This window comes from Streptomyces sp. NPDC052079 (assembly GCF_040680275.1).
Lineage (GTDB): Bacteria > Actinomycetota > Actinomycetes > Streptomycetales > Streptomycetaceae > Streptomyces.
On record NZ_JBFAWL010000010.1, the window covers coordinates 1 to 55753 of the forward strand.

Annotated in this window: 52 protein-coding genes and 1 pseudogene (1 of these 53 cut by a window edge); 37 read left to right on the plus strand and 16 right to left on the minus strand. The window is 72.3% G+C overall.

What is annotated here, in order from left to right; translation table 11 throughout:
• From AB0L56_RS17130 to AB0L56_RS17150, 5 genes are all read left to right on the plus strand, one after another.
• Positions 1-408: DUF3459 domain-containing protein (locus AB0L56_RS17130; protein ID WP_365424173.1), on the plus strand; the 408-nt coding region annotated here is incomplete at its 5' end.
• A 20-nt stretch (positions 409-428) separates the two neighbouring features.
• Complete coding sequence (gene treS / locus AB0L56_RS17135; RefSeq protein ID WP_361032717.1) at positions 429-2147, plus strand: maltose alpha-D-glucosyltransferase; 1719 nt, start codon at positions 429-431, stop codon at positions 2145-2147.
• Between the two features lie 28 nt (positions 2148-2175).
• A complete protein-coding gene (locus tag AB0L56_RS17140; RefSeq protein WP_365424176.1) occupies positions 2176-3534 on the plus strand; it encodes a maltokinase in 1359 nt (452 codons plus the stop codon).
• A 4-nt stretch (positions 3535-3538) separates the two neighbouring features.
• On the plus strand, positions 3539-5764 hold the full coding sequence (glgB, locus tag AB0L56_RS17145; protein ID WP_365424178.1) for a 1,4-alpha-glucan branching enzyme: 2226 nt from the start codon (positions 3539-3541) through the stop codon (positions 5762-5764).
• 109 nt (positions 5765-5873) lie between these two features.
• On the plus strand, positions 5874-6962 hold the full coding sequence (locus AB0L56_RS17150; RefSeq protein WP_365424180.1) for a glutamate--cysteine ligase: 1089 nt from the start codon (positions 5874-5876) through the stop codon (positions 6960-6962).
• A gap of 182 nt (positions 6963-7144) precedes the next feature.
• Here AB0L56_RS17150 and AB0L56_RS17155 read toward each other — a convergent pair whose 3' ends face one another.
• On the minus strand, positions 7145-7378 hold the full coding sequence (locus AB0L56_RS17155; RefSeq protein ID WP_361032705.1) for a DUF6480 family protein: 234 nt from the start codon (positions 7376-7378) through the stop codon (positions 7145-7147).
• Positions 7379-7531: 153 nt separating this feature from the next.
• Between AB0L56_RS17155 and AB0L56_RS17160 the strand changes: the two genes are divergently transcribed.
• Both AB0L56_RS17160 and AB0L56_RS17165 read left to right on the plus strand, forming a co-directional pair.
• Complete coding sequence (locus AB0L56_RS17160; protein ID WP_365424182.1) at positions 7532-9436, plus strand: AMP-dependent synthetase/ligase; 1905 nt, start codon at positions 7532-7534, stop codon at positions 9434-9436.
• 143 nt (positions 9437-9579) lie between these two features.
• On the plus strand, positions 9580-10014 hold the full coding sequence (locus AB0L56_RS17165) for an ATP-binding protein (RefSeq protein WP_361032699.1): 435 nt from the start codon (positions 9580-9582) through the stop codon (positions 10012-10014).
• Between the two features lie 24 nt (positions 10015-10038).
• Here the strand turns inward: AB0L56_RS17165 and AB0L56_RS17170 are convergent, their stop codons facing one another.
• Positions 10039-10410, minus strand: coding sequence for a PRC-barrel domain containing protein (locus AB0L56_RS17170; protein ID WP_361032696.1), 372 nt, complete (start codon positions 10408-10410; stop codon positions 10039-10041).
• 378 nt (positions 10411-10788) lie between these two features.
• On the opposite strand from AB0L56_RS17170, the gene AB0L56_RS17175 reads away from it, so the two are divergent.
• The 10 genes from AB0L56_RS17175 to AB0L56_RS17220 all read left to right on the plus strand — a co-directional run bounded on the left by AB0L56_RS17175 (position 10789) and on the right by AB0L56_RS17220 (position 26492).
• Positions 10789-14787 (plus strand): HAMP domain-containing protein, encoded by a 3999-nt coding sequence (locus AB0L56_RS17175; RefSeq protein ID WP_365424185.1) that lies wholly within the window; start codon positions 10789-10791, stop codon positions 14785-14787.
• Positions 14784-17168, plus strand: coding sequence for a SpoIIE family protein phosphatase (locus tag AB0L56_RS17180; protein ID WP_365424187.1), 2385 nt, complete (start codon positions 14784-14786; stop codon positions 17166-17168). The genes AB0L56_RS17175 and AB0L56_RS17180 overlap by 4 nt, the downstream gene beginning before the upstream one ends.
• 102 nt (positions 17169-17270) lie before the next feature.
• Entirely contained in the window at positions 17271-17663 is a 393-nt protein-coding gene (locus tag AB0L56_RS17185; RefSeq protein WP_361032687.1) for an STAS domain-containing protein, read from the plus strand.
• A 70-nt stretch (positions 17664-17733) separates the two neighbouring features.
• Complete coding sequence (locus tag AB0L56_RS17190; RefSeq protein ID WP_361032684.1) at positions 17734-18633, plus strand: STAS domain-containing protein; 900 nt, start codon at positions 17734-17736, stop codon at positions 18631-18633.
• Positions 18630-19049 carry an STAS domain-containing protein gene (locus AB0L56_RS17195; protein WP_361032681.1) on the plus strand — a complete coding sequence of 140 codons (420 nt, stop codon included), beginning with the start codon at positions 18630-18632 and terminating at the stop codon, positions 19047-19049. Before AB0L56_RS17190 ends, AB0L56_RS17195 begins: the two co-directional genes overlap by 4 nt.
• Entirely contained in the window at positions 19049-19489 is a 441-nt protein-coding gene (locus tag AB0L56_RS17200; protein ID WP_365424391.1) for an anti-sigma regulatory factor, read from the plus strand. Before AB0L56_RS17195 ends, AB0L56_RS17200 begins: the two co-directional genes overlap by 1 nt.
• On the plus strand, positions 19489-20544 hold the full coding sequence (locus tag AB0L56_RS17205; protein WP_365424189.1) for an ATP-binding SpoIIE family protein phosphatase: 1056 nt from the start codon (positions 19489-19491) through the stop codon (positions 20542-20544). Before AB0L56_RS17200 ends, AB0L56_RS17205 begins: the two co-directional genes overlap by 1 nt.
• A 406-nt stretch (positions 20545-20950) precedes the next feature.
• Positions 20951-22672: a SpoIIE family protein phosphatase gene (locus tag AB0L56_RS17210; protein ID WP_365424191.1), complete on the plus strand. Its 1722-nt coding sequence runs from the start codon at positions 20951-20953 to the stop codon at positions 22670-22672.
• A 132-nt stretch (positions 22673-22804) separates the two neighbouring features.
• The gene (locus AB0L56_RS17215) at positions 22805-24178 is read left to right on the plus strand and encodes an NAD(P)/FAD-dependent oxidoreductase (protein ID WP_365424193.1); all 1374 of its coding nucleotides are present in this window, start codon (positions 22805-22807) and stop codon (positions 24176-24178) included.
• Between the two features lie 79 nt (positions 24179-24257).
• Positions 24258-26492 (plus strand): FUSC family protein, encoded by a 2235-nt coding sequence (locus AB0L56_RS17220; RefSeq protein ID WP_365424195.1) that lies wholly within the window; start codon positions 24258-24260, stop codon positions 26490-26492.
• Positions 26493-26513: 21 nt separating this feature from the next.
• Here AB0L56_RS17220 and AB0L56_RS17225 read toward each other — a convergent pair whose 3' ends face one another.
• The 4 genes from AB0L56_RS17225 to AB0L56_RS17240 all read right to left on the minus strand — a co-directional run bounded on the left by AB0L56_RS17225 (position 26514) and on the right by AB0L56_RS17240 (position 28730).
• A complete protein-coding gene (locus AB0L56_RS17225; RefSeq protein ID WP_361032666.1) occupies positions 26514-26942 on the minus strand; it encodes a hypothetical protein in 429 nt (142 codons plus the stop codon).
• A gap of 28 nt (positions 26943-26970) precedes the next feature.
• Complete coding sequence (locus tag AB0L56_RS17230; protein ID WP_365424197.1) at positions 26971-27210, minus strand: DUF5133 domain-containing protein; 240 nt, start codon at positions 27208-27210, stop codon at positions 26971-26973.
• 31 nt (positions 27211-27241) lie between these two features.
• On the minus strand, positions 27242-28105 hold the full coding sequence (locus AB0L56_RS17235) for a SigB/SigF/SigG family RNA polymerase sigma factor (protein WP_365424199.1): 864 nt from the start codon (positions 28103-28105) through the stop codon (positions 27242-27244).
• Between the two features lie 181 nt (positions 28106-28286).
• A complete protein-coding gene (locus tag AB0L56_RS17240) occupies positions 28287-28730 on the minus strand; it encodes an ATP-binding protein (protein ID WP_361032659.1) in 444 nt (147 codons plus the stop codon).
• 167 nt (positions 28731-28897) lie between these two features.
• On the opposite strand from AB0L56_RS17240, the gene AB0L56_RS17245 reads away from it, so the two are divergent.
• From AB0L56_RS17245 to AB0L56_RS17255, 3 genes are all read left to right on the plus strand, one after another.
• Positions 28898-29128, plus strand: a complete 231-nt coding sequence (locus AB0L56_RS17245; RefSeq protein WP_361032657.1) for a hypothetical protein — start codon at positions 28898-28900, stop codon at positions 29126-29128.
• Between the two features lie 46 nt (positions 29129-29174).
• Positions 29175-30653, plus strand: a complete 1479-nt coding sequence (locus tag AB0L56_RS17250; protein WP_365424202.1) for an ornithine decarboxylase — start codon at positions 29175-29177, stop codon at positions 30651-30653.
• A 283-nt stretch (positions 30654-30936) separates the two neighbouring features.
• Entirely contained in the window at positions 30937-31398 is a 462-nt protein-coding gene (locus tag AB0L56_RS17255; protein ID WP_365424204.1) for a cyclic nucleotide-binding domain-containing protein, read from the plus strand.
• A gap of 162 nt (positions 31399-31560) precedes the next feature.
• Here the strand turns inward: AB0L56_RS17255 and AB0L56_RS17260 are convergent, their stop codons facing one another.
• Complete coding sequence (locus tag AB0L56_RS17260; RefSeq protein WP_361032649.1) at positions 31561-32178, minus strand: LysE/ArgO family amino acid transporter; 618 nt, start codon at positions 32176-32178, stop codon at positions 31561-31563.
• Between the two features lie 70 nt (positions 32179-32248).
• Between AB0L56_RS17260 and AB0L56_RS17265 the strand changes: the two genes are divergently transcribed.
• Positions 32249-33145 carry a LysR family transcriptional regulator ArgP gene (locus tag AB0L56_RS17265; protein WP_365424393.1) on the plus strand — a complete coding sequence of 299 codons (897 nt, stop codon included), beginning with the start codon at positions 32249-32251 and terminating at the stop codon, positions 33143-33145.
• Between the two features lie 350 nt (positions 33146-33495).
• Here AB0L56_RS17265 and AB0L56_RS17270 read toward each other — a convergent pair whose 3' ends face one another.
• Positions 33496-34194: a TetR/AcrR family transcriptional regulator gene (locus tag AB0L56_RS17270; protein WP_365424206.1), complete on the minus strand. Its 699-nt coding sequence runs from the start codon at positions 34192-34194 to the stop codon at positions 33496-33498.
• Between the two features lie 103 nt (positions 34195-34297).
• Between AB0L56_RS17270 and AB0L56_RS17275 the strand changes: the two genes are divergently transcribed.
• The 3 genes from AB0L56_RS17275 to AB0L56_RS17285 all read left to right on the plus strand — a co-directional run bounded on the left by AB0L56_RS17275 (position 34298) and on the right by AB0L56_RS17285 (position 36346).
• Positions 34298-35518, plus strand: a complete 1221-nt coding sequence (locus AB0L56_RS17275; protein WP_365424208.1) for a saccharopine dehydrogenase C-terminal domain-containing protein — start codon at positions 34298-34300, stop codon at positions 35516-35518.
• 109 nt (positions 35519-35627) lie between these two features.
• Positions 35628-35879: a WhiB family transcriptional regulator gene (locus AB0L56_RS17280; protein WP_361032640.1), complete on the plus strand. Its 252-nt coding sequence runs from the start codon at positions 35628-35630 to the stop codon at positions 35877-35879.
• A 116-nt stretch (positions 35880-35995) separates the two neighbouring features.
• The gene (locus tag AB0L56_RS17285) at positions 35996-36346 is read left to right on the plus strand and encodes a DUF488 family protein (RefSeq protein ID WP_361032637.1); all 351 of its coding nucleotides are present in this window, start codon (positions 35996-35998) and stop codon (positions 36344-36346) included.
• A 31-nt stretch (positions 36347-36377) separates the two neighbouring features.
• Here the strand turns inward: AB0L56_RS17285 and AB0L56_RS17290 are convergent, their stop codons facing one another.
• Both AB0L56_RS17290 and AB0L56_RS17295 read right to left on the minus strand, forming a co-directional pair.
• A complete protein-coding gene (locus tag AB0L56_RS17290) occupies positions 36378-38051 on the minus strand; it encodes an FAD-binding dehydrogenase (protein ID WP_365424211.1) in 1674 nt (557 codons plus the stop codon).
• 17 nt (positions 38052-38068) lie between these two features.
• Positions 38069-38686: a TetR/AcrR family transcriptional regulator gene (locus AB0L56_RS17295; RefSeq protein ID WP_365424213.1), complete on the minus strand. Its 618-nt coding sequence runs from the start codon at positions 38684-38686 to the stop codon at positions 38069-38071.
• A 132-nt stretch (positions 38687-38818) separates the two neighbouring features.
• On the opposite strand from AB0L56_RS17295, the gene AB0L56_RS17300 reads away from it, so the two are divergent.
• From AB0L56_RS17300 to AB0L56_RS17310, 3 genes are all read left to right on the plus strand, one after another.
• The gene (locus tag AB0L56_RS17300) at positions 38819-39460 is read left to right on the plus strand and encodes an alpha-ketoglutarate-dependent dioxygenase AlkB (protein WP_361032628.1); all 642 of its coding nucleotides are present in this window, start codon (positions 38819-38821) and stop codon (positions 39458-39460) included.
• Positions 39461-39578: 118 nt separating this feature from the next.
• On the plus strand, positions 39579-40325 hold the full coding sequence (locus AB0L56_RS17305; RefSeq protein ID WP_365424215.1) for an MBL fold metallo-hydrolase: 747 nt from the start codon (positions 39579-39581) through the stop codon (positions 40323-40325).
• A gap of 41 nt (positions 40326-40366) precedes the next feature.
• The gene (locus tag AB0L56_RS17310) at positions 40367-41599 is read left to right on the plus strand and encodes a DUF4032 domain-containing protein (RefSeq protein ID WP_365424217.1); all 1233 of its coding nucleotides are present in this window, start codon (positions 40367-40369) and stop codon (positions 41597-41599) included.
• A gap of 13 nt (positions 41600-41612) precedes the next feature.
• On the opposite strand, the gene AB0L56_RS17315 is transcribed toward AB0L56_RS17310, so the two are convergent.
• Positions 41613-42488 (minus strand): universal stress protein, encoded by an 876-nt coding sequence (locus AB0L56_RS17315; RefSeq protein ID WP_365424219.1) that lies wholly within the window; start codon positions 42486-42488, stop codon positions 41613-41615.
• A gap of 60 nt (positions 42489-42548) precedes the next feature.
• Between AB0L56_RS17315 and AB0L56_RS17320 the strand changes: the two genes are divergently transcribed.
• The 5 genes from AB0L56_RS17320 to AB0L56_RS17340 all read left to right on the plus strand — a co-directional run bounded on the left by AB0L56_RS17320 (position 42549) and on the right by AB0L56_RS17340 (position 48006).
• Positions 42549-42902, plus strand: coding sequence for a VOC family protein (locus AB0L56_RS17320; RefSeq protein ID WP_365424221.1), 354 nt, complete (start codon positions 42549-42551; stop codon positions 42900-42902).
• Between the two features lie 301 nt (positions 42903-43203).
• On the plus strand, positions 43204-44520 hold the full coding sequence (locus AB0L56_RS17325) for a CAP domain-containing protein (RefSeq protein ID WP_365424223.1): 1317 nt from the start codon (positions 43204-43206) through the stop codon (positions 44518-44520).
• 81 nt (positions 44521-44601) lie between these two features.
• Positions 44602-45279: an AIM24 family protein gene (locus AB0L56_RS17330; protein ID WP_365424225.1), complete on the plus strand. Its 678-nt coding sequence runs from the start codon at positions 44602-44604 to the stop codon at positions 45277-45279.
• Positions 45280-45361: 82 nt separating this feature from the next.
• Complete coding sequence (locus AB0L56_RS17335; RefSeq protein WP_365424227.1) at positions 45362-46321, plus strand: threonine/serine dehydratase; 960 nt, start codon at positions 45362-45364, stop codon at positions 46319-46321.
• An 86-nt stretch (positions 46322-46407) separates the two neighbouring features.
• Positions 46408-48006: a serine/threonine-protein kinase gene (locus tag AB0L56_RS17340; RefSeq protein WP_365424229.1), complete on the plus strand. Its 1599-nt coding sequence runs from the start codon at positions 46408-46410 to the stop codon at positions 48004-48006.
• Here AB0L56_RS17340 and AB0L56_RS17345 read toward each other — a convergent pair.
• On the minus strand, positions 47965-49443 hold the full coding sequence (locus AB0L56_RS17345) for a serine hydrolase (RefSeq protein ID WP_365424231.1): 1479 nt from the start codon (positions 49441-49443) through the stop codon (positions 47965-47967). The genes AB0L56_RS17340 and AB0L56_RS17345 overlap by 42 nt on opposite strands.
• A gap of 74 nt (positions 49444-49517) precedes the next feature.
• Between AB0L56_RS17345 and AB0L56_RS17350 the strand changes: the two genes are divergently transcribed.
• Both AB0L56_RS17350 and AB0L56_RS17355 read left to right on the plus strand, forming a co-directional pair.
• Entirely contained in the window at positions 49518-50489 is a 972-nt protein-coding gene (locus AB0L56_RS17350) for an LLM class F420-dependent oxidoreductase (RefSeq protein WP_365424233.1), read from the plus strand.
• 105 nt (positions 50490-50594) lie between these two features.
• The gene (locus AB0L56_RS17355) at positions 50595-51020 is read left to right on the plus strand and encodes an SsgA family sporulation/cell division regulator (RefSeq protein ID WP_361032595.1); all 426 of its coding nucleotides are present in this window, start codon (positions 50595-50597) and stop codon (positions 51018-51020) included.
• 36 nt (positions 51021-51056) lie between these two features.
• Here AB0L56_RS17355 and AB0L56_RS17360 read toward each other — a convergent pair whose 3' ends face one another.
• Entirely contained in the window at positions 51057-51554 is a 498-nt protein-coding gene (locus AB0L56_RS17360; protein ID WP_361032592.1) for a DUF6328 family protein, read from the minus strand.
• 150 nt (positions 51555-51704) lie between these two features.
• Between AB0L56_RS17360 and AB0L56_RS17365 the strand changes: the two genes are divergently transcribed.
• Positions 51705-52043 carry a hypothetical protein gene (locus AB0L56_RS17365; protein WP_361032589.1) on the plus strand — a complete coding sequence of 113 codons (339 nt, stop codon included), beginning with the start codon at positions 51705-51707 and terminating at the stop codon, positions 52041-52043.
• Between the two features lie 9 nt (positions 52044-52052).
• Here AB0L56_RS17365 and AB0L56_RS17370 read toward each other — a convergent pair whose 3' ends face one another.
• Positions 52053-53036: an aldo/keto reductase gene (locus AB0L56_RS17370; protein ID WP_365424236.1), complete on the minus strand. Its 984-nt coding sequence runs from the start codon at positions 53034-53036 to the stop codon at positions 52053-52055.
• Between the two features lie 343 nt (positions 53037-53379).
• Here AB0L56_RS17370 and AB0L56_RS17375 point away from each other — a divergent pair.
• Together AB0L56_RS17375 and AB0L56_RS17380 are read left to right on the plus strand one after the other, a co-directional pair.
• Positions 53380-53760: pseudogene (locus AB0L56_RS17375) on the plus strand (tyrosinase cofactor).
• 33 nt (positions 53761-53793) lie between these two features.
• Positions 53794-54624: a tyrosinase family protein gene (locus AB0L56_RS17380; RefSeq protein WP_365424238.1), complete on the plus strand. Its 831-nt coding sequence runs from the start codon at positions 53794-53796 to the stop codon at positions 54622-54624.
• Positions 54625-54633: 9 nt separating this feature from the next.
• Here AB0L56_RS17380 and AB0L56_RS17385 read toward each other — a convergent pair whose 3' ends face one another.
• Positions 54634-55332, minus strand: a complete 699-nt coding sequence (locus AB0L56_RS17385; protein WP_365424240.1) for a ribonuclease H — start codon at positions 55330-55332, stop codon at positions 54634-54636.
• A gap of 41 nt (positions 55333-55373) precedes the next feature.
• Positions 55374-55753, minus strand: the 3' portion of a protein-coding gene (locus AB0L56_RS17390; protein WP_365424242.1) for a VOC family protein. Its footprint extends 418 nt past the window's final position; the window shows 380 of its 798 coding nt (coding positions 419-798); its start codon lies beyond the right edge, outside the window; its stop codon occupies positions 55374-55376.

The window sequence follows — 55753 nt, forward strand, 5'->3', positions numbered from 1 at the left end:
AAGTACCAGCTCCGCCCCCGCGACTGGGACACCGCCGAACGCCAGGGCCGCACCCTCACCCCCCTCATCACCCGGCTCAACACCATCCGCCGGGAGCACCCCGCGCTCCGCCGGCTCAGGAACCTCCGCTTCCACGGCACCGACAACGACTGTGTGATCGCGTACAGCAAGCGCAGCGGTTCCGATGTCGTGCTGGTGGTCGCCAACCTCGACCCCCACCACACCCAGGAGGCCACGGTCTCGCTGGACCTGCCGCAACTCGGCCTGGACCGGCACGAGTCGGTGCCGGTGTGCGACGAACTGACCGGCGCGACCTACCACTGGGGCAGGGACAACTACGTGCGGCTGGAGCCGGGGCGGGCTCCCGCGCATGTGCTGCACGTCCAGCGACCGCCCGCCGCACAGTGAACCGGAGGGCGAGGAACGCGATGACCGTGAACGAGCCGGTGCCGGACAAGTTCGAGGACACCCCCGCCAAGGACCGGGACCCCAACTGGTTCAAACGAGCCGTCTTCTACGAGGTCCTGGTCCGCTCCTTCCAGGACAGCAACGGTGACGGCGTCGGCGACCTGAAGGGTCTGACCGCCAAGCTGGACTATCTGCAGTGGCTGGGCGTCGACTGCCTGTGGCTGCCGCCCTTCTTCAAGTCGCCGCTGCGCGACGGCGGCTACGACGTCGCCGACTACACCTCTGTCCTGCCCGAGTTCGGCGACCTCGCCGACTTCGTCGACTTCGTCGACTCGGCGCACCAGCGCGGGATCCGGGTGATCATCGACTTCGTCATGAACCACACCAGCGACGAACATCCGTGGTTCCAGGAGTCGAGGAAGGATCCGGACGGACCGTACGGCGACTTCTATGTGTGGGCCGACGACGACACGGGCTACCCGGACGCCCGGATCATCTTCGTGGACACCGAGGCGTCCAACTGGACGTACGACCCCGTGCGCAAGCAGTACTACTTCCACCGCTTCTTCTCGCATCAGCCGGACCTGAACTACGAGAACCCGCGCGTGCAGGAGGAGATCCTGGCGGCCCTGCGCTTCTGGCTGGACCTGGGGATCGACGGCTTCCGGCTGGACGCGGTGCCGTATCTGTACGCGGAGGAGGGCACCAACTGCGAGAACCTTCCGGCCTCGCACGCCTTCCTGAAGCGGGTGCGGAAGGAGATCGACACCCAGTACCCGGACACGGTGCTGCTGGCGGAGGCCAACCAGTGGCCGGAGGACGTCGTTGACTACTTCGGCGACTACGCCGCAGGCGGCGACGAATGCCACATGGCCTTCCACTTCCCTGTCATGCCCCGCATCTTCATGGCCGTACGGCGCGAGTCCCGCTACCCGGTCTCCGAGATCCTCGCCAAGACACCGGCCATCCCCTCGGGATGCCAGTGGGGCATCTTCCTGCGCAACCACGACGAGCTGACCCTGGAGATGGTCACCGACGAGGAACGCGACTACATGTGGGCCGAGTACGCCAAGGACCCCCGCATGCGCGCCAACATCGGCATCCGGCGCAGGCTCGCCCCACTGCTGGACAACGACCGCAACCAGATCGAACTCTTCACGGCCCTGCTGCTCTCGCTGCCCGGTTCGCCGATCATCTACTACGGCGACGAGATCGGCATGGGCGACAACATCTGGCTCGGTGACCGCGACGCGGTGCGCACGCCCATGCAGTGGACCCCGGACCGCAACGCCGGATTCTCCTCCTCCGACCCGGGCCGGCTCTTCCTGCCGACGATCATGGATCCGGTCTACGGCTACCAGGTGACCAACGTCGAGGCGTCCATGGCCTCCCCGTCGTCCCTGCTGCACTGGACCCGCCGGATGATCGAGATCCGCAAACAGAACCCGGCCTTCGGCCTCGGCTCCTACACCGAGCTGCCCTCCTCCAACCCCGCGGTCCTCGCCTTCCTGCGCGAGTACGGCGACGACCTGGTGCTCTGCGTCCACAACTTCTCTCGCTTCTCCCAGCCGACCGAGCTCGACCTGCGCGAGTTCGACGGACGCCATCCGGTCGAGCTGTTCGGCGGGGTGCGCTTCCCGGCCATCGGCGAGCTGCCGTATCTGCTGACCCTCGGGGGCCACGGCTTCTACTGGTTCCGACTCACCAGAGTCGCGTCCCGCATCGGCCGACGACTGTGAGCGTGTGCCGGCGAGAGGAGGCGTCACCATGACGAAGACCGCATTCCTGCGCCCCCGGAGCGCTCCCGTCGAGCCCATGGAGTCGCTCGCCGGGCTGCTGCGCGACTGGCTGCCGCTCCAGCGCTGGTTCGCCGGCAAGGACCGGCCCGTCACCGACCTCGGTGTGCTGTCGATGACGGAGCTGTTCCGGGACTGTCTGCACGTACTGGTGTACGCCGGTCACGGAGGCGTGCCCGCCCCCGGGGGCGCCACCCCCGCCGGTGACTGCTACCAGCTCCTCCTCGGTGTGCGGGAAAACCCCTCGCCACGGCTCGGCAAGGCACTCATCGGCAGGGTGCTGGACGGCCGGCTGGCCGGACTGACGGTCTACGACGCCCTGCATGATCCGCGCGCCGCCCAGCTGCTCCTGGAACGGCTGCGCCACCCAGGTACGGAGGGGCCGCTGCGTTTCGAGTCCGCCGCCTCCCAGGAGGTACCCGCCCGGCTGGTGCCGCGCCTGATGACCGCCGAGCAGTCCAACACCTCCCTGGTCTACGGCGACGAGTACATCCTGAAGGTCTTCCGGCGCATCCAGCCCGGTGTCAATCCGGATCTCGAGGTCCCGGGGGCGCTGGCCCGCCAGGGGTGCCACCGGGTCCCCGCCCCGGTGGCCTGGTTCCACACCACCCATCCGTTCAGGGCGACGCTCGGCGTGCTCCAGCCGTATCTGCGCAACGCTTCCGACGGCTGGACGCTGGCCCTCGACGCGCTCGCGTCCGGTGACGACTTCACCGCGCAGGCCCATGCGCTCGGCCAGGCCACGGCTGACGTCCATATGGCGCTGTCGTCCGCGTTCCCCATCGGCGCCCCGGGGGAGAACGGGCGGACGGCCGCGGCGATGACCGAACGGCTGACCGACGCGGCGCACGCCGTGCCCGTGCTCCAGCCGTTCGTGCCGGGCCTGCGGACCGCCTTCGCCGCGCTGGCCACCTGCGACGCCGGGCCGCCCGCCCAGCGCATCCACGGCGACCTGCATCTGGGGCAGGTGCTGCGGGCGGGACGCGAGTGGTTCGTCATCGACTTCGAGGGCGAGCCGTCCCGGCCGCTGACCGAACGACGCAGCGCCCACTCCCCCGTGCGGGACATCGCCGGGATGCTGCGCTCCTTCGACTACGCCGCCCGGCAGCGCCGCCCCTGGCGCCCGGAGTGGGCGCGTCGCTGCCGTGAGGCCTATTGCGCGGGCTACGCCGCCCGCGCCGGCTGGGACCCGCGCAAGAAGCACGGCCTGCTCCGGGCCTATGAGACGGACCGGGCCGTGTACGAGGTGCTGTACGAGGCCCGGCACCGACCCGACTGGCTGCCCGTACCCATGGCGGCGATCGAGCGCCTCGCCGTGAGAGGAGACTGAAGCCGTGGCCCTGCATGACACCCCGTTTCCCGAATCGGCCGGGCCCGTCCCGTCCGCTCCCGCGGTCCCTGGGGCCGCGCCCGCCCTCGACCCGGCCGACCGGGGACGCCTGCTGGCGGGCGCCCACCACGATCCGCACGCACTGCTGGGCGCCCATCCGGTGCCCGGCGGGATCGCCTTCCGGGCGCTGCGCCCCTTCGCGCGCGACGTGGGTGTGGTCGTCGACGGCGAGCGCACCCCGCTCGTCTCGGAGGGCGACGGCCTGTTCTCCGGGGTCCTGCCGCTGGACGCGATCCCCGCGTACACCCTGACGGTGGCCTACGAGGACGGCGATGCGGTCGAGACGCACGACCCGTACCGGTTTCTGCCCGCGCTCGGCGAGTTCGACCTGCATCTGATCAGCGAGGGCCGGCACGAGGAGCTGTGGACCGCGCTCGGCGCGCACCCCATGACCCACCAGGGCGTCACCGGCACCCGCTTCACGGTGTGGGCGCCCAACGCCCAAGGGGTGCGGGTCGCCACGGAGTTCACCTACTGGGACGGCACGGCGTTCCCCATGCGTTCGCTCGGCTCCTCCGGTGTGTGGGAGCTGTTCCTGCCGGACGTCGGCGAGGGCACCCGCTACAAGTTCGAGATCCACTCGCGCTACGGCCACCGGTTCCTCAAGGCGGACCCGATGGCGCGGCGCACGGAGGCACCTCCGAACACGGCGTCCGTGGTGACCGCGTCGCACTACGAGTGGGGCGACGCCGACTGGTTCGCGCGGCGGGCCCGCACACCCGTGCACGAGGCGCCGTTCTCGGTGTACGAGGTCCATCTGCCGTCCTGGCGGCCCGGACTGACGTACCGGGAACTCGCCGAGCAGCTCCCGGCGTACGTCAAGGACCTCGGTTTCACCCATGTCGAGCTGATGCCCGTCGCCGAGCACCCCTTCGGACCCTCCTGGGGCTATCAGGTGACCGGCTTCTATGCGCCGACGGCACGGCTGGGCACCCCGGACGACTTCAAGTATCTGGTGGACGCGTTGCACCGGGCCGGTATCGGCGTGATCATGGACTGGGTGCCGGCGCACTTCCCGAAGGACGACTGGGCGCTGGCCCGGTTCGACGGGGATCCGCTGTACGAGCCCGGGGACTCCCGGCGCGCGGAGCACCCCGACTGGGGGACCTACACCTTCGACTACGCCCGCACCGAGGTGCGCAACTTCCTGGTCGCGAACGCCGTGTACTGGTGCCAGGAGTTCCATATCGACGGGCTGCGGGTGGACGCCGTCGCCTCGATGCTCTACCTCGACTACTCGCGCGAGGACGGCGGCTGGGAGCCGAACGCCTACGGCGGCCGGGAGGATCTGGCGGCGATGGCGTTCCTGCAGGAGATGAACGCCACCGTATACCGGCGCTGCCCCGGGGTGGTGACCATCGCGGAGGAGTCCACGGCCTGGGGCGGGGTGACCCGGCCCACCGACACCGGCGGCCTCGGGTTCGGGCTGAAGTGGAACATGGGCTGGATGCACGACTCGCTGGAGTACGTCTCCCATGAGCCGGTGCACCGCAAGTACCACCATCACGAGATGACGTTCGCGATGGTGTACGCCTACAGCGAGAACTATGTGCTGCCGATCTCCCACGACGAGGTGGTGCACGGCAAGCAGGCGCTGGTGTCGAAGATGCCGGGCGACTGGTGGCAGCGGCGCGCCACCGTCCGTGCCTTCCTCGGCTTCATGTGGGCCCACCCCGGCAAGCAACTGCTGTTCATGGGGCAGGAGTTCGTCCAGGGGGCCGAGTGGTCGGAGAAGCAGGGCCCGGAGTGGTGGCTGCTCGACGACGGCTACCACTCCGCGGGCGACCACCGTGGCGTGCAGGACCTGGTCCGCGATCTCAACACCCGCTACCGGGCGACCCCGGCCCTGTGGCAGCGCGACACCGACCCGTCCGGCTTCCGGTGGGTGTCGGTCGACGCCGCCGACGACAACGTCTTCGCGTTCCTGCGGTACGACACGGAGGGCCGGCCGCTGCTCGCGGTGTCGAACTTCTCCCCGGTCGTCCGGCACGACTACCCGCTCGTCACCGGCGACGACGTGGCCGCCTGGCACGAGCTCCTCAACACCGACGCCACCCGCTACGGCGGCGGAGGCGTCACCCACCCGGACCCGGTCAAGCCCGAGGACGGCCGCATCCGGCTCACCCTGCCGCCGCTCGCGACTCTCTGGCTGGCACCGGTTCCCCTCTGAGGCGCGGCGACGGCGCCAGGTGTCCCGGGCCCTTCGCGGGGCATTCGGGGTGCGTACGGCCGAGGGTCTCTCGGCGTCGTCGCGGCAGTCGCAGAAGGGCGAGCATCACGTGCGCACGGTGGGAGTGGAGGAGGAGCTCCTCCTGGTCGATCCGGAGACGGGTGAACCGCGGGCGATGTCCGCGGCGGTACTGGCCCGTGCCGAACGGGACGGTGGGGAAGGGGACGTCTTCGAGAAGGAACTGCACGAGGAGATGCTGGAGTTCGCCACGCATCCGCAGTCGTGCATGGAGAGTCTGGGCGCGGAGATCGCCCGCTGCCGCAAGGAGGCCGCCGCCCACGCCGGGGAGATCGGCTGCTCCGTAGCCGCGCTGGCCACGTCACCGCTGCCGGTCAGCCCGTCCATCGGTGTCAACCGGCGGTACCAGTGGATGGAGAAGCAGTACGGCATCGCTACCCGGGAGCAGCTCGTCATGGGCTGCCACGTCCATGTGTCCGTGGAGTCCGACGAGGAGGGCGTGGGCGTCGTGGACCGTCTGCGGCCCTGGCTGCCGGTGCTGACCGCACTCAGCGCGAACTCGCCCTTCTGGCAGGGCACGGAGACGGGGTACAACAGCTACCGCAGCCGGGTCTGGCAGCGCTGGCCGTCCGCGGGCCCGACGGAGATCTTCGGCTCGGCCGGGCGCTACCACCGGCAGGTCGCCGACATGGTCTCCACCGGCGTGATCCTCGACGAGGGCATGGTCTACTTCGACGCCCGGCTGTCCCAGCGCTATCCGACCGTGGAGATCCGGGTCTCGGACGTCTGTCTGCACGCGGAGAACGCGGGGCTGATCGCCACGCTGGCCCGCGGGCTGGTGGAGACCGCGGCGCGCGAGTGGAGTGCTGGCCGGGAGCCGCTGGACCCCGGGGTCAGTCTGCTGCGGCTGGCCGCCTGGCAGGCGGCCCGCTCGGGTCTGAGGGGTGACCTGCTCGATCCGCGGACGATGCGGCGGATGCCCGCCGAGGCGGTCGTGCGCGGTCTGCTCGATCATGTCGCCGAGGCGCTGGAGTCCTACGGCGACCTGGAGCGGGCCCGCGAGGGCTGCGCGCGGCTGCTGCGCGAGGGCAACGGCGCGCAGGTGCAGCGGGATCTGATGCGGCGCACGGAGAGCCTGAGGGCCGTCGTCACGGAGTGCGTACGGCAGACCCAGGCGTAGGCCTGTCCGGCGGATCATGCCGGGTACGCGGGGTCTGGCACGCCCATCTGCGGCGTTGCGGCGGTCGCCGACTCCCTCCTGGCCTTGCCGCTGGACGCACCGGATCCCGCTCACCTGGGTTGCACGGCGCCGCGCCTTTCCCCCGACGTGATCCGCCGGACAGGCCCTGGCGGCTGGGGGGGTCAGAGGATCAGGATCAGGGCGTAGACCAGGAAGAACGCCGCCATCAGGACCACCAGGACGAGGATCGCGGTCAGCGGGCCCTTGGCCCAGCCCTTGGGCGGGTTGTGCGTCTCCCGTGGGCCCGCCTCGGGCATGCTGCTCTCCGCGGGCGGGGTCTCGCCCGGGGGTACGCTGCCGCCCGGCTCCAGGCCGGTGGTGCGTTCCGGTTCGGGATCTGGGTTGACGTAGGTCATGGGGTCCGGGTCCCCCCAATCCGCCGAGATCATCAGTGCGGACACACTTGTCGCGATCCCGGCGCGGGGGAGGTCCGGCTCGGCTACATTCAGGCACCGCCGATGACCGTCCTCACCGGCCGAGTCACACCCCGTACACGTCAGGAGCAGCGCATGCGCGACCTCGCTCTCGCTCCCCGGTCCGCCTCGCCCCTGACCGGCGGTCTCGCCGACAGCCTCTTCGCGACGGCGGACGAGAGCCCGACCCTGCCGGTGCTCGCCCACCGCGCCGGTCCCGACTCCTCCACCTGGGAGGAGATCACCGCCGTGGAGTTCCGCGACAAGGTCGTCGGCCTGGCCAAGGGTCTGATCGCGTCCGGGATATCGCCGGGCGCACGAGTGGCGATCATGGCCCGCACCCGTCATGAGTGGACCCTCCTGTGCCACGCCCTGTGGACGGTGGGCGCGGAGGTCGTCCCGGTCTATCCCACCTCCTCGCGCGACCAGGTGGAGTGGATCCTGCGGGACGCCGGCTGTGTCGCCGTGCTGGTGGAGGACGAGCAGAGCGTGATGACCGTGGGGTCCGTGTGCGCCGCGCTGCCCCGGCTGCGGCACGTGTGGCAGCTCGACGCGGGCGCGCTGGACCAGCTGGTGGCGCGCGGCGAGTTCATTCCCCTGGCGACGGTCGACTCGATGCGGCGGATCGTGCTGCCGGACTCCACCGCCGTGATCGCCTACACGTCCGGCACCTCGGGTCATCCCCTGGGCTGCGCCCTGAGCCACCGCGGGCTGGCCTTCATCTGCGACACCCTGCTGGAGGGCTGGGGCCACACCGCGGCGCCGCCCGGGGAGCGGGGTGCCGTTCTCGCCTTTCTGCCGTTCTCGCACGTCTACGGTCTGATGATCCAGAGCCTGTGCGTCCGCGGCGGTCTGCTGATGGCGCACGAGCCCGATCTCAGCGGGGAGGCGCTGTCCTCGGCGCTGCGCACCTTCCGGCCCACCTATCTGTACGCGGTGCCGTCTCTGCTGGAGAAGATCTACAAGAACTTCCTGCGCGCGGCGCAGCAGCACGGGCGCGGCGCCCTGTTCGAACGGGCCGCCGACACGGCCCGGGACTTCGCCGCAGCGGTGGAGCGGCAGCGGCTGGGGCGCGGCTCCGGGCCGGGCTTCGACCTGCGGCTGCAGCACGCCCTGTACGAGCGCACCGTCTACCGCAAGCTGCGCGCGGCGCTCGGCGGCAGGGTGCAGCGGGGCACGTGCGGCGGATCGCCGCTCAACCGCGATCTCTCCCTGTTCTATGAGGGGATCGGCATCTATGTGCACGACGGCTACGGCCTCACCGAGACCAGCGGCGGGATCACGATGCAGCCGTTCGGCCGGGAGAAGTCCGGCACCGTGGGACAGGCACTGCCGGGTATGCAGATCCGAGTGGCCGACGACGGGGAGATCCTGGTGCGCGGGCCCTCGGTGTTCCAGGGCTATGTGGGCGACGAGGCCGCTACCCGGGCCGCGCTGCGCGGCGGCTGGCTGGCCACGGGGGATCTGGGGAAGCTGGACTCCGAGGGTTACCTCACGATCACCGGCCGCAAGAAGGACATCATCATTACGAGCAGCGGCAAGAGCGTGGCGCCGGCGGCCCTGGAGCAGCGGCTGCGGATGCATCCGCTGGTTCACCAGGCCGTGGTCGTGGGAGACAACCGGCCGTGTGTGGGGGCCCTGATCACGCTCGACCCGGACTTCCTGGCCGACTGGCGGGCTGCCCTGTCCCTGCCGGGCGACGCGTCGGCCCGTGAGGCGCGGGAGGAGAACGCGCTCCGTGAGGAGATCGCGCGGGCGGTCGCGGCGGCCAACAGCAGTGTGTCGCGCTCGGAGTCCATCCGGGTGTTCCGGGTGCTGCCCGAGCCGTTCGACGTGACCAACGGCCTGCTGACCCCCTCCATGAAGCTGCGCCGGGACGAGATCGTGCACCGGTACGCGCTGGAGATCGACGCGATGTACCACTCGCGGAGGCGTCCCGGGCGGACCCGGACCCCGGACGACTCCGCGGGCTGGGACGACTCCGACAACGTGTTCCGCTGATCTTGCGGACGGCCGGGGCGGGGTTTGTCGGCGACCGTGCCCGGGCATGCGGGCGCGTAGGCTCCGCCCTCACGGGAACCCAGGGACCGAAAGGACGCAAGGACGCGAACGACCGCCCCGGCGTACGGGGCTTGGAAGGCGAGATGGCACCCGAGCCGCGTAGGGACAGGACACTGGCCGGCGAGGAGATCACGAGTCGCATCGCCAGCTTCCCGGGGGAGCTGCACGATGTGACGGACGCACGCCTGGTCGCGGAGGAGTTCCTCCTCGACCTGGCCCGTGTGTCGGCGCCCTCGGCTCCGGAGCACTGGGACGACATTCTTCTGGTGGTCACGGAACTGGCCGCCAACGCGGTCCAGTACGCGCCCGGTCCCTTCCAGATGCGGCTGCGCAGGACCTTCGACGGGGTGCATGTGGTCATGCACGACACCAGCACCACCGAGCCCGCCCCGCGGCCCTTCCACCCGAACAGCGGGGGCGGCGGGATCGGGTGGCATCTGATCCATACGCTGTGCGACCAGGTCAGTGTCGTCGGCACCGCCTACGGCAAGGACATCCACGTCTTCCTGCCGTGGTGAGCGGCGGCCGTCCGGCGGCGGGGCTCACTCCGTGGGGTCCTCGCGGGGCGGCAGCCCTCGGTAGTAGTCGCCGACGGCGGTGAGGTAGTCCGGGTCCATGGTCTCGCTGTCGGTCCGGAACGGCGGCGCGGCCTTGACCTCGGCCCGGGTGCAGGACACCGTCACCCTCCGCTCCCCCGCGTGCACTTCGGTGACGAGGCCGACCGGCACGAGGAGGCTGCGGCCGAACACCCATACGCCGGTGTCGACGACGAGGTGCCGCATACCGTGATGGTCGGCCTGCCGGTCCACGTGACCGATGGTTCCGTCACTCGCCGCGACGGTGTAGTCCGTCAGGTCCCGCTCCAATGCCTCGCTCAGGCCGGGCGTGTACGACCAGATGCTGTCGGTGGACACCACTCGCTGCCTCCCCTGTGGACGTCTGCTGCGCGGAGCGGGCGACGTCGCCTCCCGCCCGCTCCCACAGCAGCAAATACCCGGCAGGCGCTCGTGCATTCGAAAGGTAGGGGCCGGAAACCGGGGCTTTCGGGCCGCGCCTCCGGGCCCTCCTCCTGGCTCTGCTCCCGGCCCCGCTCCCGGCCCGGCGAAATCCTGCCAAGTACCCGCGGAATGCGAAGGTATGCGCCTCGGCGGGCATTGTCTCCGACCCGTTTTCGGGGCGGCCTCCCGCTTTGTTCGGCACCCGTCACCTGGGTTAGCCTTCGGCGTATTTCTCATCGCGCACATCCGTGAACTGCGGAAACGCGCACTGACTCTGCCGGATTGAGGGTGCGCATGACCAGCACGAGCACCGAGGGGACCGACGTGGCGCCGGGGGACGAGGAACTGAGGCGGCTCCTGGCGGGGCTGACGGCGGTACGGGACGGGGACTTCGGCACCCGGCTGCCGGACGACGCGGACGGTCTCATGGGGGACATCGCCAAGGTCTTCAACGGTATGGTGGACCAGTTGTCGGTGTTCACCTCCGAGGTGACACGCGTGGCCCGCGAGGTCGGCACCGAGGGAGCCCTCGGCGGACAGGCACAGGTGCCCGGGGTGTCGGGCACCTGGGCCGATCTGACGGACTCGGTGAACGCGATGGCCGGCAATCTCACCGCGCAGGTCCGCAATGTGGCCCAGGTGACCACGGCCGTCGCCAAGGGCGACCTCTCGCAGAAGATCACGGTCGACGCCCGCGGCGAGATCCTTGAACTCAAGAACACCATCAACACGATGGTCGACCAACTCTCCGCCTTCGCCGACGAGGTCACCCGCGTCGCCCGCGAGGTCGGCACCGAAGGACGCCTCGGCGGCCAGGCCGATGTGCAGGGCGTCAAGGGAACCTGGCGCGATCTCACCCACTCGGTGAACTTCATGGCGGGCAACCTCACCGGCCAGGTGCGCAACATCGCGCTGGTGGCGACCGCCGTCGCCAAGGGCGACCTGTCCCAGAAGATCACCGTCGACGCTCGCGGCGAGATCCTCGAACTCAAGAACACCATCAACACGATGGTCGACCAACTCTCCGCCTTCGCCGACGAGGTCACCCGCGTCGCCCGCGAGGTCGGCACCGAAGGACGCCTCGGTGGCCAGGCCCAGGTGCGGGGGGTCTCCGGCACCTGGAAGGACCTCACCGACAACGTCAACGTGATGGCGTCCAACCTGACCGGTCAGGTCCGCTCCATCGCCCAGGTCGCCTCCGCGGTGGGCCGGGGCGACCTGTCGCAGCGGATCAGGGTCGAGGCCGCCGGCGAGGTGGCCGCGCTGGCCGATGTGATCAACACCATGGTCGACACGCTGTCGGCCTTCGCCGACGAGGTCACCCGCGTCGCCCGCGAGGTCGGCACAGAAGGACGCCTCGGCGGGCAGGCGCATGTGCCCCATGTCGCGGGCACCTGGCGGGACCTCACCGACAACGTCAACTCCATGGCCAACAACCTCACCGGCCAGGTGCGCAATATCGCGCTGGTGACGACCGCGGTGGCCAGGGGCGATCTGTCGAAGAAGATCGACGTCGACGCGCGCGGGGAGATCCTCGAGCTGAAGACGACCATCAACACGATGGTCGACCAGCTGTCCGCCTTCGCCGACGAGGTCACCCGGGTCGCCCGCGAGGTCGGCACCGAGGGCCGCCTCGGCGGCCAGGCCGAGGTGGAGGGCGTCTCCGGCACCTGGAAGCGGCTGACCGAGAACGTCAACGAGCTGGCGGGCAACCTCACCCGGCAGGTCCGCGCCATCGCCAAGGTCACCAGCGCCGTCGCCGAGGGCGATCTGACGCGTTCGATCAGCGTGGAGGCCTCCGGCGAGGTCGCCGAGCTCAAGGACAACATCAACGCGATGGTGGAGTCCCTGCGCCAGACGACCCGGGCCAACCAGGAGCAGGACTGGCTCAAGACCAACCTCGCCCGGGTCTCCGGTCTGATGCAGGGACAGCGCGACCTGCCCGTGGTCGCCGAGCTGATCATGGACGAGCTGGTGCCGCTGGTGTCGGCCCAGTACGGCGCCTTCTATCTGGCGGAGGACGGCGACGACGGCCCCGAGCTGCGCCTTGTGGGCTCCTACGGCTACCCCGACGACGACGCACGGCCCACCCGTATCGCCTTCGGCCGCACCCTGGTCGGCCAGGCCGCGCGCAGCCGCCGCACCATCACGGTGGACCAACTGCCGCCGGACTACGTGACGATCTCCTCCGGTCTGGGCCATGTGGTGCCGACCGCGCTGGTGCTGCTGCCGATCGTGGTCGAGGGTCAGGTGCTGGGCGTCATCGAGCTGGCGTCGGTGTCCCCGTTCACCCAGATCCATCAGGACTTCCTGGTCCAGCTGATGGAGACCATCGGCGTCAACGTCAACACCATCGTGGCCAACGCCCGTACCGACGAGCTGCTGGCGGAGTCGCAGCGGCTCACCGCCGAACTGCAGGAGCGCTCCGCGGAGTTGCAGGCCCAGCAGGAGGAACTCCAGCACTCCAACGCCGAACTGGAGGAGAAGGCCGCGCTGCTGGCGGCGCAGAACCGGGACATCGAGGCGAAGAACCTGCAGATCGAGCACGCCCGGCAGGAGTTGGAGGCACGGGCCCAGCAGCTGTCGCTGGCCTCGAAGTACAAGTCGGAGTTCCTGGCGAACATGAGCCATGAGCTGCGCACGCCGCTGAACAGCCTGCTGATCCTGGCCCAGTTGCTCGCCCAGAACCCCTCCCGCAACCTCAGCCCGAAGCAGGTGGAGTACGCGCAGATCATCCACTCGGCGGGCTCGGACCTGCTGCAGCTCATCAACGACATCCTCGATCTGTCGAAGGTCGAGGCCGGGAAGATGGACGTGAGCCCCGAGCGGGTCGAGCTGCGCCGGCTCGTCGAGTACGTCGAGGCCACCTTCCGGCCGATGACGATGCAGAAGAGCCTGGACTTCACGGTGATGACGGCGCCGGGCGCACCGGCGGACCTGCTCACCGACGACTCCCGGCTGCGGCAGGTGCTGCGCAATCTGCTGTCCAACGCGGTGAAGTTCACCGAGCGGGGCGAGGTCGAGCTGCGGATCGAACCCGCCGCGGACGACGAGGTGCCCGCAGGCGTGCTGCGGGGCGGGCCCGTGGTGGCGTTCCGGGTGCGGGACACCGGTGTCGGCATCCCGGAACAGCATCTGGAGTCGATCTTCGGCGCCTTCCAGCAGGCGGACGGCACGACCAGCCGCAAGTACGGGGGCACGGGGCTGGGCCTGTCCATCACCCGGGAGATCGCGCATCTGCTCGGCGGGGCGGTCACGGTGGACAGCGTCGCGGGCCAGGGCAGTACGTTCACGCTGTTCCTGCCCGTGGCCCGGCCGGACTTCGAGGAGCTGCTGCGGCCCGCACCGGTCACGGACCAGGGGGCGGCCGAGGCCCTGCCGGATGCGTCGTCCCGGCCGCTGCCGGTGATCGAGGCGGGGGCCGGGCAGGGCCGGCGTCCGCGGCGGCTGCTCGTCGTGGAGGAGCGGCCCCGGGGTCTGCTGACCCTGGTGGCGGAGAGCGTGGTCCAGGACGTCACCCGCGGCGACGGCGGGTCCCGGCCCTCGGTCGACATCATCACCGCCGTCGGCGCCCAGGAGGCGGCCGGCGCGCTGGCCGCCGATCCGTGCCACTGCGTGGTGCTGGAACTCGGCATGGAGGCCGAGATCACCCGGTTCCTCGAGGCGCTGCGCGGCGATTCCGCGCTGGCGAGCGTGCCGGTGCTGGTGCACAGCGGTCACCGGGCGGCCGACGCGGCGGTGGAGGAGAACCTGCGCTCCCGTGCCGAGGGGACGGCACTGGAGTTCCTGTACAGCCTCGACGAGCTGCGCGAACGCATCGCCCTGCACCTCTCCGCCGAGGAACCGGGTGACGTGCTGTCGCTGGTGCGGGCCGACGAGACGCACAGGGCGGCCCCGCAGACCGTCGTGGACGGCTCGTTCGCCGGCCGGACGGTCCTCGTCGTCGACGACGACGCGCGCAACCTGTTCGCGCTCAGCGGGATCCTGGAGCTGCACGGCTTCCGCGTCCTGCACGCGGAGAACGGCCGGGCGGGCATCGAGAGACTGGTGAACAACCCCGACGTGGCGCTCGTTCTGATGGATGTGATGATGCCCGAGCTGGACGGCTACGCCGCCACGGCGGAGATCCGCGCCATGCCGCAGTACGCCGACCTGCCGATCATCGCCGTCACCGCCAAGGCCATGCCCGGCGACCGGGAGAAGAGTCTCGCCTCGGGGGCCAGCGACTACGTCACCAAACCGGTCGACACCCAGGCCCTGATCGCCTGCGTGCGCCGTTGGCTGCCCGCATGAGCCCCGAGCCGCTGCCCGGGCATGCGTCGGCGGGGCCCGCGGGGGTGTCCGCCGACTCGCCCGTGGGCAGGCTCGCGGCCACGGTGGACCGGCTCAGCCGTGAGGTGCGGGCGGCACAGGCCGAGGCCGAGGGCCGGGCACTGATCGAACTGGCCAAGGGCATCCTGGTGGAACGGCTGGGGTGCGGTCCCGCGCAGGCCGCCCGCCAGCTCACCGAGCTGACCGAGCAGGCCGGGACGACTCAGCTGGAGTTCGCGGTCGAGGTCATCAACGAGGCCGCCCGGGACCGGATGTCCGAGGTGACGGGCGCCTTCCTGGCCGCCACCCGGGCCGCCGGGGACGCGGGGCCCGAGCCTGCCGCCGTACGGCTGCGCGCGGCGGAGAGCGGGGCGCTGGCCGCGGACGACACCCAGGCCGTGGCCGAGTCCCTCCTCGAACAGGCGCTGCGCCCGCTGGGCGCGGTGGCCGTGGCGATCTGGGCGGCCGGCGCCGACGGGTCGCTCACCCTGGCGGGCAGCGCCGGGTTCTCCCCCGCCGAAGCGGCGCGCTGGTACTACGTACCGCCGGACGTGGCGACGGTCGCCCGGTGCGCCCTCACGGAGCGCGACGGCCTGTGGATCGGGTCGACGGCCGACCGGGGTCTGCCCAGCGTCGGCCGGCACCACTACCCGGAGGGGGGCAGGGCGGCCGTCCCGGCCGGCACCGGGGGGCGGGTGTACGGCGTGCTGGAGATCGTCTGGCCGGCTCCGCTGCCCGAGCAGCCGCCGCAGATCGTCCGCCAGGTGGAGGCCCTGGCCGAGCTGTGCGCGCACACCCTGGAGACGTACACGCCGCCGAGCGGCCCGGCCCGGCGGCCGCAGGTGCTGCCGGACGCCGCGGAACTGATGGACCTGGCCGACGGACTGTACGACCCGGCCCTGGTCCTGGTGCCGCACCTGGACGCCTCCGGGAACCTGCTGGACTTCCGTATCCAGCACATCAACGGCCGCTTCCTGGACCCGGCGGGCCGGCCGCGTGCCATGGTCAGCGGTGCGCTGCTGCTGGAGGCGTATCCGATGGCCGCCGGGGACAGCGAGCTGTTCCAGCGGATCGAGCGGGTGTACGCCACGGGAGAGCCGTTCCGGGCCCGGCGCATGAACCTCACCGCCCTGGTCGACGAGGTGCCGCTGGCGGCGGTCGCGGACATCAGTGTCAGCCGGCACGGCTCCGGCATTCTGTTCATCTGGCGGATCGAGGACGAGACGGCGCGGCTGGCGAGCCTGCTCCAGCACGCCCAGCGGCTCGGCCGGATCGGGGGTTTCGAGGAGAACCTGCTGACCGGGGAGATCACCTGGAACGGGCAGCTGTTCGACCTGTACGGGCGGCCGCCGACCAGTCCCCCGGTGCCGCTCGAGGAGCTGCCCGCGCACGCCCACCCGGACGACGCCGTCACCATCGGCCGGTTCCTGCGCACGCTGCTGCACCACCGGCGCCCGGCCTCCGCGGCCTTCCGGCTGCAACGGCCCGACGGGGTGACCCGGCACATCCGCGTCGTCGCCGAGCCGGTCCTGGACACCGACGGCAGGCTGCTCACCACCCGCGGCGCCTACCAGGACATCTCCGCCCAGCACTGGACGGAGGTGGCGCTGGCCGCCACCCGCGACCAGCTCGCGCACACCGAACAGCACGCCAGCGAGCGGGACCGGCTGGCGCTGCAGCTGCAGCGCGCCATCATGCCCCCCACCCAGGCGCCGCTGCAGGTGCCGGATCTCGATGTGGCCGTCCGCTACCGGCCCGCGGAGGCCGAGCAGCTGGTCGGCGGCGACTGGTACGACGCCGTGGTGCTGCCGTCCCGGCTGGTGCTGCTGTGCGTGGGGGACGTCGCGGGGCACGGCATAGAGGCGGCGACCAGCATGGTCGTCCTGCGCAACGCGCTGCGGGGGCTCGCCGTGACCGGTGCCGGCCCCGGGCAGCTGCTGTCGTGGCTGAACATCGTGGCGCACCATCTCACGGGCGGCGTCAGCGCCACCGCGGTCTGCGGCCTGTACGACCCGGCCACGCGCACGCTGCGGTGGGCGCGGGCGGGTCATCTGCCGCCGGTGCTGGTGCGGGGTTCCGAGGCGGCTCCGCTTCCGCTGGTACGCGGGCTGCTGCTGGGCGCCGTACCGGAGGCGTCGTACGAGGAGGCGGAGGTGCGGCTGGCCGCCGAGGACAATCTGCTGATGTACACGGACGGTCTGATCGAACGCCGGGACCGCACCGTGGAGGAGTCCCTGACCCATCTGCTGGCCACGGCCGCGACGGCCCCGGGCACGCTTGACCAGCGGCTGGACCGACTGCTCACCTACAGCAGGTCGGACACCGACGACGACACCTGCATCGTCGGAATCCGCGTGGGATGAGCCCTCGCGCCGCGACGGACGACGGGCCGAGGCATGAGCGGGCGATTCGGGGGTACGCGCGGCTGCGCGACGAAGAGCTTGATCACCTTGTTGGAGGTACTCGTGCACATTGCCCAGGACCCGTTGTCCGTCGAGGTGACCCTTCCGCGTGAGGATGTGGCCCTACTGACGGTGGAGGGCTACTTGGACGTCGACACGGCGACCGAGTTCCAGCATCACCTGGCGAACCAGCTCCACCACGGCCGCCGGCACTTCCTGCTGGATCTGTCGGCGGTCCCCTTCATGGACTCGTCCGGCATGAATATCATCCTGCGCGTGTACCAGGAGGCGCGCGAGCTGCCGGGGAGCGTGCACATCATCGCGCCCGCTCCCGCCGTGCGCCGCATCCTGGACCTGACCGGGGTGAGCATCACCGTCCCCGTCTCGGAGAGCGTCGACGAGGCGCTGGAGCGGGTCGACGGGATGCCGGAGGCACCGGCCGAACCGGACGCCTGAACACACACCCCGCGCCGCGGTGCCCGAGGTGGGCTCGGCACAAGGCGACAAAGAAGAGGAGAGGAAACACGTGCCGCAGCACGAAACCGGCGGGACACCCGGCACACCGGCGCACGAGGTCAGGGACTTCCTGCTGCGCCGGAGCGAGCAGATCGCCCAGCGGTGGGCCGACGAGCCCCTGTTCCGCACGGTGTTCACGGTCTCCCGCGAGGAGGCGGTGGAGGCCGGCAAGGCGGTCGTCGACGCGCTCGCCCAGGTGGCCGACTCCCAGCGGGTCGAGGATCCGGACGCGGCCGGCTTCACCGGTGTGCGCGAGCAGCTGGCGCGCATGGGGGCGGCCCGCTCCCGCGCCGGGCTGTCCACCACCCAGGTGGCGGCCGAGCTGGCGGCGCTGCGTCCGCCGGTGGAGAACCTCCTGGTCGCCGATCTGGAGCAGGAGGCACCCGAGCGGCTGCGGGAGTGTTCGACGGCGCTGAGCGTGCTGATGGGCACGCTGCGCCTGGTGGCCATGCAGACCGCGCTGAGCGAGGGGCAGGCGCTGATCGACCGGCAGCGCCTCCAGCTGCTGGAGGTGGCGACCCCGGTGATCAAGCTCTGGGACGGCATCGTGGCGGTCCCGCTGATCGGGACGCTGGACAGCGCGCGCAGTCAGGTGGTGATGGAGACCCTGCTCAACGCGGTCGTCGACCAGCACGCGCGGTTCGCGATCCTCGACATCACCGGTGTGCCCACCGTGGACTCGCTGGTGGCGCAGCATCTGATGAAGACGGTCGCCGCGGCCCGGCTGATGGGCGCGGAGTGCGTGGTGTCCGGCATCCGTCCGGCGATCGCGCAGACCATCGTGCACCTCGGGCTGGACCTCGGCACGGTGAAGACCCGGGCGAGCCTCGCCGACGCCCTCGGGTACTGCCTGCACGAGCTGGGGGCGAACATAGTGAACGCGGCACCCGAGGGCGCGGGCCGGCGGTGAGCGAGGACTTCTCCCGCCCGGTCGCGGGACATGTGCCGGTGCTCCGGCTGGGGGACGTCCTCCTGGTCACCCTTCAGGGTGACCTGCACGACAGCATGGCGTTCCAGCTCCAGCAGGACCTCTCCGAAACGATCTCCCGCAGCCGGGTCACGGGGGTGGTGATCGATATCTCCGGTGTGGAGATCGTCGACTCCTTCCTCGGGCGGGTGCTGGCCGAGATCGCGGCCCAGACCGAGCTGCTGGCCGCGCGGACCGTGGTGGCCGGGATGCGGCCCGCGGTCGCCATCACGCTGGTGGAGCTCGGGCTGACGCTGCCCGGGCTGCGGACCGCGCTCACCACCGAGGCGGCACTGGAGCTCCTCGCGCAGCCCGTCGTGCCGGGCCGGGCCGGCGGCGCGCGCGAGGAGAGCCCGTGATGCACACCGGCGCGGGCCTGGAGGCCCGCCTGCCCATCCGGTCGGACATGGATCTGGTGTGGGTGCGTCAGCATGTGCGGCAGGCCGCCGCCACGCTCGGCTTCGGTCTGGTGGACCAGACGAAGCTGGTGACCGCGGCCAGCGAGCTGGCGCGCAACGCCCTGGTCCACGGCGGGGGCGGCGTGATGGAGGCGTCGCATGTCACCGCCGACGGGATCGACGGGCTACGGCTCATGTTCAGCGACTCGGGACCGGGCATCCCCGATCTCGACCGGGCGCTCAGCGACGGCTACACCTCCGGCGGCGGGCTGGGGATGGGGCTGGGCGGCGCGCGGCGGCTCGTGCACGACTTCTCGGTCGAGAGCACCCCCGGGTCGGGCACCACGGTACGGGTGACCTCGTGGGTGTCCCGGCCGCCGCGTCCGCGTGAGGACGTCTGATGCCCCGCGTGTGGGACATACCGGTCCAGGACCCGACCCGGGTGCGGGACGTCCGGGTCGCGGCGGAGCAGGCGGCGGCCCTGGCCGGGCTGGACGATCAGCGCACCGCCTCGGTGGCGCTGGTGGCGACCGAGCTCGCCACCAACCTCCTCAAGCACGCGCAGGCGGGTCAGGTGCTCATCGACGTGGTGGCCCCGTCCGTACCGCGGGAAGGCCTGCCGGACCGGGCGGTGCAGATCACCGCGATCGACCACGGGCCGGGGATCGCCGATGTGGACGCCGCGCTGCGGGACGGGTTCTCCTCGAGCGGCTCGCTCGGCGCGGGCCTCGGCACCTGCCGCCGGCTCGCCGACGACTTCGGTCTGCACAGCGTGCCCGGCCGGGGCACCGTGGCGGTGGCCCGCGTCGGCCGTCCGGGCCGGGGCGCGGACCCCTCGGGCGGCCCTGGTGCGCACGCCGGGGGCGTCAACGTCCCGTTCGCCGGCGCGGACTTCTCGGGGGACGCCTGGGCCTGGGTCAGGTCCGGTGACCGGCTGACGCTGATGCTGGCCGACGGGCTGGGGCACGGGAGCGAGGCGGCCCGTGCGTCGACCGCCGCCGTCGAGGAACTGCGCCACTGGGCCCGGCTGCCGCCCGCGGAGATGCTGCACAAGCTCCACACGGCCCTGGCCGGGACGCGGGGCGCGGCCGTCGCCGTGGCCCAGCTCGACATCTGGACGGGCCGGCTGCGCTTCGCCGGGATCGGCAATGTGTCGGCCCGACTACGGGACGGCGACCGCTGGCGTTCCCTGCTGTCCCGGCCGGGTATTGTCGGGGTGCACCGGCCGAACACGGTACGCGAGGACGAGGTTCCCTGGACCTCCGAGAGCCTGCTGATCCTGCACACGGACGGTCTGCCCGGCCGCTGGACGCCGCCCCCGGGCACCGGCCGACCGCCGGCCGACCCGGCAGTGACAGCGGCCGTGACCGTCCGGGACGCCGGAAGTCCCGCACGCCCGGTACGGGACGACACCGCCGTGGCTGTCCTGGCCCCCGCCCCGCCGGAGCACCCATGACACCTATCCGGCCGACCGACACCGCTCCCGCCCCGGCACCCGCCCGCCCCACCACCCCCCGGCCGGCCGGCGCCCCCCGGCACCCGGTCCGGAACAACACCAGCCCCGCCCCACCAGACCCCATGGCACCCACCCAGCCGACCGACACCACTCCCGCCCCGGCACCCGCCCGCACCACCACCCCCCGGCCGACCGGCACTCCCCCACCCCCGGTCCGGAACGACACCACCCCCGCCCCACCAGACCCCATGACACCCACCCAGCCGACCGCTCCCGCCCGCACCGCCGCCCCCCGGCCCACCGGCGCTCCCCCGCACCCGCGACGGGACGACACAACCCCCGCGACCCCGCCGCACGCGCCCGGCGCCGCTGCGGTCGTTCCGGCTCCTGGTTTTCCGGGGCTGCGATGACGTATGTCTGGCGGATCGAGACGGTCACCGAGGCGGCGCGCGCACGGATCGCCGTCGCGCGGCTGGCGGCGGAGTGCGCGGTGCCCACCGTGGAACGCACCCGGCTGGCCACGGCGCTCGGCGGTCATCTGCGGCAGTGCCTCGCCAAGGGCGGCACCTGGGAGCTCCGGTTGGAGGCTTCGCCCGCCGGGGAGGCGGTCCTGCGCGCCGTGGTGTCCCCCTCCCCCGGCGCGAACGCGGACGCCTCCGTCGACACCCCCTGGACGCTGACGGTGCCCTGTCCCGAGCCGGGGCGGATCGCCGCCGGCGCCGGCCCGGAGAGCGAGGACCCGGCCGGACTGGCGGAGGCACTGCTGGGCGCCGACGAGGACACCGCCGTAGTGCTGGAGATGCTCGCCGAGAAGGAGGAGCTGGTCGCCTTCCACCGTGAGGAGCTGCACCAGACCAACCAGGGCGTGCTGGCGCTGCATGCCGAGCTTGACGCGGCCGGAAGGGCGCAGCGGGAGGCGTTCGCCGCCGAGCGCCGGGCGCGCGAGGAGGCGGAGAACGCCCGGCGCCGGCTGAGGTTCCTCGCCGACGCGAGCGCCGCGCTCAACGCCTCGCTGAACCACGACGAGATCGTGCGCCGGCTGCCGGAACTGCTCGTGCCCCGCTACGCCGACGGAGTCGACGTATGGCTGTTCGACGAGGAGGACGACCGGCACCGGCCCACCGCCCACCCGGGTGCGGCGGTGCTGGCCGCCCGCACCGGCCGACCTCAGTACGCCGCCGACCACCCGGGAGGGCTGCCCGGCGTGGACGACCGGCCCCCGTCGGCCCTGGACCCGGCGCGGCCCCTGCTGTGCATCCCGCTGCTGACGCCGCGCCGCGCCCCGCTGGGGGTGCTCACCCTGTGGCCGCCCGGTGAGCGCTGGGACCCGGACGACGCCGTGACGCTGATCGAGCTCGCCCGGCGGGCCGGCATCGCCATGGACAACGCCCGGCGTTTCGAACACAACCGGGACATCGCCGAGACGCTGCAGCGCGCCCTGCTCACGGAGCTGCCGACGACGCCGGGTCTGAGCCTGGCGGCCCGCTATCTGCCGGCCACGCACGGACTGAACGTCGGCGGCGACTGGTACGACGCGTTCCGGCAGCGCGACGGCAGTCTGATCACCGTCATCGGCGATGTCACCGGGCACGGGCTGCACGCGGCGGTGATGATGAGCCAGCTGCGCACCGCACTGCGCGCGTACGCCGTCGACGGCGGCGGCCCGGGCCGGCTGCTGACCCGGCTGCACGACTATCTCCGGCACCTCCAGCCGGACCTCTTCGCCACCGCGGTCATCGCGCGGTTCCATCCGGACGAGCCCACGCTGACGTGGGCCGCGGCGGGTCATCCGCCCCCGGTGCTGCGGCTGCCCGACGGACGGGTGCGGGTGCTGGACGCCAAGCCGGGCGCGATGCTCGGCATTCCGCTGCGGCAGGAGATCGCCGACCACACCGAGCGGCTGACGCCCGGTGCGACGCTGGCGCTCTACACGGACGGGCTGGTCGAGCGGCGGGCCCGGGGCATCGACCCCGGTATCGAACGGCTTGCGGGGGTCCTCGGGGCGTACGGTTCCGACGCGCTGGACACGGATCTGGAGAAGTCGGCGGACGGGATCCTGCGTCCGCTGCTGAGCGACTCCGAGCGCGAGGACGACGTGTGTCTGCTGCTGTGCCATCTGCACGGGTGAGGCGGGGACGTCCGCGGTGACCGTCGTGGCTTCCCGGTGCGTTCCGGGGCGGGTACGGGCATCGTGGTGCTGAACAGGGGCACGCGTCAGGCATCGACAGCCGAGGCGGACCGCCTGCAGCCACAGGAAGGGATGGACACCGTGACACGACCCAGGATCCTTGTGGTGGGCGCGGGCTTCGCCGGCGTGGAGTGCGTACGGCGGCTGGAGCGCAGGCTCGCCCCGAACGAGGCCGACCTCACGCTGGTGACCCCGTTCTCCTACCAGCTCTATATGCCCCTGCTCCCCCAAGTGGCCTCCGGGGTGCTGACCCCCCAGTCGGTCGCGCTCTCCCTGCGCCGCAGCGAGAGGTACCGCACCCGGATCATCCCGGGCGGGGCCATCGGCGTGGATCTGCGGTCGAAGGTGTGTGTCATCCGCATCATCAACGGCGAGATCGTCGACGAGCCGTACGACTACATCGTGCTGGCCCCCGGCAGTGTCACCCGCACCTTCGACATCCCGGGGCTGACGGACCACGCCTTCGGGCTGAAGTCGCTGGCCGAGGCCGCCTACCTCCGTGACCACGTCATCTCCCAGCTCGACCTGGCGGACGCGAGCCACGATCCGGCGGAGCGGGCCTCCCGGCTGCAGTTCGTGGTGGTGGGCGGCGGTTACGCGGGGACGGAGACGGCGGCCTGTCTGCAGCGGCTGACGCACGCCGCCGTCAAGCGCTATCCCCGGCTGGACCCGGGCCTGATCAAGTGGCATCTGATCGACATCGCGCCGAAGCTCATGCCGGAACTGGGTGAGAAGCTCGGGCGCAGCGCGCACGAGATCCTGACCCGGCGCGGCATCGAGATCTCCCTGGGGGTGTCGATCGAGAAGGCGAGCGCCGAGGAGGTCACCTTCACCGACGGCCGGGTGGTGCCGACGCGCACCCTGATCTGGACCGCCGGTGTGGTCGCCAGCCCCCTCATCGCGACGCTCGACGCGGAGACCGTCCGGGGACGGCTCGCGGTGAACGCGGACATGTGTCTGCCGGGTCACGACGGGGTGTTCGCCCTCGGCGACGCGGCCGCGGTGCCCGATGTGGCGAAGGGCGACGGCGCCGTGTGCCCGCCGACCGCGCAGCACGCGCTGCGGCAGGGGCGGCACGTCGCCGAGAACGTCATCGCGACGCTGCGGGGCCGGCCGACGCGGCCGTACGTCCACAAGGACCTCGGACTCGTGGTGGACCTCGGCGGCACCGACGCGGTGTCGCGGCCGCTCGGCTTCGAACTGCACGGTCTGCCCGCCCAGGCGGTGGCCCGCGGATACCACTGGTCGGCGCTGCGCACGAATGTCGCCAAGACCCGGGTGATGACCGACTGGCTGCTCAACGCCATCGCCGGCGACGACTTCGTCCGCACCGGGTTCCAGGCGCACCGGCCCGGCAATCTGCGGGACTTCGAGTATCTCGACGCCTATCTGACACCGGAGCAGGTCCGGGCGCACGTCGAGGAAGCGGGCCGGGCGGCTCGGTGATCCGTCGCGCGCGGGGCTGCTCGCACCCCGCGGTGCGGGGATCCGGCCGGCCGCGTGCGAGGGGGGAGGGTACGGCGGAGTGAAGGAGGCGGCGCACTCGCGGCTCACCCGGCTGCGGGACCACCTGGTGGCGTTCGATCCCGGTCTGCTGCGGCTGACGGCCGCGCTGCGGACGGTGGGGGCGATCGCGCTGACGCTGGCCGTGCTCGCCTCTCTGGGGTTCGACATCAACCGGCTGGTGGCGGGGGCGATGACGGCGATGGTCGCCACGTTCGCCATCCGGGAGCGGCAGCGCGGTGCCCAGGCGGTCACGCTGGCCTTCGGGCTGCCGCTCGCCCTGGTGTCCGCGTCACTGGGCGCGGTGCTCGGCGAGCGGGGGCTCGTCGGGGAAGCCTTCTTCGTCGTCCTGATCTTCTGTGCCGTCTACAGCCGGCGGTTCGGCGACCGCGGGACCGCGCTCGGCCTGATCGGCTTCCAGGCGTACTTCGTGTCCCTGTTCGTCGGGGCATCCGTGTCGGAACTGCCGGGCCTGTGGGTCGCCCTGGCCGTCGCCTTCGCGAGCAGCGCCCTGGTGCGGTTCGCCGTCCTCCCCGTCACCCCCACCCGAGTGCTCGAGCGGCTGCGCCAGGCGTTCCGGGCCCGGCTCGGCCAGCTCGTGTCCGCACATCTGGCGCTGCTCGACGCCGGGCCGGACGAGGTGGACAAGGCGCTGGAGGAGGTGCGGGAGGGCACCGCCCGGCTGCACGAGACGGCCTTGATGATCCAGTCCCGGCTCGAGGAGGGAACGCCCGACGAGCAGACGGCGCGGCTTGTGCAGCGCCGGATCGCCGACGCCGAGATCGCCGCCGAGCGGCTCGGTCTGCTGCTGCTCTCGGCCCGCAGCGCCGAGCGGGCGGACACCCTCACCCTGCATCTGCCCGGCGCGCCCGCCCCCGAGGTGGGCCGGCTGCCCGGCCCGGACGAGGCCATCGACCGGCTGCGCCGGGATCTGCTGGCGCTGCGCGCGCTCGTGCTGTGGACGGGGACGGCGGGAACGGGCATGGCCCACCTGCGCAACCGGCTGCTGGCCTACCGGGACGAGGAGAATCTGCCGCCTGCCTCGCCGGCGGTGCAGGACGTGTTCCGGGCCATCGGGGAGACCGCCCGCGCCGTCATGGGCCTGCGCGTCGCCCTGGACGGTCCGCAGGACGAGTCGGACGACAGCCCGGCGACAGCCAGGAGCCGGGAGGAGCTGGACGCCGAGGACGCCGCCATCGACGCCGGTGAGGAGCCGGAGCCGGAGGCCTCGCGGACGGGGCTGCAGCGTCCGACCACGCGGGCCGCCGTGCAGGTGACCGTCGGGTCGGTCCTGGCCATCGTCGGCGGTGAGCTGCTGTCCAAGGGCCGGTGGCAATGGGCGGTGCTGACGTGCTGGATCGTCTTCATCAACACGGCCTCGACCGGCGAGATCCTGGTCAAGGGCTACCGGCGGCTGCTGGGCACGGTGTTCGGCGTAGCCGCGGGGATCGCGCTGGCGGCCGTGGTGGGCCGGCACACCCTGGCGGCTTTCCTGCTGGTACTGGTGCTGATCTTCGCGATGTTCTACACGGCGCCGCTGTCCTACACGTTGATGTCGTTCTTCGTGACCGCGATGCTCGGGCTGCTGTACACCCTGCTGCACACCTACAGCTGGGAGGTGCTGGTGCTGCGCCTGGAGGAGACGGCGCTGGGCGCGGCCTGCGGGGCGGTGGCGGCGGCACTGGTACTGCCGGTGAACACCGACCGGCGGACCAACGAACTGCTGGTCACCGTGCTGGAGCGGCTTGCCGAGGTGACGGAGGCCGCCGTGGGCCAGCTCAGCGGAGGGCCCGCCGCCGACCTGCTGGACAAGGCCCGGGAGCTGGACCAGGCCCTGGGCGACCTGCGTGGCGCGACCCGGCCGCTGACCCACCCGGTCACGCCGTTGCGGGCGCGGCGGGCGAACGCCCGTTATGTGGTGGCGCTTCTCGAGACGTGTGCGTACCACGCGCGTTCGCTGGCGGCGACGGCGGAGCTGCTGCCGTCGCATCCGTCGATCGCGGCGGACCCCCGGCTGCGCGGGGCGGCGGAACGCACGGTGCGCAACATCAGGACCATCGCGGCCCGGGTATCGGGCGAGGACACCACCGGGACCGTCGAGACGGGCCCGAGCATCGCGTCCCTGCTGGGCGAGGAGGGCACCGGCCGGTACGGCAGCATCACCGGCCGGGTGCTGCGCCATCTGGAGCGGCTGGACGAGGCCGTGGTCGGCCTCGCCCGGCCCCTGCGGGTTGAGGTGTCGGCACCCGACCGCTGAACCGGCCGACGGCCGGACGGGTCAGAAGTCCGTGGGCAGGCCGCTGGCCTCGGCGATGCCGCGCAGTTCCTCGTTCTGGCGGTTGCGGTCCCTGATGAAGTCGGCGATCTCGCCGAGCCGGGAGGGGTCCGCGGCGGTCGCCGCGTCGGTGACCACGCGGATCGGTCCGCTCTCGTCGACATCCAGCTCGACCACCTCGTTGTCCATGCGGCCGGTGACAGCCGTGGCGATGACCAGGGCGGCCTCGTCTCGGACCTCCTGGGGCAGTTCCTCGTCGCCGCCGTCCAGCGCCAGGTCCAGACCCGACAGGCGGTGTTCGTCGATCGCTTCGAGGACCGGCTCCACCACACGGAGCAGAAGCCGGTAGTCCTCGGTGTCCATCCGGACGCGCAGGAGGTCGAGGTAGACGTCCACGGGCCGGCTTTCCGGGGGGATCTCGGATTCGCTCATCGGCCACGGGTTCCCCGCACCCGGCCACTCATACGGAGGCGTGCCGTGCGGTCCGGGCCGGGCCGGGTGCGTCCTCCGCGGCCAGCCAGCGGTGTGCGGTGGTGAGCGCGTGCCGTACGTCCCGGGTGCCGGTGGACACGCAGAGGGTGTACGCCAGGTCGGTGATCCGCGCGGCCCGGGCCGCGTCGGGGGTCCCGGCTGTGGGGACGGCCAGGGACTCGTACTCCTCGACGAGGCGGCGCAGCACGGTGGGGTGGGGCTTCAGCATGTTTCTCGCATTCGTTGGTGGCGGGCGCTGTTCACGCCGTCGCCGAGTGTCCGCCGGTGCCGCGGGGGCCCCTGCGCTGTCCCATCACGTCGGCGCGCACCCGGGCACAGCTGCGGCTGATGAGACGGGAGACGTGCATCTGGGAGATTCCCAGGTGGTCGGCGATACGGCTCTGGGTCATGTCCTCGAAGAAACGCATGTAGAGAATGGCGCGCTCGCGCTCCGGCAGCCGGCGCAGGCCCTCCTTGGCGGACTCGCGGTCGACCACGACGTCGTACGAGGCGTCCGAGGCGCCGAGGGTGTCGGCGAGGCTGTAGCCGTCGTCGTCGGTGGACAGTTCCGCGTCCAGCGACAGGGTGCTGAAGCTCTCCAGCGCCTCCATCCCGGCGCCGACCTCCTCCTCGGTCAGTCCGGTGTGGGCGGCGATGTCCGCCACCGACGGCTCGGGGCTTCCGGGGTTCTGGGTGAGCTCGCGTCGTGCCACCCGCACCTTGTTGCGCAGTTCCTGCACCCGGCGGGGGACGCGCAGGGCCCACATCCGGTCGCGGAAGTGCCGCTTGACCTCACCGGTGATGGTGGGGACGGCGTAGCTCTCGAAGGCGCCCCGGCTCGGGTCGAACCGGTCGATGGCCTTCACCAGGCCCAAGGCGGCCACCTGGCGCAGGTCCTCGATGGACTCACCGCGGTCGCGGAAACGGCCGGCGATGCGGTGGGCCATGGGCAGCCACGCGGTGGCGAGCTCGTCACGGACCGCGTCCCGCTCGGGGCCGTCCTCCAGGGACGCCAGCCGGGCGAAGAGGGCGGTGGTGTCGGGGGCGTCGTCGTGGCGCCTGCGGGGTGGTGCGCCGGTGGTGTCGGAGGAGCCGGGACGAGGGGCGGACGTGTCAATGAGCATGCGGTTTCGCTCCCGAACGGTGGTTTGTGTGGGACTACCGCGGGTCGGCGCCGCCGGGACACACGGAGGGTCCTCAGCGGCTTGCCGCTCCCGCTGGCGCGCCTCCGGTCCGAAGCACGAACCTCCGATTGCCCCCGACCCGGTGGAACAAACTCCGCTTCGCCACGGAATCTGCCGGGGCTCAGATCAAGGGGACGACCGCGGTGATGCACTTGCCGCCCGTGGGGAGGTCGGACACCCGGACGTCGCGGGCCAGCCGGCACACGATGGGCCATCCGTGGCCGCCGGGCCGGCGGCGTCCCCGCTGGTCGGTGTGGGGTATGACGACGGGAAGTTCGTCGCTGCGGTCGCTCACGGACAGCCGTACTCCGGGCCCGCTGACGTCGACCCGGAAGTCGGTGACTCCGCCGCCGTGCAGGATCGCGTTGGTGGTGAGTTCGGAGGCGACGAGCAGGGCGTCCGCCAGGGCCGCGGTGTCGCAGTCGGTGTGCGTGGCACGGCAGCGTTCGGACACCGCCCGTGCCACGGCCTCGCGCACCTCGGCCGGACGGCGCGGAAGGGATGTCCCCGCCCGGCGCGCGCCGGGCGGCTGGGCAACGGGGTCGGTCATGTACTCCTCAGACATGCTGCGGCTCCCTGATTCGGTGACGAAGGGCCCGGATGGACCTTGAGGGGCGATGAGGAACGCCTCGGACCTCCCTTTTCGGCTCACCTGTCCCGGTACGGGCAAACCTCCCGGCCGTTTCCCGTACCACCGACATTTCAACGGCGCACAGGGGTACGTGTTGTCGTATGACCGATGTGGTGGACTCGGACGAACTGCTGCGGCGCATTCAGCGGGCGAGGGCCTGCGCCGCACAGGAGGAGCGGACCTGGCGGGCCCGCGGTGACGCGCTCGGGCGGGAGAATTCCGGCGACACCGTCGCCGCGCGCGACGCCGATGTGCGGAAGGTGGCCTACGGGGTCGTGCTGCGGGTGCTGGACGAGATCCTGACGCCGGGCAAGCATCCGGCGACGCGCTGAGCGGCCGGGGGATTCGCAGCGCCCGGACGGGGGCACCCGGGTGCCCATGACGGTCGATCACAGCCGGGCGCCGGTTCTGCAAGCGCTGGAGGACTACCACCGCGAGGGGCGGCTGAGCTTCACCCCGCCCGGGCACAAGCAGGCCCGTGGTGCCGACCCGGCGGTGCGTGAGGTGCTCGGTGACTCGGTGTTCCTGGGCGATGTGCTGGCGACGGGCGGCCTGGACGACCGGCTCACCCGGGGGCGGGTGCTGCACCAGGCCCAGGAGCTGATGGCCGACGCGGTCCACGCCGAGCACACCTTCTTCAGTACGTGCGGGAGTTCCCTGTCGGTCAAGGCGGCGATGCTGTCGGTCGCGGGTCCCCACGAGAAGCTGCTGATCGGGCGGGACGCCCATAAGTCGGTGGGGGCGGGGCTGATCCTGTCCGGTATCGAGCCGGTGTGGGTGGAGCCGCGGTGGGACGCCGAGCGGCGCCTGTCGCACCCGCCGTCGGCCGCCGAGTTCGAGCATGCCTTCGAGGCCCATCCGGACGCCCGCGGCGCCCTGGTGACCAGCCCGACGCCGTACGGCAGCACCGCGGCGCTCGAGGCGATCGCCCAGGTGTGCCACCGGCGCTCGCTGCCGCTGATCGTGGACGAGGCCTGGGGCGCGCATCTGCCCTTCCACCCCGATCTGCCGTCCTGGGCGATGGACGCGGGCGCCGACGTCTGTGTGACCAGCATCCACAAGATGGGCAGCGGTCTCGAACAGGGCTCCGTGTTCCATCTGCGCGGCGACCTCGTGACGCCGGCAGTGCTCGGCATGCGGGCCGATCTGCTGGGCACGACCAGTCCCTCGGTGCTGATCTACGCCGGTCTTGACGGCTGGCGGCGGCAGATGGCCCTGCGCGGCAAGGAGCTGATGGGGTCGGCGCTCGGCCTCGCGGCCGAGGTCCGGGCCGCGATCGAGGAGATCGACGGGATGCACGTCAACGACCGGGACGACTTCTGCGGCCCGGGGCTGGCGGACGACTTCGACCCGCTGCCCTGTGTCATCGACATCGCGGACCTCGGCATCACCGGCTACCAGGCGGCGGACTGGCTGCGCGGTCACCGGAGCATCGTCGCCCATCTGGTGGACCACCGCCGTATCGGGGCACAGATCACCCACGCCGACGACCGGGAGACGGCCGGAGAGCTGCTGTCGGCGCTGCGGGAGCTGGGCCGGGCGGCGCCCGGTATGCCCACGGGCCCGCGGGTGGAGGTGCCGCGGCCGGAGGAGTTGCGGATGGAGCAGGCGATGCTGCCGCGGAACGCGTTCTTCGGTCCGGTCGAGGAGGTACCGGCGCAGGACGCCGCCGGGCGGATCTCCGCCGAGATGATCACTCCCTATCCGCCCGGGATCCCGGCCGTAATGCCGGGCGAACGGCTCAACGAACCCGTGCTGCGCTATCTGTCCACGGGGCTGGCCGCGGGCATGTATCTGCCCGACGCGTCGAGTCCCGGCCTGGAGACGGTCCTGGTCGTGGACGAGCGGGCCGGGTGAGCCCGGTGCACGACGTCACGCGGCCCGATTACCGGAACCTTGGCTGAATGGTTTATCGTTCACTCATACGTGGTGACGGAGTCGACGCCCTGTCCTCCGGATACCACCGCGTACGGCCCTGGCTGGCTTCCCCCGTCCAGCCAGGGCTTTTTCATGCCCGGACGGCCCCCGGCGCCCGGGTGCGGAGATCTCCCGGCCGCCGAGGTGCCCCGAAAGGCGGCAGCGGCTGAAATGAACGTAGGGAAAGCACCGCAACCGATTGCCCGGCGAGGAGCCCCGCGCCATGACCAAAGCCATCAAACTCCTGAGCGCCCTGCCCCCTCCGCAGCGGGAGCGTCTGATGGCGCTGGCGCGGGAGGTGTCCTTCCCCGAGGACACCCACATCTTCGAGCCGGGCGGGCACGCCGACCGCTTCTGGGTGATCCGCTCCGGCGCGGTCTCGCTGGAACAGCAGGTCACCGAAGTGCACCGGGTGATCGTCGCCCAGCTCGGCGCGGGCGACCTGCTGGGCTGGTCGTGGCTGTTCCCGCCCTACGAGTGGGACTTCGGCGCGGTGGCCTTCAGCCCGGTGCGCGCCTACGAGTTCGACGCGGCGGCCGTGCTCCGGCTGTGCGAGGAGGACCCGGAGCTCGGGCTGATGCTGGTGCGCAAGGTCGCCGAGATCCTCGCCCACCGGCTGGAGGCGACGCGCGGCAAGCTGCTGGACCAGTACGCGATACCCCGGCGGGGCGGGACGACGCTGTAGCCGGGGCCTCCCACCCGGCGGGCGGCGCGGGACGGCCCGGGCCTTGGGCCTGTCCGGCGGATCATGCCGGGACGCGGGGCCTGGCACGCGCATCTGCGGCGTTGTCGTCGGCCGCCGACTCCCTCCTCCGCCTTGCATCTGGACGCACCCGCCGGACAGGCCCTACGCTCCCGCGACGAGCGTCAGACCGAGGACGATCATGGTGGCGGCGACCAGTCCGTCCAGGACCCGCCAGGCGGCCGGACGGGCCAGGAAGCGGCTCAGCAGACGGGCGCCGAAGCCGAGCGCGGCGAACCAGCAGAGGCTGGCCAGGACGGCGCCGAGGCCGAAGGTCCAGCGCAGCGGGCCGTGGTCGGCGGCGACCGAGCCCAGCAGGAACACCGTGTCGAGGTAGACGTGCGGATTGAGCCACGTCATGGCGAGGCAGGTGAGCACGGCCCGTCGGCGGGAGCTCGCCGCCTCGCCCTCCGTCCGCAACCCGGCGCCGCCCGGCCGGAACACCCGGCGGGCGGCCAGGGCGCCGTAGCCCAGCAGGAACGCGCCGCCGATCCAGCCGACCGCCGTCAGTGCGCCGGGCCACGCCACCACCACCGCGCCGACACCGCCGACGCCCAGGGCGATCAGCGCGGCGTCGGACAGGGCGCAGATGCCGACGACGGCGAGCACGGCGTCGCGGCGGATGCCCTGGCGCAGAACGAAGGCGTTCTGCGCGCCGATGGCGACGATGAGGGACAGGCCGGTGCCGAATCCGGCCGCGGCGGCGGTGATCGAGCTGGTCATGCCGAGGACGCTACGGGCCAGGCGTATGTGCAGTACAGCTAAGTATTCTTACGTACCCTTAGCTCTCGTGATGACGGACCTTCCGCTGGACCAGGTGCGGACCCTCCTCGCGGTGGTCGACGAGGGGACGTTCGACGCGGCGGCCGCCGCGCTGCATGTGACCCCGTCCGCGGTGAGCCAGCGGGTGAAGTCGCTGGAGCAGCGGACGGGCCGGGTGCTGCTGCTGCGCAGCAAGCCGGTGCGGCCGACCGAGTCGGGCGAGGTCCTGGTGCGGCTGGCCCGCCAGGTGGCCCGGCTGGAACGGGACGCGCACGCCGAGTTGGGGCTCAGCGGGGCCGAGGAGCCGACCCGGGTGTCGGTCGCGGTGAACGCCGATTCGCTGGCGACCTGGTTCCTCGGGGCGCTCACCCGGCTGCCGCCCCAGGCGCGGCTCTGTTTCGAACTGCGCCGGGAGGACGAGGCCCACACGGCGGCCCTGCTGCGGGAGGGGACGGTGATGGCGGCGGTGACCTCGTCACCGGAGCCGGTACCGGGCTGCTCCGTGCGGCACCTGGGCCGGATGCGGTATCTCCCGGTGGCCCGGCCAGAGTTCGCGGCCACGCATCTCGCGGGGCCGCTGCACGAGGTGCTCCCCGAGGCGCCGGTGGTGGTGTTCGACCGGCGGGACGACTTCCAGGACGGCTTCCTACGCCGACTCACGCGCGGACGCGCCGAGGCGAGCGTACGACGGCACTACGTGCCGACCTCGGAGGGCTTCGCCGAGGCGGTCGCCTCCGGCCTCGGCTGGGGCATGGTCCCGGAGCACCAGGCCGGCCCCCTGCTCCGCGCCGGCCGCCTCACGGTCTTCGCCCCGGGCCACGAGGTCGACACGCCCCTCCACTGGCAACAGTGGAAACTGGACTCCCCCGCCCTGGCAGCGGTGACCCACGCGGTCACAGAGGCGGCAGCGGAGGCGCTGTACCGCTAGTTAGGGGTTTCGTTGCCCTGGCCGCGCGCCGACGCGGGTGTGCCGGGCGTCGAGGGGCAGGCGGGACGGGACGGCGGCGGCCCCGCGCACCCGCTCGTGCACCCGGAGGGCGACATTCCCGCGTCCGGCGTCCGGGGCGTCGGTGTCCTGGCCGCGGACGGCCCATGGAAGGGCGGGCCCGGCACCGCGGCGAGAGCGGGAGGCGCCCGACCGGGCCTACCAGGGCGCATAGCCCTCCACGCTGGTCAGGAGCATGCCCAGGACCCTCCGTGTCCCGGCCGCGGACGGCCCGTGGAAGGGCGGGCCCGGCACCGCGGCGAGAGCGGGAGGTGGCAGCCGCCCGACCGGGCCTACCGGGGCGCGTGGGTGTCCGTGCTGGTCAGGAGCATGTCCAGGGCCGTTGGGTAGGCGCTGGTGAGCATGCGGGTGGCCAGGAGGGGGGCGGCCTCGGCGATGTGCGGATGGGTGGCGGCGGGGAGGCGGGCGTAGGCCGAGCGCCACATGTCCTCGTCGGCCCGCCGTGCCGCGGCGGGCAGCGCGAGGGACGCGGCGTCGAGGGCGGCGAAGGCCAGCGTGGTGTCGATGAAGGCGTGGTAGATCCGCACCGTCTCCGGCAGGGGGAAGCCCGCGCCGCGCAGCACGCCCAGCACCGCCTCGTCGGCCGCGAGTTCGTTGGCCCGCCCGGAGACCCGGCTCGCGGTGAGGACCGCCGCTTGAGGGTGCGACAGATAGGCCGCGTGGATGCGCAGCCCGATGGCCCGCAGATCGTCGCGCCACTGCCCGGTCGGGCGCCAGCCCCGCAGCGCCCGGCCGATCAGCGCGTCGCCGATGGCGAGGGTCAGCTCGTCCATGCCGCGGAAGTAGCGGTAGAGGGTGCTGGGGTCGCAGTCCAGGGCAAGGCCCAGCCGGCGGGCGGTGAGCCCCGCGCTGCCGTGCTCGTGCAGCAGCCGCAGCGCGGTCTCGACGATCAGCGTCTCGGACAGCACCCGGCCGCTCTTGGTCGGCCTGCGGCGCCGTCGCCGCTCCTCGGGAACCACGCGTTTCGGCATCGCCGTCTCCTCTCGGGCCCTTATGCCAACGCCATTGACCTTACGACGGCGCAGGCGTTGTATCCCACCCAGGACCCATGAGGAAGAAAGGGAGTGCTCCGTCATGCGTGTACTGCTCGTGGGAGCGGGCGGGGTCGGCACCGCCATCACCCGGATCGCGGCCCGGCGGCCGTTCTTCGACCGGATGGTCGTGGCCGACTACGACCCGGCCCGGGCCGAGGCGGCCGTCGCGGCACTCGGCGCGGACGGCGCGCGGTTCCGCGCCGAGCGCGTCGACGCGGGCGACGAGGCGCAGGTCACCGCGCTGCTCGAACGGCACGGCTGCGACGTCCTGCTCAACGCCACCGACCCCCGGTTCGTGATGCCGCTGTTCCGCGCCGCGCGCGACGCCGGCGTCACCTATGTCGACATGGCGATGTCCCTGTCCCGGCCGCACTCGGAACGGCCGTACGAGGAGTGCGGGGTCAAGCTCGGCGACGAGCAGTTCGCGCAGGCCGGCGAGTGGGAGAAGGCCGGCGCGCTGGCACTGGTCGGCATGGGAGTGGAGCCCGGTCTGTCGGACGTGTTCGCCCGGTACGCCGCCGACGAACTCTTCGACTCGATCGAGGAGATCGGCGTCCGCGACGGCGCCAACCTCACGGTGGACGGCTACGACTTCGCGCCGTCCTTCAGCATCTGGACCACCATCGAGGAGTGCCTCAACCCGCCCGTGGTCTACGAGGAGGGCCGCGGCTGGTTCACCACCGCCCCGTTCAGCGAGCCGGAGGTGTTCGACTTCCCCGAGGGCATCGGCCCGGTGGAGTGCGTGAACGTCGAGCACGAGGAGGTGCTGCTCGTCCCGCGCTGGGTCGACGCGCGCCGGGTCACCTTCAAGTACGGCCTGGGCCGCGAGTTCATCGACACCCTCAGGACGCTGCACCTGCTGGGCCTGGACCGTACCGAGCCGGTGACCGTGCCCGGTCCCGACGGGCCGGTGCGGGTCTCCCCCCGGGATGTCGTCGCCGCCTGCCTGCCCGACCCCGCGACGCTCGGCGAGCGGATGCACGGCAAGACCTGCGCCGGCACCTGGGTGCGGGGCATGAAGGACGGGGCACCGCGCGAGGTGTACCTCTACCACGTGGTCGACAACCAGTGGTCCATGGCCGAGTACGGCTGTCAGGCCGTGGTGTGGCAGACCGCCGTCAATCCCGTCGTCGCCCTCGAACTGATCGCCGACGGCAGCTGGACGGGTGCGGGAGTGCTCGGCCCGGAGGCGTTCCCGGCGGGTCCCTTCCTGGATCTGCTCACCGCGTACGGCTCGCCGTGGGGGATGCGCGAACAGTGACCGCTCGCACGCCGTTACGCTGTTTCACCGTCTGTCCACAGGTGACCCGGGAGCGAGTAAGGCATCCGACAAGGGTGTGTACCCGACTCCCGATCGCAGGTGACTCTCGATGGACAACTGGCGGAACAGCGCGGCCTGCAAATCCGAGGATCCCGACCTCTTCTTCCCGATCGGCACCTCCGGACCCGCCCTGCTGCAGACGGAGCAGGCCAAGGCGGTGTGCCGGCGCTGCCCCGTGCAGGAGCAGTGCCTGGAGTGGGCGATGGAGACCGGGCAGTCCATCGGCGTGTGGGGCGGCACGAGCGAGGACGAGCGCCGTGCGCTGAAGCGCCGCATCGCCGCCCGCCGTTCGTCGCGTTAGCCCCGGCCGGCGCGGCGGTGTGCCGACGCGGCCGGTGGACCGTCCGGTGCGTCCATGAGCCACCTCCCCGTGCGCCGCAGTAGGCTCGCGGCACACCACGGAAGGGGCAGACGATCATGAGCGTGCGTGTACGCCGGGTCTACGAGGAGCCCGAGCCGGATGACGGCGTCCGTGTCCTGGTGGACCGCCTGTGGCCGCGCGGTCTGGCGAAGGACGCGGCACAGGTGGACGAGTGGCCCAAGGCGCTGACCCCGTCGACGGAGCTGCGCCGCTGGTACCACGGGGACGAGGGCTCCTACGAGGAGTTCCGCAAGCGGTACGAGGCGGAACTGGCCGCTCCCGAGGCGGCCGAACTCCTCGGCCGGCTACGGGAGCTGGCCGGGAAGGGCACCGTGACCCTGCTGACGGCGTCCAAGGACATCGAGCACAGTCACGCCGCGGTGCTGGCCCGCCTCATCTCCGGCTGACCGGCCGAAGGGGCGGGCCCGCACCGCCCGGTCACGCCGTCTGCTCGGCCGCCGCCCGGCCGGCCGCCCGGCCCGAGAAGAGGCAGCCGCCGAGGAAGGTGCCCTCCAGGGCGTTGTATCCGTGCACGCCGCCGCCGCCGAAGCCGGCCACCTCGCCCGCCGCGTACAGGCCCTCGACCGGCGCGCCGTCGGCGCCGAGCGCTCGGGAGTCCAGGTCGGTCTGGATGCCGCCGAGGGTCTTGCGGGTGAGGATGTGCAGCTTGACGCCGATCAGCGGGCCGGCCGCCGGGTCGAGGATGCGGTGCGGCGTGGCCACGCGGCCGAGGCGGTCGCCGATGTAGCGGCGGGCGTTGCGGATCCCCTGGACCTGGGCGTCCTTGCTGTAGGCGTTGGCCAGCTGCAGGTCGCGGGCCTCGATCTGGCGCCGCACGACGGCGGCGTCGAGCAGGGGCTTGTCGGTGAGGGCGTTCATCTTCTCGACGAGCTGCTCCAGGGTGGGGGCGGTGACGAAGTCCGAGCCCTTGCGCAGGAACGCGTCCACGGGTCCGGGAGCGCCCTTGCCCAGCACCCGTTCGCGGAGGAACCCGGCGCGGTCCTTGGCGGTGATGTCGGGGTTCTGCTCGGAGCCCGACAGGGCGAACTCCTTCTCGATGATCTTCTGGGTGAGGATGAACCAGGAGTGGTCGTGACCGGCGATGTCCTCGGTGGTGCGCAGGTGCTTCAGCGTGCCGAGGGTGTCGTAGCCGGGCAGACAGGGCTCGGGCAGCCGGCGGCCGAGGGCGTCGAACCACAGGGAAGACGGTCCGGGCAGGATGCGGATGCCGTGTCCGGGCCAGATCGGGTCCCAGTTCCGCAGGCCCTCGGTGTAGTGCCACATGCGGTCCCGGTTGACCAGCCGCACTCCCGCGCGGGCGCTGATGTCCAGCATCCGCCCGTCGACGTAGGCCGGGACCCCGGTGACCATCTCCCGGGGTGGGGTGCCCAGCCGCTCGGGCCAGTACCGGCGGACGATGTCGTGGTCGGCGCCGATGCCGCCGCTGGTGACGATCACGGCCTGGGCGGTGAGTTCGAACTCGCCGGTCTTCTCGCGGCTGGACGCGACGCCGCGCGGTGCGTTGTCCTCCGCCAGTACGGTGCCGCGCACCCCGCGCGCCGCGCCGTCGCCGATGACGAGCTCGTCGACCCGGTGGCGGTGGTGGAAGGTGAGCAGCCCGTCGCGCGACGCCTGCCGGGCGTGGCGGACGAAGGGCTCCACGACGCCGGTTCCCGTGCCCCAGGCGATGTGGAAGCGGGGCACGCTGTTCCCGTGGCCGCCGGCGCGGAGGTCGCCGCGCTCGGCCCAGCCGACGGTGGGCAGGAAGGTGATGCCGTGACCGTTCAGCCAGGACCGCTTCTCGCCCGCCGCCCACTCGACGTAGGCCCTCGCCCAGCGCACCGCCCAGGCGTCCTCGTCGTCGAGGCGGTCGAAGCCCGCGCTGCCCCGCCAGTCGTTCCAGGCCAGGTCGAAGGAGTCCTTGATGCCCAGGCGCCGCTGCTCCGGTGAGCCCACCAGGAACAGCCCGCCGAACGACCAGTAGGCCTGGCCGCCGAGGTTGGCGGCGTTCTCCTGGTCGACCAGGGCGACCCTGCGGCCCCTGCTGGTCAGCTCGTGGGCCGCGACCAGGCCCGCGAGGCCCGCTCCGACGACGATGACGTCGGCATCCATGGCGACCGTCCCTTCCTTCATGCGGTGAGCAGCGCGGTGAGCAGTTGTTTCAGCCAGGCCCGGGCGCGCTCGACGTCCCGGTCCAGCAGCAGTTGGGTGGTGACACCGTCGTAGGCGGCGATCACGGCGTGGGCGGCGGCCTCGGTGTCGCCGGTGTGGCCGAGCACGGCGGGCAGCCCGGTGTGGCCGCGGGCCCGGGCCAGCCGGTCCGCGATGGCCCGCCGCAGCCGCGCCCGGTGCTCCAGCAGGGAGCGCGCCACGCGCGGGTCCCGGGCGGCGTACACCAGGAAGTCGGTCTTCACCAGCAGCCAGTCGCGGTCCAGCAGCAGGACCTCGGTGACGCGGTCCACGGCGGCGGGCACGTCGAGGTCGGGCCCGTCCTGGGCGAGGGCCGCGGCCACCTGCTCCGCGATCAGCTCGGCGCGCTCGGCGTACAGGGCGAAGAACAGTTCGTCCAGGCCGGCGAAGTTGGAGTAGAAGGCGCCCCTGGTGTAGCCGGCGGCCTCGCAGACCTCCTCGATCGAGACATGCCCGAAGCCCTTGGCGGCGAAGACGGTGAACGCGGCCTCCAGGAGGTTGGCGCGGGTGCGGAGCCGGCGCCTGGTGACGCGCCCCGCCGTACCGTCCACCGCCATGGTCGTCCGCCCCCCGTTCGATGCAGGAACGTATCCGATACACCGGTGTATGGAACAGCCCCAGGAGGCAGGAAACTCCTCCCCGCGGCCCCCTCTAGAACGTATTTTCGAATCAGGGTTTACGCTGGAACCATGAGCACGCACCACCCCCCGGCGCTCCAGGGGTCTCTGTTCGACCAGACCGACGAGCCGCGCCTCGGCCCGCTCGACGGGCTGCGCCGCACCGAGCTCGGCCGGGGCGCCTGGATCGACGTACTGCCGGGATGGCTCGCCGGCTCGGACACGCTGTTCCAACAGCTGGCCGCCGAGGTTCCGTGGCGGGCCGAGCGCCGCCAGATGTACGACCAGGTCGTGGACGTACCCCGGCTGCTCTCGTACTACCACGCGGACGACCGACTCCCCCACCCGGTGCTGGACGAGGCGCGCGACACGCTCAGCGCGCACTACGCCGGCGAACTGGGCGAGCCGTTCGCCACGGCCGGGCTCTGCTACTACCGCGACGGCCGGGACAGCGTCGCCTGGCACGGCGACCGGATCGGCAGGGGCGCCCGCGAGGACACGATGGTCGCCATCCTCTCCGTGGGCGCGCCGCGCGATCTGCTGCTGCGGCCGATGGGCGGCGGCGGCGACACCCTACGCCGTCCGCTCGGGCACGGCGACCTCATCGTGATGGGCGGGTCCTGTCAGCGCACCTGGGAGCACTCCGTGCCCAAGAGCACGCGCGCCGCCGGTCCGCGCATCAGCATCCAGTTCCGCCCGCGCGGCGTGAACTGACGGCGGAAGCGCGCGCTCCCCCACACGCGGGGACACGGAACAGGGGGACACCGCGCCCGCACGGTGATCTGCTTTCCTTGTCGCGTCGGACAGCAGGGAACTCGGACTCGGGACGGTCATGCGGGCAACAGTGCGGCGCGTCAGGGACGGCATCCATCTCGTGCACGGCACGAGCACCAACTGGGTGATCCTCACCGAGGGGGACGCCGTCACGCTCATCGACACCGGCTACCCCGGCGACCGGGAGGGACTGCTCGCCTCCCTGGCCGAGGTCGTGAGCTCCCCCGAGGCGGTGACGGCCGTGCTGATCACCCACGCCCACAACGACCACCTGGGCTCCGCCGAGTATCTACGCGCCACGTACGGCACGCCCGTCTACACCCACCGGGCCGAAGTCCCGCACGCCCGGCGGGACTTCCTGCACCAGGTGACCGTGGGGGAGGTGCTGCGCAACGGCTGGCGGCCGGGCGTGCTGCCCTGGGCGGCGCACGCCCTGCGCGCCGGCGGCACGGCGAACACGGCGGTCGCCGCGCCCGAGCCGTTCCCGGGGCCGGGCCCGCTCGATCTGCCCGGCCGGCCGGTGCCCGTGCACACGCCCGGGCACACCGCCGGGCACTGCGCGTTCCACCTTCCGGACAGCGGAGTGGTGGTGTCGGGCGACGCCCTGGTCAGCGGTCACCCCACCTCACGGACCCAAGGACCGCAGATGCTGACGGACATGTTCCACCACGAGCGCGCCGCCGCCGTTGCCTCACTGGACATCCTGGCGGAACTCGACGCCGACCTGATGCTGCCCGGGCACGGCCCGCTGCACGAGGGGCCGGTACGGGACGCGGCCCGGCTGGCTCGCGAGCGGGCCTCGTAAGGTGAGGTGACGATCACCCGCGAGACGAGGACACCGCAGCCATGGCACTGCAGATCAACGCCACCAACCCGGAGCATCCCGCGCTCCTGTTGGAACTGCCGTGGCAGCTGCCGCTGGAGGAGTGGCCGGAGCGGTATCTGGTGCCGCTGCCGCGCGGCATCTCCCGGCACGTGGTGCGCTACGCCCGCGCCGGGAGCGAGGTGATCGCGGTGAAGGAGCTCGCCCAGCGGCCGGCACTGCGCGAGTACGAGCTGCTGCGCGACCTGGACCGGATCGGCATCCCGGCGGTCGACCCGCTCGCCGTCGTCACGGGCCGCTCCGACCCGGCCGGGGAGCCGCTGGAGAGCGTCCTGGTCACCCGGCATCTCGGCGGTTCGATGCCGTACCGGTCGATGTTCGAGACGACGCTGCGCCCGGCGACCATGCACCGGCTGATGGACGCGCTCGCCGTGCTGCTGGTGCGGCTGCACCTGGCCGGGTTCGCCTGGGGCGACTGCTCGCTGTCCAACACGCTCTTCCGGCGGGACGCGGGCGCCTACGCGGCCTATCTCGTGGACGCCGAGACCGGCGAGCTGCACCCGGAACTGAGCGCCGGCCAGCGGGAGTACGACCTCGATCTCGCCCGGATCAACATCAGCGGCGAGCTGCTCGACCTGGAGGCCTCCGGGGCGCTGCACCCCTCCGTCGACCCGGTCGAGTTCGGCAGCGAGATCTGCGCCCGCTACCAGAGCCTGTGGCAGGAGCTGACCCGCACCTCCGTCTACCCGGCGGGCAAGTACCACTACATCGAGCGGCGCATCCGCCGGCTGAACGAACTCGGCTTCGACGTGGCCGAGATGCAGATCGAGCACGCCTCCCACGGCGACACCGTCACCTTCGTGCCCAAGGTCGTCGACGCCGGCCACCACCAGCGGCAGCTGCTGCGCCTGACCGGTCTCGACGCCGAGGAGAACCAGGCCAGGCGGCTGCTGAACGACCTGGAGAGCTGGATGGCCACCCAGGACGACTACGCCCCGGGCGACCCCCTCGGCGCCCGCCCGGAGGTGCTCGCCCACCGCTGGGTGCGCGAGGTGTTCCGGCCCACCGTGCGGTCCGTGCCGCCGGACCTGCGCGGGCCGATGGACGCGGCGGAGATCTACCACGAACTGCTGGAGCACCGCTGGTACCTGTCCGAGCGGGCCCAGCACGACATCGGTCTCGACACGGCCGTCGAGGACTACATCAGCAACATCCTGCCGAAGGCGCGGGCGACCCTGCAGCCGACGGACGACTGAGCTCGGCCGCGGCTCAGGCCGGCGGCACCACCGCCACGGGGCAGTCCGCGTGGTGCAGGACCCCGTGCGCCACCGAGCCGATCCGGGCGCCCACGGCCGTACGGCGGGCGCGGCGGCCCACGACCATCAGCTGGGCGGTGCCCGCCACCGACAGCAGCACCTGGCCGGCGCTGCCCATCTCCACGTGCTCGACCACATGCACGTCGGGGTAGCGCTCCCGCCACGGTGCGAGCGCCGCCGCCAGGGACTTCTGCTCGTACGGCTCAAGTCCCCCGGCCTCGTCCAGGAGCTGGAGGGAGGCGGGGCTGTAGGCGAACACCGGCGGCAGGGTCCAGGCCCGCACGGCCCGCACGGTGGCCCCGCGCCGGGACGCGGTCTCGAAGGCGAAACCGAGCGCGGCGGCGCTGTCCTCCGGGTCGCCCTGCTGTCCGACCACGATCTCGTGCCCGGCGACCTCGTTCGACGGCTGATCCCCGGCCCGGACGAACACGACCGGACGCCGCGCGTCGACGATCACCTGCTGGCCGACCGAGCCGACCAGAAAGCCCATGATCCGGCCGTGCCCGCGCGAGCCGAGCACCAGCATCTCCGCGTCGGCGGCGACGCCGGTCAGCGTCTCGACGGCGTCGCCCTCCAGGACGTCCGTCGTCAGGGCCAGTTCCGGGTGCCGGCCGCGGACGGTACGGGCCGCCTCGCCGACCGCGTCGCGCACCCACTGTTCCTGGGTGGCTCTGTCCCCGGCGTCCACCGCGTCGCCGCCCGCCTCGAAGCGCCAGGCATGCACCACCCTGAGCGGCAGTCCCCTGCGAACCGCCTCCCGGGCCGCCCAGTTGAGCGCGGCAAGGCTCTCCTCGGTTCCGTCGATCCCAGCCGTGATCGGGCGCGTCATGCGGTTCCTCCCGGTGTCGTGGTCCACTGCGCGGGATCCAGTCTTCCCTACGCTGCCCTCATGAGTCTGATGTGGGAGCAGGTAGTGATGGACGCGGCCGACCCGGTGACCCTGGGACGCTGGTGGAGCAAGGCGCTGGGCTGGGTGGTGGTGAACGACGCACCCGACGAGTTCGAGATCCGGCCGGCGCCGGACCGGCTGCCGGGGCTGATCTTCGAACCGGTACCGGAGGGCAAGGCGGGCAAGAACCGGCTGCACCTGGACTTCCGGCCCGACGACCAGGAGGCGGAGGTCGCCCGGCTGCTGGCCCTCGGCGCCCGCCATGCGGACATCGGGCAGGGCGAGCAGCCGTGGGTGGTCCTCACGGACATCGAAGGCAACGAGTTCTGCGTGCTGTCCTCGCGCCGCGCGTGAACCCCTGCCGTCTCTGAACGGACGGGCGCGCACGCACCTACGACGGGCAGGGCGAGCCCGGTGGTCGGCCCGGGAACCGCCGTGCCGCCCACCGAGCTGTACGAGTCCGGTCCCGACCTCGCCCCGCCCGTGAGCCGCCCGACCGCCCAGCCGGCGCCGGGCCCGGCGGACCGGGGCCCCCGGACTGAGCCGAGACACTGCGCCGCTGACCGTCCGCCCGGGAACCCGCGCCGCCGGCCCGTCGTTGTCCGGACACCCCCCACCGGTCCGTGTGCCACGACGACTCCATCAGGGCGGCGCTATGAGCGAGTTGGTTCCCGGCGGCAATCTGCTCCTCCCGGGCGGCGCCGTCTCCGTCCGGGTGCCCGGGCCCTTCGACGTGTCCGCGCTGATCACGGACGACGGCGGGAAGGTGCGCGGCGACGGCGACTTCGTGTTCTACAACCAGCCGGCCGCCCCAGGAGCCCGGCTGAGCGGTGACACGCTCACCGTGGACCCGGCGGCGCTGCGGCCCGGCGCCACGCGGGTCACGGTGGCCGTCAGCCCCGCTGAGCCCGGCGTCCCGCTCAGCGGGCTGCCCGTACCCGTGCTGGAGGTCGCCGGCGGCGGACGTCCGCTCGCCCGGTTCTCGCCACCGCGCCCCCGGCAGGAGACCGTTCTGCTGCTCGCGGAGATCTACCGGCGCGGCGACCGCTGGAAGCTGCGCGCCCTGGGGCAGGGGTACGCCGACGGACTGGCCGGTCTCGCCCGGGACTTCGGAGTCGACGTGGAGGAGGACGACGGGGCCGTCTCCACCCGGACGGGCCCCGCCGCACCGCCCCGCCCCCAGGCCCCGCCGTCCGCCGGGGACGGCTTCCTGGAGCTGGTGAACTCGGCCCGGACCGCGGTCGGTTCGGCTGCGGTCGCCCATGACGCGCGGCTGGAGGAGGCGGCGCGGGACCACGCCGCCGTGATGGCCCGGGGCGGACGCCTGGGTGTCGAGGGCGTCGACGGTGTCTCCGTCCACCGGCGTGTCGTGGCCGCCGGATACCCGTATCTCACCGTCGGCGAGCACTTGGTGTCGGGCCCTCCCACCGTCGCCCTGTTCCTCGACCACTGTCTGCGTCACGAGGCGGCCCGGCGGACCGTGTGCGACCCGGCCTTCGTACACGCCGCGGTGGCGTCCGCCCGCGGTGCCGGCTCCGGCGAGACGTACTGGACGGCACTGTGGGCCAGTCCGCTCACCCCTGAGGGCCTGGAGCGGACCGCGGCCGAGGTCGTCGACCTCACCAACCGGGAGCGTGCCCGGGCCGGGCTGCCGCCGCTGTCCCGTGATGCGCTGCTGGCCGCGGCCGCGCAGGCGCACTGCGCCGACATGGCGGCCCGCGACTTCTACTCCCACACCGCACCGGACGGCAGCCGGCCCTGGGACCGGGCGGCGGCCGCGGGCTCCGCGCGGCGCACGATCGGCGAGAACATAGCCTGCGGCCAGCGCTCGGCCGCCGAGGTGGTGCGGGGGTGGATGAACAGCCCCGTTCACCGCGCCAACATCCTCAAGGCCGAGTTCACCCACATCGGCGTCGGTTTCGCGGGCGGGGGCCGGTCGGGCACGTACTGGACGCAGCTCTTCGGAGCCTGACCCGCGGCGCCCGCCGTGTCGGCTGTCGTGTCGGCTGCCGTGATCCTGGCGGAGGGGGAGCGTCCGGGCGAGGATGCCTTCATGAAGGGTGACCTGTTTTCCAGTCAGCACATGGTGCAGCCGGCCACGGCCGCGGGCATGACGGTCGACAACCCCAAGTGCCTCCGCTACACGGTCGACGGCGAGATGCTCGCCCGTCAGGGCGCGATGGTCGCCTACCGCGGCAGCCTCCGGTTCGAGCGCAGGGGCCAGGGCGTGGGCGGCATACTCAAGCGCGCTGTGACCGGCGAGGGACTGCCGCTGATGGCGGTGAGCGGACGGGGCGAGGCCTGGTTCGCCCACGAGGCGCAGAACTGCTTCGTCGTGGAGATCGACCCGGGCGACGAGTTCACCGTCAACGGGCGCAACGTCCTGTGCTTCGACGCCTCGCTGTCGTACCGCATCGCGACCGTGAAGGGCGCAGGGATCACCGGGGGCGGCCTGTTCAACAGCGTCTTCACCGGGCACGGCCGGCTGGGGCTGGTGTGCGACGGGAATCCGCTGGTCATCCCGGTGTCACCCGAGTACCCGGTGTACGTGGACACGGACGCGATCGTCGGCTGGACCGCGGGCCTGGACACCTCGCTGCACCGTTCGCAGTCGCTGGGCTCGATGCTGCGCGGCGGGTCGGGCGAGGCCGTGCAGCTGATGCTGCGGGGGCAGGGCCATGTCGTCGTCCGGCCCAGCGAGGCGACACCGCACAGGGTCCAGCAGCACTGAGCATGGTTGACCCCGTCCGCCGCGCGGGTCAGGGTGGATCACGGCGCGGACCACCCGCCCCCGTGCCGGAGAGGTGGCAGTCGTGATCGGGATCGCCGGGATCGAGACCGCGGCCGAGCGGATCGCCGGGCATGTGGTGCGGACCCCGACCGTGCCGAGCCCCGGGCTTTCGGCCCTGCTGGGTGTCCCGGTCACGGCGAAGCTGGAGCTGCTGCAGCGCACCGGTTCGTTCAAGGTGCGGGGTGCGGCGGCGAAGCTGCTGTCGCTGAGCGAGGCCGAGCGGGCCGCCGGGGTCGTGGCGGTGAGCGGCGGCAACCACGGGATCGCCCTCGCGGAGATGGCCGCCGCACTGGATGTGAAGGCCACGGTGGTGATGCCGCGTTCCGCACCCGTCCGGGCGGTGGAGCTCGCGGAGTCGGCGGGCGCCTCGGTGCGGCTGACCGACGACATGGACAGCGCGTTCGCGCTCATGAAGCCGCTCCAGCAGGAGGGGCTGACGCTGGTCCATCCCTTCGACGACCCGGTGGTGATCGCCGGGCAGGGCACCGTGGGCCTGGAGTTCGCCGCGGACGCCGGGGACCTGACGGACGTACTGGTGAGCATCGGGGGCGGCGGACTGATCTCCGGAGTCGCGGCCGCACTGCGGGCGCTGCGGCCCGGGGTGCGGGTCTGGGGCGTGGAGACCGAGGGGGCGCAGGCGATGTCCGAGGCGCTGGCGGCCGGCGGCCCGGTGCCGGTGGAGCTGAGGTCGATCGTCTCCACGCTGAGCGCCCCGGCGGTGTCGCAGCTGACGTACGAGCATGTGTCGGAGCTGGTCACAGAGGTTCTTGTGGTGCCGGACCGGGAGGCGGTGCAGGGCTCCCTGGATCTCGCGGACCACGCCAAGCTGTGGGCGGAGCCGGCGGCCGGCTGTCTGCTGCCCGCCGCGCGGCGGGTGCTCGAGCGGGTCGGCGAGGGAGCGCGGCTCGGTCTTGTGGTGTGCGGCGACAACGCCACGACCGGCGACATGATCGCCTGGACGGAACACTTCGAGCTCCGCTGATCCCTTCTTTGAACTTTGAACGCATCCGGCCCCCTCCCCCGTACCACTGGGGACAGCGGGATACAGCGGTTCGACGAGGGATGGCCATGGGCAGGGCGCACGTCTCCACAGACCAACCGGTGGCCGGCCGGTACCGGCTGGTCGAGATCAGTCATCGTGAGACCAACCGCGTCAGCTGGTACGCCGAGGACCTCCAGACGGGCCGCCCGTGCCTGGTCACCCGGACCGAGCTGCCGCAGGACGCCGGGGAGGCCGCCCGCCGCATCCCGTCGCGCGTCCTGCGGGCCACGGAGAGCGTGGACCGGCTGTGCCCCGGCCGCATCGCCACGGTCGTCGACACCGTCGAGGAGGACGGCTGTCTGTGGACCGTCACCGCCTGGATCGACGGCACTCCCTTGAACCAAGTGCTCGCCGAGCAGGGCACGTTCAACTATGTGCGGGCCGCGCGCATCGCGCTGGAGGTGCTCGACGTCCTGGACGCCGCGCACGCCGAGGACATCATGCACGGTGAGCTCAGTCCCGGTCAGGTGTTCCTGCGCGAGGGCGGCCCGGTCGTCGTCACCGGGTACGGCCTGGCGGGGAACACTTCGGCGCCCCGGCTCACGGCACCGTCGTACGCCTCTCCGGAGCAGGCCCGTGACCAGCGGATCGGTCCGGCGGCGGACCTGTGGGCCCTGGGGGCGATCCTCTACACGATGCTCGAGGGCCGGCCGCCCATCCGGGACCGCGGACGGCCCGAGGCCACGCTGAAGGCCGTGGACCGGCTGCCGCTGCGCGCCCCGGTGCGCTCCGGGCCGCTCACCCGGGTGGTCCAGGGACTGCTGCGCAGGGACGCACGGGAGCGGCTGACCCGCGAGGTGGTCCGGGAGGCGCTCACCCGCGTGCTCCGCGAGGATCCCGTGGCCGTGGAGGCGCCGATGCCGGGCCCGTGGCTGCGCGGTGCGTACACCGCGCAACTGCGCCGTGCGGGCAGCGAGTTGAGCCGGAGAACCATGGTGCTGGGCACCACCCTGGCCGTGGCCACCGTCGCGGTCGCCGTGCTCGCCGCGACCCAGGGGCTGCCGGGCACCGGCTCCGGCGAGGACTCCGCGGCCGACGCGCCGCCGGCCTCGGCGTCCGCGCCGACGGGTTCCGCCGCACCGGACGGCGGGAGCGACCCCGGTGGGGCGGACCCGGCCCCGCCGTCGACCGCACCGTCCCCGTCGGGCACGGGCGGCCTCCCGCCCGGCTACCGGACCTACAGCGCCCCCGAGGGCTTCTCCGTGGCGCTGCCCGAGGGCTGGAAGCGGCTGGACACCTCGCGTGCCGGTGACCTGGCCTACCGCGTGACCTTCGGCGCCGAGGACGATCCGCGCACGCTCGCCGTCACCTACAGCACGCGCGTGGGATCGGACGCCGTGGCCGTGTGGCGGGACGACGTGGAGCCGCCGCTGGAGCGGTCCGGCGGCTATGAACGGATCGGCGCCATCAAGGCGCGGACCTACCAGGGCCGTGAGGCGGCCGACATGGAGTGGTACGCCGACGACGACGGCACCCGGCTGCGCACCTTCGGCCGCGGTTTCCTGCTGGGCGGCGGGCGTGGCTTCTCGCTGCGCTGGACGACGCCCGCCGCCGACTGGGAGGAACCCGCGAGCCGGGAGGCGCTACAAACCTTCCTGCGGACGTTCCGCCCGGGCGCGGACTGAGCCGCGTGGGGCACGCAGTCGGCGCAGGGGCCAGTCGCCCAGCGGCCGGGTGAGCCAGCGGGCCCGGAAGGTTCCGTCGGGGAGGGAGCACAGCACCCGCAGACGGTGCGGCGTCTCCAGGAACGCCAAATCCGCGGTGAAGGTGTCCGCGTCGGTCGTGCCGCCGCTCACGGCGACCGGGACGGGCTGCTCGGTGACGGTCCAGCCCGGTCCCTCGTACCGCACGTCGAACGGCTCGCCGTCCTCCGTGAGGCGCAGCGTCCAGCCGCCGGCGTCCGCCGTGATCCTGGCCTCGGTCAGCTTGGGCAGGTCGGCACAGGCGCCGCCCTCCGGGGTGAACACGGCGTCCGGCCGGTCCCCGGCCCACTGCGGCGGGACCGGGCCTCCGTCGGCCGGGGGGAGGGCGAGCGCGTCGAGGCGCTCGCGCAGGGCGGTGTCCGCGTCGTCGCGGCCGGTCAGCGGTCCGGGACGGAAGGCGGGCAGGAGGTGCTGCCAGACCAGGTCGAGGTACTCCTGCATCCGCTCGGTCCCGCTCGTCGCGGCGATCACCGCGTCGTGCTCGGGCAGGACGATGCAGAACTGCCCGTAGGCCCCGTCGCCCCGGAACCCGTGCCGGGACATCCAGAACTGGTACCCGTAGCCGCGGATCGAGTCCTGCCGGTCCCCCACCAGCGTGGCTCCGGCGGTGGGTATGTGCGGGTGCGAGGCGCGGGCGACCCACCCCTCGGGCAGCAGCCGTTCGCCGCGCCACACCCCGTCGTCCAGATACAGCTGGCCGAGCCGCGCCACGGCGTCGGTGGCGGCGTGCAGTCCGCTGAAGCCGATCTCGCGGCCGGTCCGGTCCCGCTGCCACAGCGTCTCGCCGATGCCCAGCGGGTCGAACAGCCGGGGCCGCAGGTATGCGGTGAGCGTCTGCCCGGTGACCCGCTGCACGATCGCGCCGAGGGTGTAGGTGCAGGGCTGGTTGTACGCGAAGACGGTGCCCGGGTCGCGCTGCGGCGGCTGGAGCAGGAAGCCACGCACGGGTTCGTGGGGGTCGGTGCCGTACGTCGCGTCGACGGTCTCGTCCTCGTGGCCGCTGGCCATGGACGCCACATGCCGGACCAGCATCGCCCGGCTGCGCGGGTCGGTGATGTCGGCCTCGAACTCCGGGAAGTACGACAGCACCGGGGCGTCGAAGTCGATCAGCCCCTCGGCCTCGGCGAGGGCGGCGGCGGTCGCCGTGAAGCTCTTGCTGAGCGAGTACAGCAGATGCGGGCGCCGCGCGGTGTACGGCGACCACCAGCCGGCGGCCACGAGGTGACCGTGGCGCAGGATCATCAGGCTGTGCGGCTCGATGTCCGGGTCGGCTTCGAGGGCGTCGAGGAAGGCGTGCACGCCGGACGCGTCGACGCCCTGGGCGGCGGGGTCCGCGGTGGGGAGCGGGTGAGCTGTCATGAGGGGCATCCTGCCCGGGAAGCCTCCGGGTGATCCACCGTTTTGTCCCTCCCGGGCCGGGGGACCCGGGCGATATGGTGCAAATCGGATACACGATGATGACCGAACAGGCCGGGCCCCGTGAGCTGGTCCAGCATGTGGTGCGGGCGGAGGAGGTGGGGTTCGACTTCTCGGTGACCTCCGACCACTACTTCCCCTGGCTGGACTCGCAGGGGCACTCGCCGTACGCCTGGAGCGTGCTGGGCGCCGCCGCGCAGGCCACCTCGCGCATCCCGCTGATGACGTACGTGACGTGCCCGACGTTCCGCTACCACCCGGCGGTGGTGGCGCAGAAGGCGGCGACGATGCAGTTGCTCTCCGAGGGCCGGTTCCGGCTCGGGCTCGGTTCCGGGGAGAACCTCAATGAGCACGTGGTGGGCGCGGGCTGGCCGTCCGTGGATGTGCGGCACGAGATGCTCGAGGAGGCGCTGGAGATCATCCGGGCGCTGTTCGGGGGCGGGCATGTGAACCATCGGGGCAACCACTTCGACGTCGAGTCCGCCCGGCTGTGGGACATGCCGGACGATCCCGTGCCGATCGGCGTGGCGGTGTCCGGCAAACGGTCCTGCGCGCTGGCGGGCCGGTTCGCCGACCTGGTGATCGCCACGGAGCCGGAGGCGAAGCTGCTCGACGATTTCGACCGGCACGGCGGGCAGGGCAAGCCGCGGGTGGGACAGCTGCCGGTGTGTTACGACCCCGACCGGGACGCGGCCGTGGCACGCGCCCACGAAGAGTTCCGCTGGTTCAACAGCGGCTGGAAGGTCAATTCCGAGCTGCCGCACCCGGATTCGTTCACCCAGGCGACCCAGTTCGTCCGCCCGGACGACATTGCCGGGGCCATTGCGTGCGGGAACGACCCGGCGGACTTCGTGGAGGCCGTCCGCCCCTACGCCGAGGCCGGCTTCACCGAGATCGCCCTGGTGCAGGTCGGCGGCGATGCCCAGCTGGGGTTCCTGGACTGGTCGGAGAAGACGCTGTTGCCGGCCCTGCGGGACGCGCTCGGCTGACGCCCGCGGGACCGGATGACGGTGTTTCACCCGTTGAGCTGAGCATCTCGCGCGGATGCGGGGTACTAGAGGGCCCTACGCCGGTACTTCCCGAAAGGCCCTCTCGTGACTTCGTTCGTGCACAAGACCCTGGTGGTGGAGCTCCAGGCGGGGGTCACGGACCGCTTCCCCGTGCTCGCCCACCTCAGTTACGACCCGTCCGACCCGTTCGCCGTCACCGTCGTCTTCAGTCACGACGGCCGGATCCTAGCCCGCTGGCAGCTGGACCGGGAGATGGTCACCGCCGGTCTGACCCGCCCGGTCGGGATCGGGGACGTGCGGCTGCGCCCGGAGTCCCGGGGGGTCGGCAGGGAGCTGCGGATGGAGTTCCTCGGCGAGGCGCACGCCGATGGCGGCCGGCACCACGCGGTGGTGTTCGCCTGGGCCGAGGCCGTCGGCGAGTTCCTGCGGGAGACCCGCCGGGCGGTCCCGCCGGGGCGCGAGGAGGTGCACGTGGACGACTTCCTCGCGGACGTCCTCGCCGGGAGCTGACCCCCTCGGGCGTGCGGGGAGCCCGCGCGCCCTTCGTCACCGTGCCGTGTGGCGGTACCGGGTCCACATCGGCAGGCCGAACCAGCACAGCAGATACCAGCAGACGACTCCGGACACGATGTACGGGACGTAGCCGTTGTGGGTGGCCACGCGCAGGATGAGCAGCAGCGAGGCGCTGGTGGTGGCGAGCAGCAGCAGCAGGCCGAGCAGGGTGAGCCGCGACGCCCACTGCACCGCCTGCGGTTTGATGAGCCGGCCGGAGACGAGCCGGTGCAGCGAGACCGGACCGATGAGCGCTCCGGTCGCACAGGCGCCCAGCACCACCGTCACGATGTAGATCGTCCTGTCGCTGTCGGACAGGTCGTCGTACGTCGGCGTGAACACGACCGTCAGCAGGAAGCCGAACAGGATCTGTACGCCCATCTGGGCGACGCGGACCTCCTGGATGAGTTCCGTCCACATCCGGTCCGCCCGCTCCTCCTCGGTCTCGTTGCGCCCCCGGCGCCTGCTCCCGCCCCGCTCCGTGTCCGACACAGTGCCTCCCTGTACTCGCGGCCTCGGTGGGTGTCCCCTTCCCGGTTTCCCCGAAAGCCGCGGTGCTCCCCGGGCCGGTCGCCGGTTTGCCGGCCCGGGCCACGGTTACACGGACGGCGATGACACCGAGGCCGGGAGGTCGTGGGACGCATGACGGACACCCAGCTCACCGTGACGCTCAGCGGCGGCGGCGTCGACGACGCCCGGGCGGTCGTCCGGGCGCTGGAGGGCGCCTTCGGGGCGCCGGACCAGCGTCCCTCCGACGAGCGGGCGACGGTCCATGTGGCGACGTTCGCCGGGGAGGGACAGGGGGCCGCCGGGCAGACGGACGCGGGGGCGCTGTCCGCACCGGTGTCCGTGACCCTGCAGGGCACCCCGGACGCGGTGCGGCGGGCGCACGACACCCTGAGGCGGTCCTTCACCACCCGCGACGAGGGCGCCTCCTCCGGGGACCAGGAGCAGGAGAGGCAACTGCTCCTGGAGCCGTGACCGCCGCTGCTACCAGCGGTTCTCCACCTGGTCCTTGATCCGCCGGTCGTAGAGGTCGCCGATCGCGCTCAGCGTCGCGTCGGAGAGCTCCGGCAGCCGGGCGGCCGCCGCGTTGGCGCGGGCCTGCTCGGGCGAGCGGGCGCCGGGGATGACGGTGGTGACACCGGGCTGCTGGACGATCCAGCGCAGGGCCAGCTGGGCCGGGGTGTATCCCTCGGGGGCGAGCGCGGCGAACTCGGCGGCGGCCTCGACACCGGTCCCGTACTCGATGCCGGAGAAGGTTTCGCCCTGGTCGAAGGCCTCACCGTGCCGGTTGAAGGTGCGGTGGTCGTTCTCGGCGAAGACGGTGTCCCGGGTGTACTTGCCGGACAGCAGTCCGGAGGCGAGCGGAACCCGGGCGATGATGCCGACGCCCGCCTCCCGGGCGGCCGGGAGCACCTCGCGCAGCGGCTTCATGCGGAACGGGTTGAGGATGATCTGCACGCTCGCCACGTTCGGCCGCGCGATGGCCGTCAGGGCCTCCGCGCAGGTCTCCACGCTGACGCCGTAGGCGGCGATGCGCTCCTCCGCCACCAGGGTGTCGAGGGCGTCGAAGACCTCATCCCTGGAATAGACGGGGGTCGGCGGGCAGTGCAGCTGCACCAGGTCGATGCGGTCGACGCCCAGGTTGCGCCGTGAACGGTCGTTCCACGCGCGGAAGTTGTCCAGGACGTAGTTCTCGGGGATCTGATCGAGCCGGCGGCCCATCTTGGTGGCGACCAGCACATGCAGATCGGGCCGTCCGCTCAGGAACGACGCGATGGTCTGCTCGCTGCGTCCGTCGCCGTAGACGTCGGCGGTGTCGAAGAAGGTGACTCCCGACTCGGCGGCGGCCTCGAGGACCGCCAGTGCCTCCTTGTCGTCGACGTCGCCCCAGTCCGCCCCGAGTTGCCATGTGCCGAGACCGACCACGGAGGCGTGCTGACCCGACCTGTCGAATGTGCGCTCGTCCATGACGCCAGTCTGTCATCCGTCACGGCGGGCGGCTCGGGCACCGGTCCGGTGACGATCCGCGCAGGTCATCCGTGGGATCGCGCCAATCTCGCGGGGTGACGCGGGCCACAGGTCGGACAGCATCCATGGAAGATCATCCGGGGGGCGCGCCACAGGGAGCGGAATTTCCCCTTCCATCACCACGGACCGGCACTCCGCAACAAGATCATCTTCGTTCAAGTCGGTACGACATGGCAGCAATTGCCCGGATCGCAGCCAACCGCCTCGGCGGCATTTCTCCCGTTACCGGCACCGGCGATAGGGATGCGGGGTCCTGACCTCGAAACGACCCGAGGAGATCCGTATGCCGGAACTCAGCCGTCGCCGCGCGCTCACCACGGCGGCCAGCCTCGCCACAGCCGCCGGTGTGCCATCGGCCCTCGCTCCGTCCGCACGGGCCGCCGGGGGCGCCGGGCGCCGCCAAGACTCCCCCGCGGACTTCGACGAGGTCTAACGGGGCCGCCTGATACGGGGCACCTCGTCCGCGGCCGGCAGTCACCACCACCACGAGCCCGGATATGCCGTGTTCGTGGACGCCGTGGAGCTGCATGTGATGCGGAACGCCGACGGCAGCTGGATCAGCGTCGTCAGCCACTACGACCCGGTCCCCTCCCCGCGCGCGGCCGCCCGTGCCGCGGTGGACGAACTGCAGGGCGCCCCGCTGCTTCCCCCGCCCGCCAACTGATCCCCCAACAAGCACCCTCGTAGCACCCCGCACATGACCGTCCGCAAGAACCAAGCGAGCCTGACCGCCTCGGAGAAGCGCCGTTTCGTCGCCGCACTGCTGGAACTCAAGCGCAGCGGCCGTTACGACGAGTTCGTCACCACCCACAACGCCTTCATCATGTCCGACACCGATCACGGTGAGCGGACGGCCCACCGCTCACCGTCCTTCCTGCCCTGGCACCGCGGATTCCTCCTGGAGTTCGAGCGGGCCCTGCAGTCGGTGGACGCCTCGGTGGCCCTGCCCTACTGGGACTGGAGCAGCGACGCCGCCCGTGCCTGGGCGCGCTGCCCGCTGTGGGCGCCGGACTTCCTCGGCGGCAGCGGGCGCAGCCGTGACGGCCAGGTGACGGACGGGCCGTTCGCCGCCTCCACCGGGAACTGGCCGATCACCGTGGGGGTGGACGGCCGCACCTATCTCAGGCGCGCGCTCGGCGCCGGCGGACGCACCCTGCCGACGCCGGCGGAGGTCGAGTCGGTGCTGTCGATGTCCACGTACGACATGCCGCCCTGGAACAGCGCCTCGGACGGTTTCCGCAACCACCTGGAGGGCCGGCGCGGGGTCAACCTGCACAACCGGGTCCATGTGTGGGTCGGCGGGCACATGGCCACCGGGGCCTCCCCCAACGACCCGGTGTTCTGGCTGCACCACGCCTACGTCGACAAGCTGTGGGCCGAGTGGCAGCGCCGCCACCCCGGCTCCGGCTATCTTCCGGCCGCCCGGACGCCCGGCGTCGTCGATCTCCACGAGACCATGCGCCCGTGGCACGACACGTCCCCCGCGGATCTGCTGGACCACACCCCGCACTACACGTTCGACGTCTGAGCGATCTCTTCAGGCGCTCGTGACGGTCCGGCACTCGGGATGGCCCCAGCCCTTGTCGTTCTTGGCGATGGGCTCGCCGGCCCCGTAGGACCGTCCGCAGGGGCAGCGGCCGGGGAACTTCGCCTTGATGGTGCGGGACGACGCGCCGCCGCCCCGCTGCCGGGGCGGCCCGGCCGCGCGGGAGCCGCGCTTGGCGGCGCCGCCCGCCGGACGGTCCGGTGCCGCCGGCGGCTCGGGGGAACCCAGCGCGCTGCCGGCGTCCTCCTGGGCGGTGGCCGCCTGACTTGCGGCGCGGTCGGCGAAGTCGTTGAGCCGGTCGCCGTCGACCTGGTGGGCGGGGACGTAACGGAACTCCACGGAGCGGTTCTGCAGCAGGCCGTCGATGCGCACGACGAGTTCCTGGTTGGCGACCGGCTTTCCGGCCGCCGTGCGCCAGCCGTTGCGCTTCCAGCCCGGCAGCCAGGTGGTGACGGCCTTCATGGCGTACTGCGAGTCCATCCGCACCTCGAGCGGCACGGCGGGGTCGGTGGCCGCCAGCAGCCGCTCCAGCGCGGTGAGTTCGGCGACGTTGTTGGTGGCCGTGCCGAGCGCGCCCGCCTCCCAGCGGACCGGTGTCTCGGACGCATCGGCCACCACCCAGGCCCAGCCGGCGGGCCCGGGATTTCCCTTCGAAGCCCCGTCGCACGCGGCCACCACACATTCACACATGGGCCCGATCATGCCAGACCGGGCCGGGGAGCCCCGCCCGCTCAGTCCACCTCGGTCATCTTCGGCATCTCGCCCTTGGTGGTCGTGATGTCGATCACCGAGAAGTTCGCGCCCTGGGGGTCGCTGATCGCCGCGAACCGTCCGAACGGCGTGTCCATCGGGCCGAACCGCAGCACACCGCCGCGCTCGGTCGCCTTGGCCACGGCCTCGTCGCAGTCCGTGACGGTGAAGTAGACGTTGATGTAGGGCGGCATCTCGGGCGGGAAGTCGTCCGTCATCCTCATCCGGCCGAGTACGCTGCGGTCGCCGAGGTCGTAGATCCGGAAGTCCATCTCCTCCTCGATGAACTTCTTGGAGCGGTAGGAGAAGACGGCGGGGAAGAAGGCGTCGGACTTCTCCGGCTCACGGGTGAAGACCTCGG

Excerpts from the sequence above, each read along its gene's own strand:
- treS (WP_361032717.1), top strand. The coding sequence starts at position 429 with ATGACCGTGAACGAGCCGGTGCCGGACAAGTTCGAGGACACCCCCGCC.
- AB0L56_RS17140 (WP_365424176.1), top strand. The coding sequence starts at position 2,176 with ATGACGAAGACCGCATTCCTGCGCCCCCGGAGCGCTCCCGTCGAGCCC.
- AB0L56_RS17155 (WP_361032705.1), bottom strand. The coding sequence starts at position 7,378 with ATGACCTACGTCAACCCAGATCCCGAACCGGAACGCACCACCGGCCTG.
- AB0L56_RS17160 (WP_365424182.1), top strand. The coding sequence starts at position 7,532 with ATGCGCGACCTCGCTCTCGCTCCCCGGTCCGCCTCGCCCCTGACCGGC.
- AB0L56_RS17165 (WP_361032699.1), top strand. The coding sequence starts at position 9,580 with ATGGCACCCGAGCCGCGTAGGGACAGGACACTGGCCGGCGAGGAGATC.
- AB0L56_RS17175 (WP_365424185.1), top strand. The coding sequence starts at position 10,789 with ATGACCAGCACGAGCACCGAGGGGACCGACGTGGCGCCGGGGGACGAG.
- AB0L56_RS17180 (WP_365424187.1), top strand. The coding sequence starts at position 14,784 with ATGAGCCCCGAGCCGCTGCCCGGGCATGCGTCGGCGGGGCCCGCGGGG.
- AB0L56_RS17200 (WP_365424391.1), top strand. The coding sequence starts at position 19,049 with ATGCACACCGGCGCGGGCCTGGAGGCCCGCCTGCCCATCCGGTCGGAC.
- AB0L56_RS17205 (WP_365424189.1), top strand. The coding sequence starts at position 19,489 with ATGCCCCGCGTGTGGGACATACCGGTCCAGGACCCGACCCGGGTGCGG.
- AB0L56_RS17210 (WP_365424191.1), top strand. The coding sequence starts at position 20,951 with ATGACGTATGTCTGGCGGATCGAGACGGTCACCGAGGCGGCGCGCGCA.
- AB0L56_RS17215 (WP_365424193.1), top strand. The coding sequence starts at position 22,805 with ATGGACACCGTGACACGACCCAGGATCCTTGTGGTGGGCGCGGGCTTC.
- AB0L56_RS17225 (WP_361032666.1), bottom strand. The coding sequence starts at position 26,942 with ATGAGCGAATCCGAGATCCCCCCGGAAAGCCGGCCCGTGGACGTCTAC.
- AB0L56_RS17230 (WP_365424197.1), bottom strand. The coding sequence starts at position 27,210 with ATGCTGAAGCCCCACCCCACCGTGCTGCGCCGCCTCGTCGAGGAGTAC.
- AB0L56_RS17235 (WP_365424199.1), bottom strand. The coding sequence starts at position 28,105 with ATGCTCATTGACACGTCCGCCCCTCGTCCCGGCTCCTCCGACACCACC.
- AB0L56_RS17240 (WP_361032659.1), bottom strand. The coding sequence starts at position 28,730 with ATGTCTGAGGAGTACATGACCGACCCCGTTGCCCAGCCGCCCGGCGCG.
- AB0L56_RS17245 (WP_361032657.1), top strand. The coding sequence starts at position 28,898 with ATGACCGATGTGGTGGACTCGGACGAACTGCTGCGGCGCATTCAGCGG.
- AB0L56_RS17250 (WP_365424202.1), top strand. The coding sequence starts at position 29,175 with ATGACGGTCGATCACAGCCGGGCGCCGGTTCTGCAAGCGCTGGAGGAC.
- AB0L56_RS17255 (WP_365424204.1), top strand. The coding sequence starts at position 30,937 with ATGACCAAAGCCATCAAACTCCTGAGCGCCCTGCCCCCTCCGCAGCGG.
- AB0L56_RS17260 (WP_361032649.1), bottom strand. The coding sequence starts at position 32,178 with ATGACCAGCTCGATCACCGCCGCCGCGGCCGGATTCGGCACCGGCCTG.
- AB0L56_RS17265 (WP_365424393.1), top strand. The coding sequence starts at position 32,249 with ATGACGGACCTTCCGCTGGACCAGGTGCGGACCCTCCTCGCGGTGGTC.
- AB0L56_RS17270 (WP_365424206.1), bottom strand. The coding sequence starts at position 34,194 with ATGCCGAAACGCGTGGTTCCCGAGGAGCGGCGACGGCGCCGCAGGCCG.
- AB0L56_RS17275 (WP_365424208.1), top strand. The coding sequence starts at position 34,298 with ATGCGTGTACTGCTCGTGGGAGCGGGCGGGGTCGGCACCGCCATCACC.
- AB0L56_RS17280 (WP_361032640.1), top strand. The coding sequence starts at position 35,628 with ATGGACAACTGGCGGAACAGCGCGGCCTGCAAATCCGAGGATCCCGAC.
- AB0L56_RS17285 (WP_361032637.1), top strand. The coding sequence starts at position 35,996 with ATGAGCGTGCGTGTACGCCGGGTCTACGAGGAGCCCGAGCCGGATGAC.
- AB0L56_RS17290 (WP_365424211.1), bottom strand. The coding sequence starts at position 38,051 with ATGGATGCCGACGTCATCGTCGTCGGAGCGGGCCTCGCGGGCCTGGTC.
- AB0L56_RS17295 (WP_365424213.1), bottom strand. The coding sequence starts at position 38,686 with ATGGCGGTGGACGGTACGGCGGGGCGCGTCACCAGGCGCCGGCTCCGC.
- AB0L56_RS17300 (WP_361032628.1), top strand. The coding sequence starts at position 38,819 with ATGAGCACGCACCACCCCCCGGCGCTCCAGGGGTCTCTGTTCGACCAG.
- AB0L56_RS17305 (WP_365424215.1), top strand. The coding sequence starts at position 39,579 with ATGCGGGCAACAGTGCGGCGCGTCAGGGACGGCATCCATCTCGTGCAC.
- AB0L56_RS17310 (WP_365424217.1), top strand. The coding sequence starts at position 40,367 with ATGGCACTGCAGATCAACGCCACCAACCCGGAGCATCCCGCGCTCCTG.
- AB0L56_RS17315 (WP_365424219.1), bottom strand. The coding sequence starts at position 42,488 with ATGACGCGCCCGATCACGGCTGGGATCGACGGAACCGAGGAGAGCCTT.
- AB0L56_RS17320 (WP_365424221.1), top strand. The coding sequence starts at position 42,549 with ATGAGTCTGATGTGGGAGCAGGTAGTGATGGACGCGGCCGACCCGGTG.
- AB0L56_RS17325 (WP_365424223.1), top strand. The coding sequence starts at position 43,204 with ATGAGCGAGTTGGTTCCCGGCGGCAATCTGCTCCTCCCGGGCGGCGCC.
- AB0L56_RS17330 (WP_365424225.1), top strand. The coding sequence starts at position 44,602 with ATGAAGGGTGACCTGTTTTCCAGTCAGCACATGGTGCAGCCGGCCACG.
- AB0L56_RS17340 (WP_365424229.1), top strand. The coding sequence starts at position 46,408 with ATGGGCAGGGCGCACGTCTCCACAGACCAACCGGTGGCCGGCCGGTAC.
- AB0L56_RS17345 (WP_365424231.1), bottom strand. The coding sequence starts at position 49,443 with ATGACAGCTCACCCGCTCCCCACCGCGGACCCCGCCGCCCAGGGCGTC.
- AB0L56_RS17350 (WP_365424233.1), top strand. The coding sequence starts at position 49,518 with ATGGTGCAAATCGGATACACGATGATGACCGAACAGGCCGGGCCCCGT.
- AB0L56_RS17365 (WP_361032589.1), top strand. The coding sequence starts at position 51,705 with ATGACGGACACCCAGCTCACCGTGACGCTCAGCGGCGGCGGCGTCGAC.
- AB0L56_RS17370 (WP_365424236.1), bottom strand. The coding sequence starts at position 53,036 with ATGGACGAGCGCACATTCGACAGGTCGGGTCAGCACGCCTCCGTGGTC.
- AB0L56_RS17380 (WP_365424238.1), top strand. The coding sequence starts at position 53,794 with ATGACCGTCCGCAAGAACCAAGCGAGCCTGACCGCCTCGGAGAAGCGC.
- AB0L56_RS17385 (WP_365424240.1), bottom strand. The coding sequence starts at position 55,332 with ATGTGTGAATGTGTGGTGGCCGCGTGCGACGGGGCTTCGAAGGGAAAT.